Origin of the sequence: Pseudidiomarina sp. WS423, assembly GCF_050750165.1 — a bacterium.
In the GTDB taxonomy this organism is placed as follows: Bacteria; Pseudomonadota; Gammaproteobacteria; order Enterobacterales; family Alteromonadaceae; genus Pseudidiomarina; species Pseudidiomarina fusca.
Genome location: NZ_JBOJLN010000013.1, coordinates 1 through 57671, shown reverse-complemented (window position 1 = coordinate 57671; position 57671 = coordinate 1). Strand labels below are relative to the sequence as shown.

Here is a 57671-nt window from a genome sequence, read left to right as displayed (position 1 = left end):
CCTTTATCGCGGCCCGCACTCATGTCTCGCTCATTTACTTCTAAAATAGTTGTTTGATTGGCACGAATAGCATCTGCCATGCGTTGTAATACGGTGTTTTTATCGGCTTCGCTCAAAGTAGCGATAGCTCGGGCAGCAACTGCCGCACGTTGTGAAATTTGTTCTGCTAGTGGGGTACTCATGCGTCCTCCAAAATCATTAAATCGTTCGCTTCGATAACTTCAGTGATTGGGCTGTAACCATAGGTTTCAGCGATATCGCTAATCTCTTGCCCTTTTAAATGCAGTAGTTCGTGCGAGCTGTACTGACAAATGCCTTTAGCAACAGCTTCAGCGTTACCGCCATTACGGATAACTACCGCGTCACCGCGATTAAAATCACCTTGAATATCGATAATGCCCATCGTGGTTAGGGCTGCACCATTGGTTAAAGCGTTGGCCGTTGCTTCATCAACTACCAATTCTCCTTGAGCAATCAGAGTATGGCGTAACCAATGCTTTTTATTGCTCATAGGGTCTTGCTGGCGCTTGAATAGCGTGCCGGGATTGTCACCCCGAAGCATGTGCTCAAAGGTAGCGCCTTTACGGCCATTCACAATATAGGTATCAATGCCATGTGAGGTTGCTTTTTCCGCCGCCTCAATTTTAGTGCGCATGCCGCCGGTGGCAATTTTATTGGTCGTGCCTCCTGCGAGAGCGAAGATCTCTTCAGTGATCTCGTTCACGACATCGATTTTTTTAGCGTCTGGCTTTACCCGCGGATCGGCATCAAATAAGCCGTCAATGTCTGAACAGATAAAGAGGGCATCAGCATCAACGAGAGTTGCAACCATGGCGGCTAGATTATCGTTATCACCCACTTTCATTTCGTCGGTGGCAAGCGCATCGTTCTCATTGACTACAGGTAATACATCGTGTTCTAACAATGTTTTTAAAGTATTTCGTACACTAACGTATCTGGCACGGTCGCGTAGGTCACCATGAGTCATTAAGACTTGTGCACAAGGAAAGTCAAAAAAGCGAGACCAGTTTGCCATCATGTCACTTTGACCAACGGCCGCCATCGCTTTTTTAATAGTTACGGGAATGCTGTCGCCATCGTAACTAATGTGTTTACGACCAGCTGCTGCGCTACCTGAAGAAACTAAAACAATTTCTTGGCCGCGTTCACGGCACTCAATAATAAAGCGCGCAATAGCTAACAAATATTTACTGCTCGTTCCTGTATCGTCTGGGGCTATCAACGCACTGCCTACTTTTAGTACAGCGCGTTGCCAGGAAGGCATCTTCATAGTTACTCCCTCTTTGAAAAATTCGTATGTAGTCTAACAGATTTGATGAGGTTTCTCTAGGTTTAGCTAATAAAGGAGCGATATGCCCGGAATCAAGAAGGCTGCGTAAGCTATAAGAAGCTAAGGTGGGCACCAGAGATTGTAAAAAGCAGGAAAAGAAAAGCCCCTAGTGGAGGGGCTTGTCGAAGGAGTTATTTGCTAGGAGGAGTGTAGCCCTCAATATCAACTTCTTTGCCTTCAAATAAGAAAGCTTGCATTTGTGTCTCGAGAAACTCTCTGGCCTTTGGATCCATCAGATTAAGACGTTTTTCGTTAATAAGCATGGTTTGCTTTTTTTGCCACTCAGCCCACGCTTGCTTTGAAATGCTGTTGAAAATCTTCTCACCAAGCTCGCCCGGATATAGCTGAAAATCGAGGCCCTCAGCTTCTTGCTTTAAATATTCACAGTAAACAGTACGGCTCATACATTACCTCGCTTGATTTTAAGTGGTCTAAATTTTACGTGCCCTGCTACCAATACGCAAACCCTATCCAGGGTTCTGTTGATGTTTGTCTAGATAGCGTTTGATTGGTGTAGGTAGCGCAATATTCTTTAGTTGCTGCCAGCTGATCAGTTCCAGTCCAGTGGGTAGGGTCTCAGCCAGTTGATTCGGATGAGCTAACTGCCAAACCTGGGCTGCTAATTTATAGTGAGAAAAAGTATGCTTAAAGTGGCCGTGCAGGGCAGCCTGCAGAGGCGGCTCAGTTACTTCTGGGAAACTCCATAAGCGAGGCCAGATAACGTCACCACTACGCTGAGTCAGGAAGATACCCTTGGCATTGCTTATCCAAATAAAATGTCCGGGTTTGGTCGGCGTGGTTTTACGTGGCGGTTTAGTTGGCAAATCATCTACGCGTTGCTGTTGATAAGCATAACAGCTCGCTCGCAAAGGGCAGCTGATACAGTTTGGCTTACGCGGTGTACAAATTGTTGCACCAAGATCTAATAGGCCTTGTGCATAACTGCGGTTGTCCTGCTCGGGATAATAGCTTTCTGCTAATTGCCAGATGAGTTTATCAGCTGCAGTTGAGGTAGGTACTTGTTCGATTCCAAAATAGCGACAGAATACCCGCTTAACGTTGCCATCCACCAGCGCCGCAGGTTGGTTAAAAGCAAAGGCAGTAATGGCGCCGGCAGTGTAGGGGCCGATCCCAGGTACTTCTTGAAGCAGCTGTGGCTGAGCCGGTATTTGCCCTTGATAAGTATCCTGTAAATACTGTGCTGCCTTATGTAAGTTACGAGCTCGGCGATAAAAACCTAAGCCTTGCCATTGCGTCAAGACTTCATCCTCACTGGCACTAGCTAATGTAGCGAGCGTTGGGAAATGATGAAGCCATCGCGTAAAATAAGGGATCACGGTTGCGACTTGGGTTTGCTGTAGCATGAACTCGCTGACCAGTACATGGTAGGGGTCTTGTTCAAGCTGCCACGGGAGTTCATTACGGCCGTGTTCAGATTGCCAGCGAATCACTGTTTGATTGAACTCTGACGGGGGTAATGCCGTAGTGGAAAGGCTTTTACTAGCTTTATTCATTGATCGTGTCTGTATATTCGCTAAAAAACATCTGCAAATATACCGTAAAGGACTGGCAGTGTAGGAAGTTTTTTCTAATTTAGTGTATACTTAGCGTCATTGGTTAGTTTGACCCTATGAGAAATATACAAGGAGCATCTCATGAAACGGTTAACATTACTATCAGTAGCTGTTGCATCAGCACTATTGTCAGCACCTGTGTTTGCTCAAGCGAGTAATGAGACAGGACGTTTTTATGTTGGTCCACGCATTGGTATGTTTGGGACTGACTCAGACCGCGTTGCGCTAGAACGCAACCAACTACACACCTTCGGTGGTGGTTTTGACGCTGTCTTCGGCGGTTTAGAAGCTGGTTTCCAGTTCACTCCTGAGTGGGGTTATCGAGTTTACTACGATTATTTGCGTGGTGACTTAGAAACAACAGATTCATTCGATTCTAGCGGTAACGTGCTAGGTATTGATGTGGTTTATAACTTTACCGAGAAATTCTACGGTGCCGCTGGTATCAACGCGACCGAGCTTGGCAACGTTAGCAACCAATTCTTACGGTTATCGGCCGGTTATCGTGAATACCTTACGGACGACCTAGCATTAACCGTTGAAGGTGCCTTGCAGCAAAGCGACGGCGATTTAACCGAATTTATGTTCTTAACTAGCTTGCGTTGGTACTTCGGCGGTAACTCAGGTTACAGCAGCACGTCTTCAACTGCTGCTAGCGAACCAGCTCAAGCAGCGCCGGTTGCGCCAGTTGTTGTTGCTGATTCTGACAACGATGGTGTGAATGACAACTTAGATAAGTGTCCTAACACCCAAGCGGGTTATGTGGTTGATGCTGATGGTTGCGTGAAGTATGAGAACGAGGTGGTTAAGCGTGACTTGATCGTGAACTTCGCCATCAACTCAGCAACAATTGCAGCAGATCAGAAAGCTGATATTAAAGCAGCAGCTGATTTCTTGAAACAGTATCCACAGTTGGATATCACCGTTGAAGGCTATACTGATAGTTCTGGTCCTGCTACGTTCAACCAGCAGTTATCAGAGCGTCGCGCTAAAGCTGTTGGTGATGCCTTGATTAACGATTACGGTATTGCTGCTGAACGTGTAACCACTGTCGGTTACGGCGAAAGCAAGCCACGCTACCCGAACGACACTCGCGAGAATCGCATCAAAAACCGTCGTATCGAAGCGCACATGAAAGTGACTAAGAAAGTTCCTGTAACTGAATAAGTTAGAGTGATCTTAAAAAAGGCGTCTCAAACCTTGCGTTTGAGGCGCCTTTTTGCATAATTGAGCGCTGCAAAAAAGCAGCTTAATGAGTACCTTTGGTTTTTACGTGTTCGTAGTAACAGATATTTGATAAAGAGGCAGCATGAGCGATAGTAATTTGGAACAAGCCCAAGCAGATGGTAAATACATTCGCACTGTGCGTAGCTTTGTTAAGCGCGAAGGGCGCTTAACCAGAGGGCAAGCTGCTGCGTTAGAGCGAAGCTGGCCAACCATGGGGCTAACTCATCAGCAGGGTCTCTTAGATTTAACCCAAGTGTTTGGCCGCGAAGCACCTACAGTCTTAGAAATCGGCTTTGGTATGGGTAAATCATTAGTGGCTATGGCTGCAGCTGCACCAGAAAAGAACTTTATCGGAATCGAAGTGCATCGTCCTGGCGTGGGCGCTTGCTTGATGGAAGCCGAAACTGCAGGCCTCACTAATTTACGTGTTTACGAACACGATGCGGTTGAAGTTCTACGAGATTGTATTGCCGATGGTGCATTAGACACGGTTCAAGTTTTTTTTCCCGACCCTTGGCATAAAAAGCGTCATCATAAACGGCGTCTTATTCAGCCTGCTTTTGTTGAAGCCTTACGACCTAAATTAGCGCTGGGTGGTGTTTTGCACTTAGCCACGGATTGGGAAAACTACGCCGAGCATATGCTAGAAGTCATGTCTGGCGCTGCTAATTGGCGTAACCTAGCGGAAGACCAAGGATACATTCCGCGTCCTAGCGAACGCCCCCTTACCAAGTTTGAGCAACGAGGCGAGCGACTAGGTCATGGCGTTTGGGATTTGAAGTTTAGCCGGATAGGTTAAACTAACTGATCTAGTAAGGAATTTAAGTAACGCCGACCAAGCGCTGTAGCTTCCCAGCTATCACCTAGGTCAGTTAACAGTGCTTGCTCTGCCGGCTTAGCTAATGCCGGCGCAAGCACGGCTTCAGCTGCAGTCAAAGCTAATCCTGTGCGCTCGCAGAATAATTGTTTAGGGACTGCTTCGAATAAACGCAGATAATTCATGAAAAATTCAAACGGACGGTCTTCGTCCGATACCTGCCATTCTTTATAGCGTAGCGGCTTGGTTAAATCCAAATAGCCCTGCGGATGTTTGATTTTTTCGCATCGAAGCAGCTGATTTTGCTCTGGTAGTGAAATCTTACTATGCGCACCGCAGCCAATACCCAAGTAGTCACCAAAGGTCCAGTAGTTACGATTATGTCGGCTTTGATGACCCGGTTTCGCATAGGCACTCACTTCGTACTGCAGATAGCCAGCTGCTAATAAACGTTGATGCCCTAACTCCTGAATTTCCCAGAGAGTATCGTCATCAGGTAACTGGGGCGGCCTGCTGGCAAAGACCGTATTTGGTTCTATGGTTAATTGGTACCATGAGATGTGCGGTGGTTGCAGTGCAATAACTTGGTCTAAGTCGGCCATGGCTGCGGCGGTTGATTGGCCGGGTAGTCCATGCATTAAATCTAGATTAAAACTGCGTAGCGGCAAACTAGCAGCATGCTTAGCAGCTACTATAGCTTGCTGTGGATTATGAACCCTTCCTAGGGCGGTTAATTGTTCAGCTTGCAAACTTTGAACACCGATAGATAGGCGGTTTACCCCAGCATCCGCAAAACCGGCGAATCGCTCTGTCTCAAAGGTGCCAGGGTTGGCCTCTAGAGTGACTTCACAATCAGGTGCTAGCGGGATAAGCTTAGCAATGCCGTCCAGTAATTGCTTAATAGCTGCAGCCGAGAGCAAGCTTGGTGTTCCGCCACCAATAAAAATGCTTTGCAGTGACCGCTGTTGAACCCAGTCTAAGTCTGCTCGCAAATCATCTAATAAACGTGCAATGTAGGCCTGTTCAGGGATCTTTTGCTTTAAACCATGGGAGTTAAAGTCGCAGTAAGGGCATTTTTGTATACACCAAGGCACATGCACATACAAACTCAGTGGTGGCAGTTGCATCAGGCTCATTGGCTTGCCAAACTTAATTGCTGTAGCAACTGACGTAACGCTTGGCCGCGATGACTACGGGCCTGCTTTTCGGTTTTACTTAATTGTGCTGCTGAGCACTTTAATTCATCAATCCCAAAGATCGGGTCATAGCCGAAGCCTTCGCTACCTGTTGCTGCGGATAAAATATGACCATGCCAAATGCCATGGCAAATGATAGGAGTGGGGTCCTCAGCATGCGTTAGATAGACTAAGACACAGTGAAAGCTCGCCGTGCGCTGGGCCGGAGGAACCTCAGCTAATTGCTGTAATAATTTCTCGATATTCTGTTGGTCGGATGCTTTGCCACCATGGAGGTCAGCTGCGTATCTGGCAGAATAAATACCAGGAGCTCCGTGTAGGGCATCAACAGCTAGGCCAGAGTCATCAGCGAGAGCAGGTAATCCCGTATGTAAAGCTGCGTGACGTGCTTTTATGATGGCGTTTTCGACAAAGGTTAGCCCAGTTTCTTCGGCATCACTAAGTTGCCATTCTGATTGCGGACGAACCTGCCATGCTAACGGCGCTAATAACTCTTGCAGTTCTTTAACTTTGCCAGGGTTACCCGTAGCTAAAACAATTTCTCGCATCATACTTTACCCATATGTTAATTTGCTTGGTATTATAGAGCCATACGAGTCAGCCATAAAGAGGAATGCTAATTGATTGAAATCACCGGATTGATGTTATTAATGGGGTCCCTATTGCTGGTCAGTATTTTAGCCGCAGTGGTATCTAATCGGTTGGGCGCTCCATTATTATTAACCTTTCTCGTGGTTGGCATGCTTGCTGGCGAAGAGGGCGTGTTAGGTATCGAGTTTGATAATCCGGCTCTAGCATTCTTTATTGGCTCATTGGCATTGGTTATTATTCTTTTTGATGGTGGTATGCGTACCCACAAGGAACGCTTTCGAGTAGCCTTATGGCCGGCTATCAGCTTAGCCACCGTTGGTGTTGCCCTAACCTGTGCTATTACTGCGGCTGGGGTGGTGTGGTTATTTGATTTACCATGGCCAACAGCCTTATTAATAGGCGCCATTCTAAGTTCAACAGATGCTGCTGCCGTATTTGGCATCTTCCAATCGCAAAACCTACGAATTAAGCAACGGGTAGCTTCCACGCTAGAGATAGAGTCGGGTACCAACGACCCGATGGCGATTATTTTAACCATGACCCTCACCACTATGATTGCAACTGCAGCCGAGTTCTCTTGGCTAGCGATGAGCTTTGATGTGGTCAAACAATTAGTGATTGGCTTTGCTGCAGGGTGGTTAGGTGGACGCACCTTTATTTGGATGTCGCGTAAAATCTCCGTTCAGTTCACGTTTTTCCCATTATTTGCCGCAGCCTCAGCGGTGGTAGTGTTTGCGATTACCAGTGGTTTACAAGGCAGTGGTTACTTGGCGGTTTACCTCATGGGTTACCAAATTGGTAATTCACGGTTGCCGCAGTTGGTTCATATTTTGCAAGTGCAAGACGGTTTAGCTTGGCTGAGCCAGATTATGATGTTCTTAATTTTAGGCATGTTAGTGACGCCTTCGCATCTAATCGAATATTGGCCACTATCCCTATCTGTAGCAGCGTTAATGATATTTATTGCGCGCCCCATTGCAGTGGTTATTAGTTTACTACCCTTCGTCTTCCCTTGGCGTGAGCAAGTGTTCATGAGTTGGGTTGGATTGCGCGGTGCCGTACCTATCATCTTGGCATTGTATCCATGGTTGTCTGGAGTGCCAGACCAAGAACTGTTCTTCGATATCGCGTTTATGGTGGTGATGGTGTCATTGATAGTGCAGGGTTGGTCGTTGGCGCCTTTGGCGCGTTGGTTGGGGTTAGAGGTACCGGCTGTTGCTGAGCCTGACCAGCGCATGCCGTTAGACCGCATAGGTAGTAAGGACCCTCTAGAAGTGCTAGCTTACAGTGTAAGTGAACGTTCACCTGCATGTGATCATTACTGGTCTGATTTAACCATTCATGCTCCGGCAGAATTCGTCGGTTTGGTTCGGCAAGGGGAGTGGATTCAGAGTGTTGACCAGCCTCGCTTTGAAGAAGGCGATACGGTGATAGTGATGGCAAAAGTTCAGCACATTGATGAAATTAGTAAAGTGTTAGCTGCCGGCGGTAAACCGAAAGAAATTCAAACCAGTGAATTCTTTGGTGACTTTAGTTTACGTGGCAGTCTTAGTTTGGCTGAGGTAGCTAGCTTTTATCCGTTGGGAGAGCTCTCTGACGATTTGGCTGCGCTCACATTAAATGATTATTTTGACCGGAAATTCCACCGTCGTGTGGTGGTAGGTGACGACCTGAAGATTGGCCAAGTGCAATTAACGGTGCGCGAGTTAAATGAACATGGTGAGATCAGCCAAGTAGGGGTGAAGCTACTTGGCTAACTTGAGTTAATTAGCCCAAAACTCTTTGCTAAAACGTAGCTCTTGCTGTTGGTTACCCTGCTTAATAGTAATATAAAAGCGCAGTGTTTCTAGATGTGTGAACTCAACTTGAGTTAGATAATAGACAGCATCACCCTCTATGACCTCTTGAAATTCAAGAGTTTGCTGCATGCTCAACGGGTTCATCACATAACCACTAATAGCAACTTGTTGAGCCGGCTTACCTGCGATATCAGCAGCTAAAACTGCAATGTTCACGGTACCTAAGTACTTACTGCGTTGTAAATTATACTCTTTAGCCATTTCGGGACGCAGTAAGGTGGAGTTAAAGGCATTATAGTGGACTTCCCACGGTCCCAGTCGTTTACTTTGCTCAGCTTGGGCTGTTGCGCTTAACAGGGCCAGTAGCCCCAACACCGCAATGCTCAGCAAACGCACCCAGGTACAAGAGCTCAAACCACGGCTGGAACGATGGTAATTCATAATGCAAACCTCTCGATGATTTTTGTACAGCTAGTAATAAGCTTAAATCAGCATGTTACCCAGCAAAATGCGAACAAATTGAATACCTACGATGAGCACTAAAACCGATAAATCAAGCCCGCCAATAGGTGGGATGATACGTCGAATCGGCGCTAAAAAAGGCTCAGTTAACTGCGCGAGCATGGCTGTCATTGGATGATAACCTTGGCTAAACCAGCTCATTAAGGCACGGATCAGCGTGACCCAGAGTAAGATCGACAGAAATTGAAACACCACTAAGAACAAACTGTTGATTAATGCTGTGACCACCATAGGTAAAGGCGCATTAATCAGTATTTGTACTAGATAAATCTTAGCTACGGCCACCAGTAACGCCAAGACCACAGCGGCTAAGTCCCACCGACCTAAAGTCGGTAATACTGAGCGCAAGGGTAATACCAGCGGATTACTCACTTTGACCACAAACTGGCTCAGCGGATTGTAAAAATCGGCTCTTACCGCTTGCATCCATACGCGAAGAATCACCACCATCAAAAATAAGTCGAAAACAAAATCAACTAAAAAGGTTACGGCATTCATACTCTCAGTTTACCTTGTATTGGTGAGCCGCAACGTCATCGAGCTGCGGCTTTAGGGTCCGATTAAAACAGTTTAGCCATTTCTTGGTTACGTTGCACTGCTGCTTTGACTGCTTGCGCTGAAATCTTGTCAATCTCAGCGGCTTGATAAACCTCGATACCTTTTGCTGTAGAGCCGCCCTTACTGGTCACTTGCTTGCGTAAATCTTCCAACGAAAGCTCGCTAGCAATGGCCATTTCAGCTGCTCCTAGTGCCGTTTGTTGCACCATCGCTCGTGCTTTGTCAGCATCAAAACCTAATGCCGCTGCTGCTTTTTGTAAGCTTGCCATAAATTCAAAGAAATATGCAGGACCACTGCCAGCTACAGCACCTAGAATGTCTAGTTGATCTTCATCGGCAACCCATAAAGTTGCGCCTACGCCATTAAAGGCTGCAGTGATAAAGTCTTGGTCGGTTTGATCAACGCGGTCGTCAGCGACCAAGCCCGACATGCCTTGCCCTACGAGTGAAGGTGTATTAGGCATGACGCGAATCATACGAATCGAGTCACCTAAATACTGTCGATATTTTTCAATACGAATACCGGCGGCGATAGTAACAATCAGTTTGTCGCTAAGGTTAGGTACTTGCTCACGCAGCTGTTGGCAGACTTGCGCCATCAACTGCGGTTTTACCGCAAGCACAATAACATCGGCTTGCGTAGCAACCTGGATGTTATCTTGACTGGTATGAACCTTGAGTTTGTCTTGTAACAGCTGCAGCTTACCAGCGCTTGGGTTGCTAACGTAAATAAGCTCGTTGGAATACCCACTTCGGACCATCCCGCCAACGATGCTTTGGGTCATATTGCCGGCCCCAATAAAGGCGATTTTGCGTGGCGTGGTTGTCATCTGTGTCTCCTTGATTATTTGATTGAGTTGGTTCTGGCACCAAAAATAGCGGTGCCAACACGCACCATGGTTGAGCCATGAGCGATAGCAGCCGCAAGATCATTACTCATCCCCATGGATAGTGTATCTATCTGATCATATTGGGTCTGTAACTGTAAAAACAACCGCTGCATGGCGGCAAAGCTATGGGCTTGTTGGTCAGTACTAGCATCGGCTTGGGGAATCGTCATCAAACCGCGCAGCTGCAACTGCGGCAAACTAGCAATCAGCTGAGCCATTTGTTCTAGTTGCGCCGGTGCGATACCCGCTTTACTGGATTCGTCGTCAATATTTATCTGAATCAACACTTGTAACGGTGGGAGATGCGCTGGACGCTGTTGGCTTAAACGGCGTGCTATTTTTTCGCGATCAAGGCTATGTACCCAAGCAAAATGTTCAGCAATGTCTTTGGTTTTATTCGATTGAATGGGGCCGATAAAATGCCACGTAAGCGGTAAATGCTGCAACTGCGTAATCTTCTGTACGCCTTCTTGCACATAGTTTTCACCAAAGTCTACTTGGCCGGCGGCATGGGCAGCAGCAACATCAGCGGCTGGCTTAGTTTTGCTAACGGCCAGCAGTTGTACGCTATGCGGCTGGCGCTGGGCAGCTTGAGTTGCTTGCTTTATTTGGTTGCGGACTTCTTTTATCCGTTCAGCTATGTTATTTATCACTTGCTAACACTCACTATAAAGAGGCCGTTCAATGGATATCACTGAGTTACTCAGCTTTGCTGTTAAACATAAATCGTCAGACTTACATTTGTCAGCAGAGTCACCTCCTATGATACGGGTAGATGGTGACGTTCGTAAAATAAATATCCCGGCCTTATCGCACAAGCAAGTGCAAGAGCTGGTGTATGACATTATGAACGACCGCCAGCGTAAAGAGTACGAACAGAATCTAGAATGTGATTTCTCGTTTGAGGTACCGAATCTGGCGCGCTTTCGGGTTAACGCATTTGTACAAAACCGTGGTGCTGGCGCCGTCTTTCGTACTATTCCTAGCGAGGTTCTCACACTGGAACAACTGGGTGCTCCAGAGATCTTTAAAACGATCTCCGATAACCCTCGTGGACTCGTGTTAGTGACTGGGCCCACCGGTTCGGGTAAGTCTACGACCTTGGCGGCTATGGTGGATTACATTAATGAAAATAAATTTCATCACATTTTGACCATCGAAGATCCCATCGAGTTTGTTCATAAGAACAAACGTAGCTTGGTTAACCAACGTGAAGTGCATCGCGACACCCACAGTTTTAACAACGCATTACGCTCGGCCCTGCGTGAAGACCCTGATGTGATTTTAGTGGGTGAGATGCGTGATTTAGAAACCATTCGGTTAGCCATGACAGCAGCTGAAACTGGACACTTAGTGTTTGGTACCTTGCACACAACCTCGGCCCCAAAAACCATTGACCGGATTGTCGATGTGTTTCCGGGCGATGAGAAACCTATGATTCGCTCCATGTTATCTGAATCACTGCGCGCCGTGATTTCGCAAACCTTGCTGAAAAAGGTGGGGGGGGGGCGAGTTGCCGCTCATGAGATCATGATTGCGACATCTGCCATCAAGAACTTAATTCGCGAAGATAAAATTGCACAGATGTATTCGTCCATTCAAACGGGGGCTGCCCATGGCATGCAAACGCTTGACCAGTCGCTGCAAAACTTACTCAACCAAGGCACTGTAACCCGTGCTGACGCTAAAGCTAAAGCGAATCACAAGGATGCCTTCTAATGTCGGTGTTGGATAAGCTCTTAAAACTCATGGTGGAACGACAAAGTTCAGATTTGTTTATTTCGGCGGGGTTAGCTCCTAGTGCCAAAATTAATGGTGAGCTGCAGTCGTTAGCAGAACAGAAGTTGAGTGATAATGCGGCCTTAGCCATCGTCAAAGAAGCTCTTGGGGAGGATCATTTAGAGCAATTTATTACCCATAAAGAAGCCAATTTCGCGATTTTCCGCGAAGGCATTGGCCGGTTTCGGGTGAGTGCATTCTGGCAACGCCAAAAAGCCGGCATGGTAGTACGCCGTATTGTTACCGAGATACCTACAGTAGAGCAGCTTAAACTTCCTAGTATTCTAACCCAACTCATTATGAGTAAGCGCGGTTTGTTGCTAGTGGTAGGGGGCACAGGTACCGGTAAGTCAACCAGTTTGGCGGCTTTGATTGGCTACCGCAACCAGCATTCAAAGGGGCATATTCTGACCATTGAAGACCCCGTCGAATTTGTGCATGACCACGCTCAATGCATGGTCACACAGCGTGAGGTGGGGCAGGATACAGAATCCTTTGAGGCAGCATTAAAAAGCTCGTTACGGCAAGCTCCCGATGTGATTCTAGTCGGGGAGATACGTTCTCAAGAGACTATGGAATACGCTTTAACCTTTGCTGAAACAGGTCATTTGTGTGTGGCTACGTTGCACGCTAACAATGCCAACCAAGCGATTGAGCGGATCATGCAACTGGTGCCGAAAGAGAAGATTCACAAGCTCATGTTTGATTTATCGCTGAACCTACGTGGTATTGTGGCGCAACAGTTAGTTCCCACTACCGATGGGGGGCGTACTGCAGCCATTGAAATTCTACTCAATAGTCCGATCATTGCGGAGAAGATAGCCACCGGTGACATGGGCGAGTTAAAGGAAATCATGGCGCGTTCGCGTGAATTAGGCATGCAAACTTTTGACCAAGCTCTTTATGATCTCTACAAGGCGGGCCGTATTACATACGATAATGCGATGCGTCATGCAGATGCACCAAATGACTTACGCTTGCGGATCAAACTCAGTGGTGAAAATCACGGTGATGATGACAGTTCATTGAAGGGTGTTACCGTTGATCTAGACTGACATCAGTTAGGCTTTAGGCTAAACTAGGCGCCTTTGGTTTGTAGTTAAAAAGGATAAGATTAGATGCGCGTGCTAGGTATTGAAACCTCATGTGACGAAACCGGAATCGCCATATACGACACTGAACAAGGTCTGCTGGCTCATCAACTCTACTCGCAAGTAAAGTTGCATGCTGATTACGGTGGCGTGGTACCAGAACTAGCTTCGCGTGACCATGTAAGAAAAACCCTACCACTTGTTCAAGCCGCATTGGCACAAGCAAATTTAACCGCAGCTGATATCGATGGGGTTGCTTATACCGCCGGACCTGGACTCGTGGGTGCATTATTAGTAGGTTCTTGTATTGGTCGCAGTTTGGCCTATGGTTGGCAGGTACCAGCGGTAGCGGTACATCACATGGAAGGCCATTTACTGGCGCCAATGTTAGAAGATGATGTACCCGAGTTTCCATTTGTTGCTTTATTAGTATCGGGCGGACACACCCAATTAGTTCGGGTTAATGGTATTGGTGACTACCAGCTATTAGGTGAATCCATTGATGATGCGGCGGGTGAAGCTTTTGACAAAACAGCTAAATTGATGGGCTTGGACTATCCCGGCGGGCCACGATTAGCAAAACTGGCAACCCAAGGCCGACCACAGCAGTATCAATTTCCGCGGCCGATGACAGATCGACCTGGGTTAGATTTTTCATTCAGTGGTTTGAAAACCTTCGCTGCCAATACTATCGCGGCGTCCGATGGCTCCGAGCAAGCCTTAGCAGATATTGCTCGAGCCTTTCAAGATGCAGTGGTTGACACTCTATTGATCAAATGTCGGCGGGCGTTAGAACAAACCCAGCTTAAGCGTTTAGTGGTTGCTGGCGGGGTTAGCGCAAACCAACATTTACGTGAGCAACTGCAGCAATTTGCGCAGCGCATTGGTGGCAAAGTCTATTTTCCGCGCGGTGAATTCTGTACTGACAATGGTGCCATGATAGCTTTTGCCGGGGCACAGCGCCTGATGGCTGGTGAGCACGCAGATATTGCCATCAAGACCTTTCCACGCTGGCCATTAGAGCAACTTACGGCCATCACTCGCTAATTAAGATCGGTCGTTGTTGACCTCAGCGTTGTCATCAGGTGGCTGTTGTGGCCGCCTAATGCGACGCTCTTCGCCACTTCTAATACGCATAATATTGGATTGATGCCGCCATAGTATCAACAGCGAAATCATAATGACCGGTACTGTGTATTGTGGCTTGATAAAATAAGCAAAGAACGGCGCTAGGCTCACGGTGACGAGTGCCGCCACAGATGATACCCGGCTAATTCGAAACACCAAAATCCAGGTGGCAATCAGCAAGAGAGCCATTTCCCAAGCAACTGGAAACATCGCACCAAGAGCGGTAGCGACGGCTTTACCGCCGCGAAAGTGAAAGTACAACGGAAAGATATGGCCCAAACAAGCGGCTACTGCAATAAGCCCCAGAAAAAAGGGCTCAATGCCGAGAAAATAAGAACCCCAAACCGGAATCATGCCTTTGAGCACATCAAACCACAGTGTTAATACTGCGGGTAATTTGCCCCCGATTCGATAAACATTAGTGGCACCGGGATTATGCGAGCCGGCAGTGCGAGGGTCTGGTAAGCCGAACACGCGACATACCAAGACGGCACTACTGATAGAGCCGAATAAGTAAGCTGATAATATCGCCAGTACAATTAATGCACCCATGGTGATTTTTTTCCGGTCCGCTTTCCGTTACTATGCAAAGCCCATAGCATAAGCGCTTTACGCTTAAATTTCTATCAGTTACTGGTATGACAAATCATGGATAAAGTATTCGTAGAAGGGTTGGTGGTTGATGCCTACATAGGAGTGTACGATTGGGAGCATGAAAGCACCCAGCCGTTGGTCTTAGATTTAACTATGGCATGGGATAATGCCAAGGCCGCACGCTCTGAAGATTTGGCCGATGCACTTGATTACGACAGCTTGAGTAAAGCTGTTACTGCGCTCATTCAGCAGCGCCCCAGAGCTCTGATTGAAACCGTTGCAGAAGAGGTGGCTGAGCTTATTTTAACGCATTTCAAGGTGCCGCAAGTGACAGTAAAAGTAGGCAAGCCTCAAGCGGTTAAAGCTGCTCGCCAAACTGCCGTAGAGATCACTCGGAAGGCTTCGTGAGTAGAGTTTTATTAGGTATAGGTAGTAACAAGCAACGGCATCAGCATATTCAGGCTGGGGTGCTGGCGCTGTATCAACATTTTGCATCAGCAACGACGCCGATGCGAATCTCACGAGTATTTGAAAGTGCTGCAGTGGGTTTTGTGGGGCAGCCTTTTTTTAACTTAGTTGCAGAAGTTCAGACCCAGTTATCAGTAGCTGAGGTAAATCAAATCTGCAAAGAGATTGAACAGCAGTTTGGCCACAGCGCGGCAGCACCTAAATACAGTCCACGAACCTTAGATATTGATATGCTGTTGTTTGATGACCTGATAAGTCGAGAGCCAGTGCAACTGCCACGCGATGAGATTTTACATAATGCTTTTGTACTCTGGCCTTTAGCTGAATTGGTAGGCTCCTTGCCACATCCATGTACTGGTTTAACTTTTACTCAACATTGGCAACAATACAGTAGCTCTCAACAGTTACAACCTATATCATTTGACTTTGAGCAACTGCCTCATTTGTATCAGGTGACGCCATCAACCCTGATCACCAATAATTAAGCTATTAGCAAGGAACTAATCCCAGTGGATATTATTGAAGCTATTATTCTGGCCCTGGTTCAGGGGCTAACTGAATTTCTTCCGATTTCTAGTTCAGCGCACCTGATTTTGCCTTCGCAAGTTTTCGGTTGGCAAGATCAAGGTTTAGCCTTTGACGTTGCCGTGCATGTGGGAACCTTGCTGGCGGTCATCTTGTATTTTCGTCAAGAAGTAGGTCAGCTCCTGGTGGGCTGGGTAAATAGCATGCGTGGTCAACACAACGAACACAGCAGATTGGCGTGGTTAATGATTTGGGCCACTATTCCAGCTGGGTTGGCTGGCTTACTGGGGGGCGATTTAATTGAGAACTTTGCCCGTTCAGCGCTCGTGATTGCCACCACCACTATCCTGTTTGGTTTACTGTTATGGTACGCCGATGTGAAAGCTAGCGAGCGCCAAGGGTTAGCCGGATTGACCTTGAAACAAGCTGTTTTAGTTGGTTTGGCTCAAGCATTAGCACTTATTCCGGGTACCTCACGCTCAGGCATAACCATGACCGCAGGTATGCTGATTGGCCTAACCAAAACCGATGCTGCGCGTTTTTCGTTTTTGTTATCCATTCCTGTCATTATTATGGCGGGCGGCTACCAAGGCTTGAAATTAGTGCAACAACCCGCAGCGGTTGATTGGTTAGCCGTATTGACCGGGGTCGGGGTATCGTTTGTCGCGGCTTATTTCTGTATCCATTTCTTTTTACAGATCATTAGCCGTATGGGGATGCTGCCCTTTGTGCTCTACCGCCTAGCTTTGGGTATTATTTTGCTGCTATTTTTTATTTAACTGTAGATAACGTTATCCGCTGGCTAGCTGCCATTCGTTGATCACCTTCGCGTGGCGAGCTGATTGTAGCGCTGCTCCAATTTGAGGGCCTTGTAAAGCTTGGCCCTCAGCTTTGGCCGCCTCAATCACAGCAGCTGCGGATAACTTTTGAGCAGCCTCGAAACTGCGCTGAAAAGCTGCCAAGACGGGTTCCTTAATTCCGACACACTGCCACACCTTGAGCAGGTTAGTAAGCTGTTCGGGTTGCCGCCATAAATCAAACTGTCCCATGTAAGCGAAAGCCGCGTCGGCATTCCAAGTCGAGCTAGCACTGAGTTGCGCGCGACACAACTTGAGCGCCAGTTGACGATAGCTATTGGGAACCTTCAAGCGTTCACACAACTGCTGCGCTCGTTCAGGGTTCAGCGGATACAGGCTTAGGCAAAAGGCGATGAGAGGATCTGGGGTATCCAACTGACTCAAATAATGACGAGTTAACTTGATAATTGAAGCTGGTTGCAACTCGCTGAACCAAGGAGTTAAGGCGTGGGCATCGCTTAAGACCTGCCAGAATACCGCGGGGGTTGCACTGCTGAGTGCTTTTTCAGTTTCGCGCCAAACTCGCTCAGCACTTAAAGTTGCAAGTTCACCTTGGTCGGCTATGGTTCGCATTAACGCCATAGTTTCAGGAGCAACGGTAAAGCCATCAGCAGCAAAGCGAGCGGCAAAGCGCGCCACCCGTAATACCCGTAACGGATCTTCGACAAAGGCTGGAGAGACATGACGCAGTACCCGTTGCTGTAAATCTGCACGACCATGATAGGGATCAATCAACTTCCCGGAGTCACTTTGCGCTATGGCATTAATGGTCAGATCGCGGCGCATAAGATCTTGCTCCAAAGTCACCGACGGATCAGCTGCGATAGCGAAGCCTGTGTAGCCTTGGCCAGTTTTGCGTTCGGTTCTTGCAAGGGCATATTCGGCCTGCGTTTGCGGATGCAAAAATACTGGAAAGTCTTTGCCTACTTGGCGATAGCCTAAAGCCAGCATTTGTTGAGGAGTAGCACCAACTACCACATAATCACGTTCATGCACGGGCTTACCGAGTAACCTATCGCGCACGGCACCACCTACCAAATATATGTTCATGCCATACTCCCTTAATATTCTCGGTGCATCATCGCTAATCACTGGCAGTGATGCAAGTGAGTGGTTACACTGTAGCCATGCTCGACGCAAAACCTTACTTACAACCATCTAATTATAACAATAAGCGCAGCCGGTACGCCTTGGCTACCTTGATTTAATATAGTGATACAGACAGCATGTATTTGAATTATTTTGGTTTACACACAGAGCCCTTTTCGATCGCTCCAGATCCACAGTTTCTCTATTTGAGTGAGCGTCACCAAGAGGCGCTAGCGCATTTAAGTTATGGATTATCAGGTAGCGGTGGATTTATCTTACTCACAGGTGAAGTTGGTACCGGCAAGACGACGGTGTCACGTGCCCTGTTAGAACAATTACCAGAGCACACACAAACGGCATTTATTCTGAATCCGATGCTGAATTCACACGAGTTACTAGCTACGTTATGTGATGAGTTTGGGTTGCAATCAGCTGCTCAGCCAAAAAGCCGCAAAGACTCAGCATCCGGCCCATTAACGGACAAACAACTGACAGACTTGTTGAGTAAGTTTCTCCTGAGTGCACATCAAGCGGGTCAGCAATGTGTGGTGCTGATTGATGAAGCCCAACACTTACAACCCCAAGTATTAGAGCAATTGCGTTTATTAACCAATCTTGAAACCAACCAGCAGAAGCTATTGCGAGTTATTTTAATTGGTCAGCCTGAATTGCAAGATCTGCTGCGCCGTCGCGAGTTACGCCAGCTAGCACAGCGGATAACGGCTCGTTATCACTTATTACCATTACAATTGGCTGATACCGAACGCTATATTAATTACCGCTTGCAAGTTGCCGGAGCACAGCGCGGATTGTTTGAGCGCGCAGCGATACAGCGGGTACACCAAGCAAGCGAAGGGATCCCTCGACGGCTGAATCTACTTTGTGATAGGGCGTTACTCGCTGCCTATAACGATCAAACGCAAACGGTGACGGTAAAACATATTAAGCAGGCCGTGCTGGAATTGGATGGGGCGCCTGCAGCCACAACCAATTCTCGTAAGTGGTGGATATTGCCGGCAGCAGCAATTCTTGGTGGCGTTAGTGCTTGGCTGGCATTGTATTTAATGAACCAAGTGAACACCCGAGTGAGCACGGATGGCTTAGCAGCGACTCCCATGGAGACCACCATGGAAGTATCAGCGCCAAGTGAGTCGACACCCGCTGATTCTGCCGCTGTTCCAGCGATTGTGGCATTAACTCAGGTCTGGCAATTACCAGCACCACCAACAGAAGCAGCCGTGTGTAACTGGGTGGAGCAGTTCCAACTCATGTGTGTTACTGGTACCGCACGTATGGACCAACTGAAACAATTAAGTTGGCCATTATTGCTGCAGTTAGATGCTGGTCAGCACCAGTTTGTTGGCAGTATGGCAACCCAACCAGAAGCCGGCTGGAATGGTCGTTTTGTTGCCTTTATTCCGCAGCCACCGGGCTATGCTGATGAAGACTCGAGCCTGTACCAGCAATGGTTAGCGCAACAACTAAAAGAGTCTGGTAGTGCTGGTGAACAATCACTGGTGCACCAGTTACGCCAGGTTCAAATGGCAGCAGGCTTGCCGGTTACGGGCGCGTTGGATGGTATCACTCTGGCTTGGTTAGCGGCGAACAGTCGGCTAGGCGGCCCGCGTTTGCAAGAGGAGCAATAAATGTCTTCAGTATTAAAAGCATTGCAGCGGCAGTCATCGCCACTGGTGCCTCAACCCAATCCCATTTGGTTAGCTAGTGCTACTCAGCCTCGTGGGCCTTATACAGGCCTAGTTGCAGTAGTCTTGGCGCTGCTGCTGTTTGTATTAAGTGCAGCTGCGGTTTGGTGGTGGTTACAGGATAATCCGGCACCTACGCAAGAAACATCAGCGCTGACGCCAATCCCCGACTTAAACCAAGCAGCAACGCCGCCAGCAACGCCAGCGTATCGATTAGGTGAACCTTCGGCTATACGCGTTCCGGTTTGGCCAGAGCCAGTTGCAGTCACAACAGCCGAGCCAGCAACAGTAGCTGAAACCGCTGAAGCAACTGCGCCGGTAACAGCTAACGAGGCTAACGATAAGGTGATTTCACAAGGGCAAGGGTTGGATTTAAACGCGGTATCTCCCGAATTGCTGGCGGCCTTTGAAGATGCCTTAGCAAGTGGAGAGAATTCGGCGCAACAAAGTGTCGTTCCTACCATTTACGATTTAAACCTGAGTATGCAACGGCAAATTGGCAGTTTTAGTTACGATAGTCATCAATATTCATCTGATGCCACCGCACGCTGGATTGTTCTCGATGGGCGACGGCTCTTTGAAGGAGATAGCTTTGGTGCGGTGACGATTCTAAAAATTTCGCCGGCTCATGTGGTGATGTCAATGAACCAACAGGCTTTTCAGTTACCAGCCTTAGAAGACTGGACAAGACCCTAGTAGATCTGATATTAAAACACCTGTTTAAATTCGTTGTTTGATTTTTTCTGCCAACTGATTGAGAGAGGTGTGGTCATGGCTGATTATCGTGTACCCCGTGAAGATATGCAGTTTGTACTGCAGGATGTATTTAAAGTTCATGAAGACTGGGCCAAAATTGAGGCCTTTGCTGACGTCGATATTGACACTGCAGTTGCCATTATTGATGAAGGCGCGAAATTGGCAGAAAGCTTGATTGCTCCTAATGCTCGGGCTGCTGATGAAGAAGGCGTGAGTTTCGATAACGGCGTGGTAACCACCCCGCAAGGCTACAAAGAAAACTTCAAGCAACTGGCTGAAGGTGGTTGGGTAGGGGTGACTGCCAATCCTGACTTTGGTGGTATGGGCCTACCAAAATCCGTATCAGCGCAATATGAAGAAATGCTCTGTGCAGCGGATATCTCTTTCTCATTATATTCAGGCTTGACTGCTGGCGCTATCATGACCATCGATCAGCATGGCAGTGACGAGCTAAAAGCCACTTATTTAGAAAATATGATCAGTGGTAACTGGGCAGGTTCGATGTGTCTTACCGAACCTCATGCCGGTACCGATCTCGGTATTATTCGTACCAAAGCCATTCCTAATGAAGACGGTAGTTTTGCTATCAGCGGGACCAAGATTTTTATCACCGGTGGCGAACATGACCTCACTGACAACATCATACATTTGGTGTTAGCTAAGTTGCCCGACGCACCCGCAGGTAGTAAAGGCATCAGCTTATTCTTAGTGCCGAAGTTTCTGGTAAATGCTGATGGTTCTATTGGTGAGCGCAATGGCGTGCATTGTGGTTCAACGGAACACAAAATGGGTATTCATGCCTCTGCTACTTGTGTGATGAATTTTGATGGTGCCAAGGGTTGGCTGGTAGGTGAGCCGCACAAAGGTTTACCAGCGATGTTCACCATGATGAACTATGAGCGGTTAGGTGTAGGTATCCAAGGCCTTGGTGCTGCAGCTCGCTCTTATCAAAATGCGCTAGAGTATGCCCAAGACCGCATTCAAGGTCGTGGCGCTAAAGCTACGCAGCAGCCCGAGAAAGAAGCCGACCCTATTATTGTGCATGGCGATGTGCGGCGCATGCTGCTTACCATGAAAGCTTTCGTTGAAGGTGGCCGAGCATTCTCAACTTATGTGGGGCAACAACTCGATTTAGCAAAATACGCAGCTGATGCAGAGACTCGCCAACGGGCCGAAGCGTTGGTGCAGTTGTTAACTCCAGTTGCCAAAGCCTTTTTAACGGACACTGGGTTTGAAGCCACTGTACTTGGTCAGCAAGTATTTGGCGGTCATGGCTTTATTCGCGAATGGGGACAAGAGCAGTTAGTTCGTGATTGTCGGATAGCGCAAATCTATGAAGGCACTAACGGCATTCAAGCTTTAGATTTATTAGGGCGCAAAGTTGCCGGTAGTCGAGGTGAACTCCTGAAACCACTCCTTGCGGATATCCAAGCGTTATTAGCTGAACCGTTAGCAGGATTTGAAGCAGAATATCAACAGCTTGCTGATGCTACGCAATTGGTACACCAAGTTACCGTGCAAGTATTAAGCAAGGTGATGGATGATGAAAATATCATTAACAGTGTCGCGGTAGAGTACCTGAACTTAATTGGTTACGTTGCTTTTGGTTACGTGTGGTTGCGTATGGCTGCGGCTGCTGCGCCGCAAGTTGCAGAAAAGCCACATCTAGCAAGTAAACTAAAAACAGCTAAGTTCTATATGGCGCGTATTTTACCGCGTATTGAAAGCCTAGCTACCACCATCAAAGATGGTAGCCAGAGCTTGTATCTACATGACTTGGGCGATTTTTAATCGCCCAACGATAGTAGGGTTGCATTGCCACCAACAGCAGTAATGTTGTTGGTGCGCGTTTTTTCAGTAACAAAACGGGTTAAGTAGTGTGGGCCACCAGCTTTTGGACCTGTACCTGACATACCACGGCCACCAAATGGCTGTACCCCTACCACCGCACCAATTTGGTTACGATTAATATAAACGTTACCGACATCAATCCGGCGGGCAATGTCCGCAGCAAAGGTTTCATTGCGGCTGTGAATACCAAAGGTCAAACCAAAACCAGTACCATTAATACTATCGATAACTTGATCTAAGCTGTCAGTGCTATAGCGAATAACGTGCAAGATCGGACCGAAGTTTTCTTTCACTAACTGATTAATAGAGTCAATTTCGATAGCCGTTGGTGCGACAAAAGTACCGCCTTGAGTGTATTCAGGCATCGGAGCACGCGCAATTAAGCGACCCGCTTGGCTAATATCGTTGATGTGCTGCTCAAGATTGTGTTTAGCTACGCCATCAATAACCGGACCTACGTCGGTTTCATGTAGCATAGGGTTGCCAACTTTTAGCTCGGCCATTGCACCTTTAAGCAGATCAATCACGCGATCGGCGATATCGTCCTGTACAAATAAGACGCGTAGGGCAGAACAACGCTGACCGGCACTCTTGAAGGCACTAGCAACGATATCGGTAACTGCTTGCTCAGGCAACGCAGTGGAATCAATAAGCATCGCGTTTTGACCACCGGTTTCGGCAACCAATGGCACTATCGCACCTGTTCGGGCGGCCAAGGCGCGGTTAATTGCTTGAGCGGTGTAGGTTGAACCGGTAAAGCAGACGCCACCGATATCTTCTTGGGAAACTAGGAACGAACCAACCTCGGCACCGCTGCCTGGCATAAAGTGCAACACATCACCAGGAATACCGGCCTCAAGCGCCAACTGCACGGCACGGAATGCAATAAAGCCAGTTTGCTCAGCAGGTTTAGCGATAACACAGTTACCTGTAACCAGTGCTGCAGCCACCTGCCCTAAGAAAATAGCTAGTGGGAAGTTCCACGGGCTAATACAAATAAAGGTGCCGCGGCCTTGCAAGAATAGCTCGTTCGTTTCGCCCGTCGGGCCTGGTAGCGTGGTCCCTTGACCCATGAGTTCACGCGCTTGGACAGCGTAGTAGCGGCAGAAATCGACAGCTTCGCGTACTTCATCAATACCATCTTGTAGACTCTTGCCGGCTTCTAGCGTACACAGAGCAATCAACTCGTTACGATTCGCTTCCATCAGATCAGCGAGCTTCTCTAATGCTTTGGCTCTGACTTCAACATCGGTATCGCGCCAACGTCGATAAGCAGCATTGGCACTGGTTAGTGCTTGTTCCGCAAGAGCTTTGTCGCCCCAGCAAATGGTGCCAATAAGGCGGTCGGTTTGTTGCGGGCTATGGATCGCAACCTGATGATGGGCATCAATGACATCGCCATTAACAATCGGTCCTGCTTGCCATTGTTTGTCTTGGTATTGTTGTACTGCTGCAATAAAGTCATCTGCTTGTGAATGAATGTTCATATTCAATCCTAACGAGTTTTTCCGATCTGCAAAGATCTGCGTCGGCAAAGGAATTTTGGCATTAGCGAAATGGTCATGCTGATGCATGGTCGTTAAAGGGTGCTCAATCAAGTCGGCTACTGGAGTTTCTGGGTCCACTAATTTGTGCACAAAAGATGTATTAGCACCATTTTCCAGTAGGCGGCGCACCAAGTAGGGTAACAAGTCTTTGTGTGCACCAACCGGAGCGTAAATTCGCACGGTGGTATTTTCATCCTGCTCTAAGATGGTGTCATAGAGATCGTCACCCATACCGTGCAAGCGCTGAAATTCTATCCGTCGCTGATACTGCTTATTGAGTTCCCGAATAGCGACAACGGTGTGTGCATTGTGGGTAGCAAACTGCGGGTAAATAGCCCCATCGGTCGCGGCACTCAATAAGTAGTGAGCACAGGCTAAGTAAGACACGTCAGTATTGGCTTTGCGGGTAAACACTGGATAACCAGTTAGACCATTCACTTGGCAAAGTTTGATTTCTGTGTCCCAATACGCACCCTTTACCAAACGCACCGGAATCTCGTCGCCACATTCGCGCGCCAGCGCGGTCACCCAACATAATGTAGGTAATGCACGTTTTGAATAGGCTTGCACCACCAAACCAAAACGTGGCCAGCCTTTACAGACGCCGCTTCGATACACTTTCTCAAATAATTCTAGCGAAAGTTCAAGCCGGTCTGCTTCTTCTGCATCAATGCTGACTCCAACATCGGCCTCTTTGGCTAGTTTAACGAGCTCAGTTAAGCTTTGTGCCAGCTCAGTCATAACGCGCTCGTGATTAGCCACCTCATAGCGCGGGTGTAGGGCTGATAATTTTATTGAAATAGTTGGGCGTGGAGCCTTCGGGTTATTGAAGTTTTCTTTGCCAACTATCTTAATCGAATTGACATAATCGGCGTGATAGCGCTGCGCATCACGCATGGTTAATGCCGCCTCGCCAAGCATATCGTAAGAGTGCGTGTAGCCTTTATCGCGATTAGCACGACTGTTTTTCAGCGCTTCTTCAATAGTACGGCCTAAGACGAACTGGGTGCCCATAATTCGCATCGCTTGATACGTTGCTTTACGAACTACCGGTGTACTTAAACGACGAGTCAGGCGCTTAAATACACCACGAGGCGTTTCCATCGGCTGGCCGGTAGGGTTTATCCGATTGTTAGCAAAGGCGATGCCCCAAGTGCCGGTATTCACTAACCAAGAGGTACTTTGGCCCATATGTTTTTGCCAATCACCACCGGAAAGCCGATCTTGGATTAACGCATCAGCTGTTGTTGCGTCAGGAATACGTAATAAGGCTTCCGCGAGGCACATCAAAATGATGCCTTCTTTGGTATCTAAACTGTATTCTTGCAGGAACGCATCAATACCGCTGTTGTCAGCACGCTCACGAACTTTACCCACCAGTGCCGCAGCAGCTTGGGTAACAGCGTCAATTTGTTCAGGTTGATTCGGTACCAGTGTCATCAACTCACGCAAATAGGCATCTTCATCAACTAAATAGTTGGCGGTAATGGCCTGTTGGAGTCGACCGAGGTCGGCGCCGGAATACTGAGCCGCAAGCACTTCACTCGCTTTAAACATAGATTCTCCTGTAAGACTCAGCCGATGGCTGGCGGGGACATATTTTCGGCGCAAGTATAGGGCTTTTTGAGCGCCAGTAAAGCCCACCCGATCAGAATTTTTGTCGCTTTCTTGCGGGCGTATCAGCGCTACATTTTCGAGCACCGCCGATGGCGCCCACGTTGCATTTTTTAACCGCCAGTGTCAAGCCCTGATCAGTTGACCTGTAAGGAGTCTGCGAGTACCGTATGAGGCCTAACTAATGATGCATAGATGGAACCATTCGTGAGTCACCAACATAGCCAAGAAATAGAACTCAAACTTATCCTTGAGCCGCAGCAACGAGCAGCTGTCTTGCAACTTTGTGAGCAATTGGCGAAGGGGGCTGAGCATGACATTTTTGAACTTAACAATGCCTACTTTGATACCGATGATTTGCGTTTGCGTGAATACGATATGGGATTACGCATAAGGCAGCGTGGTGAGCACTTAGAACAAACAATTAAACTTGCCGGGCAGGTGTTAGGTGGCATGCATCAGCGGCCTGAATACAACAGGGTGATTGCCCAGCCGGTACCTGATTTGACGTTGTTCGAAGAAGATATATGGCCGGATGACTTTCCGTTGTTTGATATTCAGCGCGAGCTAAAGGAAATTTTTCGTACCGATTTCACCCGCCATCGTTGGCGAATTCCCCAGGGCGATGGAATGATAGAACTGGTATTCGATGAAGGTGAAATCATTGCCGCTGAGCACCGCCAACCCATCTGTGAAATTGAATTAGAAGTACAAGGTGCAGATACGGCCGCAGCGTATAAATTAGCACGCCGTTTTATTACCCGCGTGAACGCGAGAGTAGGAACCTTAAGCAAGGCAGCTCGGGGCTACTTGTTAGCTGGCAAGTCGGTATTAGAACCCTACACCCATGCTGACTTTGTCAGTCAACAAGGCCAAGACGATGTTGGTCAAGGGTTATATCGAGCATTAACTTACGCCTTGCAATACTGGCAACACAATGATGCCTGTTTAACCCAGCAGCCGTGTGTGCAGGCAGTGGCTGGTATTACTGATGGAATTCGTTTAAGTAAAGTGGTGTTGCAACAATTGGCCTTATTCGAAATTGATGTGAGTGACCATATTTTACGGTTAGAACAGATGCTGGGGCACTTGGGTTGGCTCAGTAGGTTTGATGGTCTCAATGAGCTGATAGCTGAAGATGGAGCTTATCATCGCGCGTTAAAGCAAAATACCAAGCTGTATGAACACATTTTGGAGCAACAGCAACATGCTGTGCAACTTGAGCTGGTGGTAAATTTGAGTAAACGTGATGATTATCAACTGACCTTATTTGAGCTAGGTGAGTTGTGTGCCCAACAACCTCGCCATGAACAACTTATGCAGACCCCGTTAAAGCAATGGGCCGTGCAGCGCTTACGAGATGACTGGCAATGGGTTGCTGAACCTTTCACGCGCGCTGAAGAAATGCGTCCAGAGCAATATCTTAAGCAGTTGCCGCAGCTGCAAAGTTCATTGCAACTGGGCTATTGTGTAGGAGCGCTATTTGATCAACAAGATCGTGAGCAATTCCGGGCTCCGTGGTTAGATATGCTGCGCGGCATCCGAGAAATATTGGCGCTAAAACTACTACGAGAAGCCATTAAAGATACGGATGATATTAACACCGAGCGTCTACTTAGTTGGCAAGAGGTACAGTTAGAGTCGTTGCTATATGCCCTGGAACGCTCTCGCCGCTCGGCTATCAAACAAGAACCTTATTGGATTTTATAATGATAGATGCATCGGCCTTTGTCGCCTCAATCAGCCCCTTTATTGCGCGTACACTAGAGCAACAACCGCAAGCTATCGAGTGGCGACAACAGCCGGGATACCCACATCAGGTGGTGCTTCCAGCGCCAGAGAACTATTTGACCCTGGTGCAGCAAGAGTTACAGCAATGTAGCGATGAAGGCAGTGCACAGCGTCAACTGCGGCAATTAAGACAACGTTGGTATGCAAGTTTGGCTGCGGCAGACCTGCTGCAGCAAATTAGCTTGGCGGACATGTTGCGACATTTAAGCGCAACTGCTGATGCTTTTATCATCGCCGCCGTTCAATGGCTGCGACCGCGTTTAACTGAGCGCTATGGTGAATTACTGGATAGTCAGGGAGTACCGCAACAGCTGTATGTGATTGGCATGGGTAAACTAGGCGGGGGAGAATTAAACTTTTCGTCAGATATCGACCTTATTTTTTGCTATCCAGAGCAAGCCGAGACACAACATCCGCGACGTCCGCTTGAAGCCAGTGTGTTTTTTACCAAGTACGCCCAAGCTCTTTTAGCCTTGCTAGACACTCCGACTGCTGATGGTCGAGTGTTTAGGATCGATTTACGACTGCGTCCTTTTGGCCAATCTGGCCCACTGGTAGCCAGCATGGCCGCATTAGAATATTACTACCAAGAACAAGGCCGTGATTGGGAGCGCTATGCTATGGTTAAAGCGCGTTTAATTGGTGCGAGCGAGGTTGCTCAACAGCAATTTAGTGCGCTGCTAAGGCCATTTGTTTACCGACGTTATATTGATTTTTCAGCGATTGATGCGCTGCGTAAAATGAAGGCGTTGATCACCCAAGAAACCCGCCGTCAGGGCGTTCGGAACAACATCAAGCTTGGTGCTGGGGGTATTCGTGAAATCGAGTTTATTGCGCAAGTCTTTCAGTTGATTCGAGGTGGACAGCAACGTCAACTACAAACCCAATCTTTGTATCAAGCTTATGCCGTGATCAAACAACAACAGTTGCTGGAACCGGCAGTGGTGGATGAGCTGCTACAAAGCTATGAGTTTTTGCGTAAGGTTGAGCATGTCTTGCAGGAACTGAATGACGAGCAAACACAGACATTGCCGGACCAAGATGATCAGCAACAGGCTATGGCGCAGGTATTTAAAGTCAGTTGGCCAGCATTGGTTGATCGAATTGATCAAGCGATGCAAAAGGTTCACCAACATTTTAGAGCCGTTATTGGCGCAACGGATGAAGACGACGAAGAAGCTGGTGAGTTACAACTGTTATGGCAGGATATGATCGAAGACGATGCTGCCGTAGCTATCCTCATTGATGCTGGTTTGAACGCTGCCAGCGCCCAACAAATGTGGGCGCACATCAGTCAACTTCGCCAAGAGGTTCGGCGCCGTGGTAGTGGCCCTCGCGGACGCCAAGCAATGGCTCGATTAGTCCCCATCTTGATTGAGCAACTATTGGCTTATGAAGATGCTGAAGCAGTCTTAGAACGTGTGTTGCTAGTTCTACGCAAAATTATGAGCCGTACAGCTTACGTGGAGCTACTGGTTGAGAACAAAGGTGCTCGCGAGCAACTGTTGAAGCTATGTCGCGCCAGTTCATGGCTGGCGACACAGTTAGCACAGTACCCACTTTTATTAGATGAATTGATCGACCCTCAGCATCTATATCAGTTGCCGCAACTGGCCGATTATGGCCGTCTGGTCGATGAATACTTGTTGCGGATCCCCGAGCAGGAGGCTGATTTAGAGGCGCAAATGGATGCACTGCGTCAGGCGCGTCAGGTCTTACAATTACGTATTGCCGCGGCAGATATCAGTGGCGCTCTGCCACTGATGAAAGTCAGTGACCACTTAACTTATTTAGCTGAAGCTATCATTGCCAAAGTTGTTCGTTTAGCTTGGTATCAGATGGCTGAAAAATACGGTAACCCAGCTGGTCAAGACAGTGACAATATGGGGTTTGCAGTACTCGCCTACGGCAAGTTGGGTGGTTTAGAGTTGGGTTATGGCTCAGATTTGGATTTGGTATTTATCGCTGATGCAGACTACGGCGGGGTGACGCAAGGCCCAAGAGAAATCGAGAATCAGCAATTCTATTTACGCCTAGCGCAACGTATTTTGCATCTGTTAACTACCCGAACTATGGTTGGGGTGTTGTATGATACGGATATGCGTTTGCGTCCATCTGGTAAGGCTGGACTACTGGTTACTCGACTAGACACTTACGCTAAATATTTAGCTGAGGATGCGTGGACTTGGGAGTTGCAGGCCTTAGTTCGGGCGCGGCCTGTATTTGGTCGTGAGGAGATACGTCAGCAATTGATTCAGTTGCGCCTACAGCGCTTATGCCAACAGCGCTCAGAAGATGAATTACGCGAACAAGTGGTGAGTATGCGTGAAAAAATGCGTGAGCACACCAAGCTAGCGGTAAACGAACAAGAGTTTGATTTAAAACAGGGCTATGGCGGTATTACAGATATTGAATTTTTAGTGCAGTACCTTACCTTAAGGTATGCTCATGACTACCCAGAACTTGCAACTTACACTGATAATATTCGAATTTTAGAAACTGCAGGCCAATTAAACTTGATGCCGACCGAGCAAGCACAACAATTAATCGAGACTTATATTAGATTACGAGAGCTGTCGCATCAATTGGCATTAGCAGAGCAAAGCAGCAAGACCCATCAAGATGTATCTGCCGCCCGAGCTGTGGTTGAAACAGCTTGGCAGCAATGGTTAGCTGCCAAGCAAGGTTAGATGTTGAACACGCAGAATCGCGTTAGCGGTAGAGGTCAGGATCCGATGAATCTGGGCGTGTCTTGAAGCGTCGATGAATCCACATGTATTGCTCAGGTTTTTGCAAAATAGCATATTCAATCATACGATTAACACGCGTCACATCTGCAACTTGGTCTCCGGTTGGAAACTGCTCAAACTGCGGATAAAACGTCATATCATAACCACTACCATCGTCGCGCCGAAAGCAGGTTACAGGCAGCACCACACAGTTAGCATTTTCGGCAAACAACAAGGTGCCGGTGGTAGTACTTGCTTGCTCTACAGCAAACAACGGGGCAAATACGGTACGCTTGCGGCCGTAATCTTGGTCCGGCAAGTAGCCAGCAATCTCACCTTGGTCTAATGCTTGGAGCATGCTACGTACGTCAGTACGTGGGATCATGTACTTGTTGGAGCGTCCTCTACCACGGGTTTGTAAAAACTCCATAACGGCATTGTTATGAGGTCGATACAAGCCTACGGCGGGTTGCACGAACCCATGCAAGCGGGCATGAACTTCAAGACTAAGAAAGTGAAACAGCAGCAAGAGCACGCCTTTACCCTCGGCGAGCGGGGCTTGAATATGCTCAATGCCATGCAGATGAAGTTTGCGTTTTATACGCCAATCAGGCCACCACCATGCCATACCAGTCTCAAAAAAAGCGATACCAGTATTTTCTAGGTTGCGTTTTACCAACTGCTCGATATCTTCTGCACTTTTATTCGGAAAACAAAGCTCCAGATTACGGCGGGCAGTGTGTGCCCGTTTAGGTACAAAGCGGTAAAACAGGCGGCCTAGGCCGCGACCCATGGCAAGCTGCCATTTGTATGGCAGCCATGAAATACCATATAAAAAGCCGGCGCTGAGCCACGTTAACCAATACTTAGGTGATAGAAAACGTAGCTCAAACTTAGGTTTCTCAATTATTTTCATTCACAAGACTTGCGTTAATGGCGACTAAATCTTGTTCACTGATCAAACCTGATGCCTGTTTAAGAGCAAGATACTGACGGATATAACCATAGCGCGCACTCGATAAATTACGGCGAGCATTAAAGAGGTTACGCGTGCTGTTTAGCACGTCCACAATCGTACGGGTACCCACTTCAAAACCTGTTTGAGTAGCTTTCAAGGCACTTTCAGCAGAGATAACTGCTTGCTCAAAAGCTGTGATAGTAGAAATGGCTGCTACCACGTCATAGTACGCGCTGCGAACTTCGCGTTCGACATTACGGCGGACAAACTCTAATTGCTGACTTGAGGCTACGTAGTTTTCGCGTGCTTGCTCTGCTTGTGAGCTAGTACGGAACCCAGAAAAAATAGGTACGCGCACGTTTAGGCCAATTGAGTTGGTATCCATTCGTGGCAAATTGACAGTAATACCGCGAGTCGTTGATTCGGTATCGTTGGTGCTGTATTCACCAGACAAAGACACGGTTGGCAAATGACCGTTTTGGGCAACGTCAATTTGCTGCTCGGCAATTTCAACAGCGACTCGTTGTACCATCAACATTAAATTTTTGTCTTCGGCCGTTTTCACCCAGTTACTGGCATCTTGTGGATTAGGTGACTCGGGGCTAAATGATTGAGTATTTAACTGGGCAAGGTCGCTGTGATAACGGCCGGTTATTTCCCGTAAACTTTCTTGTGCAACTGATACAGCATTGCGCGCTTGGATTTCCGCTGCAACGGCAGTATCAAATTGAGCTTGTGCTTCGTGCACGTCGGTAATTGCGGTTAAACCAACAGAGAAACGCTGCTTGGTTTGTTCTAGCTGGCGCTCAATTGCTTTCTTTTCTGATTCTGCGAAAGCTAAATCATCTTGCCGTTCAAGTACGGTAAAGTAAGCATTAACTACGCGCATCATCAGCTGTTGACGCTCGCTCAAATAATTTACTTCGGCTTGATAAGCTTGTTTCTCGGAGATCTTTGCTTGATCCCAAACATTCATATCGAATAAGGTTTGGGTGAGTGATAGCCCAGCATTCCAGCCTTTGTTTTCTTGATCAAAAGTAATCAAGTTGCCGCTCATGGTGTCAAATTGTACGCGTTCGGCATCAGAACGGCTGAGGCCTGCGCTAAAGTTTAGCTGTGGCCAAAAGCTGGCTTTGGTGATATCAACACCTTTTTGGGCCGCGCGACGCTCGGCGTCAACACGTTGCAAGGTTGGATCATTTTGCAAAGCTAGTTGAAATACTTGTGCAAGGTCGTCGGCATAGGTGACACTAGAGCTTGCAGCAAAGGTTAAACCTAATAGAGCTGATAATACGTGCTTTTTCATGTTCTGGGGTGTCCTGAATTATTTGAAAGCATCATCATGGAAGTGATAACTGGCAATCATTTTACATACACTGGTGAATGATTACCAGTTTACTTTGTCTTTAACTAAATTTCATCGCAACAGTTGCAACGTTGTTGTTTCAAGTGTAACCAATTATGTGCAAAACGCTCATCTATTTACAATCAAAACTAAGCTAAATAGCGGTTAATTGAGTACAAAGAACGGTGAATCACAAATTATTCAAAAAAGCAGGTAACACGTGCAAAAGTTCTCACTTAAAGATGTCAAAATTATCGCAAAAGAAGTCGTTAGAGAAGGATTTTTAAGTATTTATCAGTACCAGTTGCAGCACCGTCTGTTTGCTGGTGGTTGGTCGCCTACCTTTACTCGCGAGATCATGGACCGTGGCCATGCGGTGGTGGTGTTGCCTTATGATCCCAAACTCGACGCCTTGGTCGTGCTTGAGCAGTTCCGCATAGGAGCGTTAGAGGATCCCCATAGTCCATGGCTGATAGAGTTTGTAGCTGGAATGATGGACCAAGAGGATGAGCAACCCGAAGAAGTTGCCCATCGCGAACTCATGGAAGAAGCAGGTTTAACTACCGATGTGTTGCATCATGCCATCACTTATTGGTCGACTCCTGGCGGCTGCACCGAGCAAATCACCGTCTATGTGGCTGAAGTGGATAGCAGTCAGGCGAGTCGGCACGGTGGCCTAGCTAGTGAGCACGAAGATATTCGTGTGCATGTGCTGCCGTTTACTGATGTGGTAAGCTTATTGGAGCAAGGTAAGATCAATAATGCAGCCAGTGTGATTGGTCTGCAGTGGATGCAGTTGCATAAACGTAAGTTTGAGCAAATCTAATGGCTTAAATAGCGACAAGACATTTGGATAAGATAAAGAAAGACGATGATTAGTGATGTAAAGCGAACTCGGTATCAGTTTGATTTAGCTGCGCTACAACGCTTAGCTGCGGTTAACTATGCCTGTTTGCAGCCGTTAGTAAAAACCGCCCATAGGGTCGGGGCTTGGGTCGTGAAGATCAGCCCGCAACTCAGTTTTGTGCTCAGCGTCTTAGAACAGGCGCCTTACACCACGGAAATTCGGATTCAACAGCAAGCTACCGCTGCTACGGCGCGTTTACCGCGTTGGTCTGAAGTTCAGTTAGATGTGCGTTTGTATCACGATGCACAACTGGCAGAAGTGATCCGTAGCCAAGGAGTAGAGCGGATACAAGCCCGGTATGAACAACCAAACGCAGCGATGCATCAGCGCAATGAAAAACATCAGATCAACCAGTTTTTGCAAGAGTGGTTACAGCTATTGCGACAGCAGGCGGTGGTACCACAGCCGTTACCAGGAGCGCGTTAGTGTTACTTTACATTCATGGTTTTGAAAGTTCACCAGCTTCGTTAAAAGCGCAACAATTGCAACAGTTTTTAGCCCAACACCAAGTTCCAGCAGCGTTATTGCCACAGATGCCTGCAACTATGGCAGCAGCTAAATCGATGCTGGATGAGTTTATTGAACAACAACCTATAACTGCGGTTATGGGCAGCTCTTTGGGAGGTTTCTGGAGCCATTACGTGGCATCACGTCTAGCTCAGCAGCAACGACCTGCTCGCGCTGTATTGATAAACCCAGCAGTGGCACCGCAGCATTGGATGCCCGAGCATCCGATTCAGCGCATACATCCCTGTACCCACGAGTCTTATCAACTAGACGCTGGTGATAAACAAGTGTTACAGCAAGTGGAGCAACAACTTGATAGCGCGCTCGAACTTTTAATTTTACTACAGCGCGGTGATGAGCAACTCGACTATCGTCAGGCACAGAACTTTTATCAATCGCAGCGCATGATTGTAGAGAGTGGAGGAGACCATAGTTTTGTAGATTTTCCGCGTTATCTTCCAGCAGCGCTTGAGTTTCTTAGCGTCCTGTAACAGTATAAGAAAATTGCATAATAATAAGAACGAACCAAGTCCTCATCCTTATCCATGGCGTTCATGAAAAGCGAGATAGAACCACGCATGTCAGATTATAAAGCCGATGCCATAGAGGTCTTAAATGGCCTAGAACCGGTCCGGCGCAGGCCCGGAATGTATACCGACACCACTCGTCCTAACCACCTTGGTCAAGAGGTGATAGATAATAGTGTGGATGAAGCCTTAGCTGGCCACGCTAGAGAATTGACGGTGATATTGCACCCTGATCAATCGCTTGAGGTACAAGATGACGGGCGCGGTATGCCAGTTGATGTGCATCCGGAAGAGGGGGTGCCCGGGGTTGAGCTGATCATGACGAAGCTGCATGCCGGAGGCAAGTTCTCAAACAAGAGCTATAAGTTTTCAGGCGGTCTGCACGGGGTTGGTATCTCGGTTGTAAATGCGTTATCAACGCGAGTTAACGTTACCGTAAAGCGTGATGGTCAGGTCTATCAAATGGCTTTTGAGCATGGCGATAAAGTATCAGACCTAGAAGTTACCGGTACTGTTGGGAAACGTAACACAGGGACCAATATTCATTTTTGGCCGGACCCCAAATATTTTGATTCGGCTAAGTTTTCGGTCTTAAAGTTAACGCATTTATTGCGAGCCAAAGCAGTTCTTTGTCCGGGTTTAAAAATCAACTTTCGCAACCTTGTGGATCAAACTGAACAAACTTGGTTATACGAAGATGGCTTGCGCGATTATTTAGTAGAAGCGGTACAAGAATTACCAACGTTACCAGAAGAGCCTTTTATTGGCGCTTTTGCAGGTAACGAAGAAGCGGTTGATTGGGCCGTTACATGGTTGCCTGAGGGGGGCGAAGGTGTTACTGAAAGTTATGTAAACCTTATCCCTACGCCGCTGGGTGGTACTCACGCAAATGGCCTCCGGCAGGGCTTGCTCGAAGCTATGCGTGATTTTTGTGAGTTCCGTAATCTATTACCGCGCGGCGTACGCTTAACTCCGGAAGATATATGGGACCGCTGTGCTTATATTTTATCGGTGAAAATGCAAGATCCGCAGTTTGCTGGACAAACCAAAGAGCGTTTGAGTTCGCGCCAATGTGCGGCGTTTGTCTCTGGCGTCGTGAAGGATGCCTTTAGTCTCTGGCTCAATGAACACACCGAGCAAGCGGAACAACTTGCTGAGCTTTGTATTAATAATGCCCAGCGCCGCATGCGCGCTAGTAAGAAAGTGGTGCGTAAAAAAGTGACTCAGGGTCCTGCATTACCGGGTAAGTTAACCGATTGCGCAACACAGGATCCAGCTCGTGGCGAGTTATTCTTAGTGGAAGGTGACTCTGCTGGTGGCTCTGCTAAACAAGCTCGCGATCGTGACTTTCAAGCGGTCATGCCATTGCGCGGTAAAATTTTAAACACCTGGGAAGTTGAATCGGATCAAATTCTTGGGTCACAAGAAATTCATGATATTTCGGTCGCGCTAGGGGTTGATCCTAACTCAGAAGATCTGGAGCAACTTCGCTACGGCAAAATCTGTATTCTGGCGGATGCAGATTCGGATGGCTTGCACATAGCAACCCTACTTTGTGCTCTCTTCGTTAGGCACTTCCGTCCGTTAGTAGAGCAGGGGCATATCTACGTCGCCATGCCACCACTTTACCGTATTGATGTTGGTAAGGAAGTTTTTTACGCCTTAGATGAAGGTGAAAAAAAGGGTATTTTAGACCGCATTGAAGCAGAGAAAAAGAAAGGCAAGGTAAACGTTCAACGCTTCAAAGGTTTGGGTGAAATGAATCCACTTCAGCTACGGGAAACAACCATGGATCCCAATACCCGACGTTTGGTTCAGCTTACGGTTGACGATAGCCAAGCGACAGATGAATTAATGGATATGCTGTTAGCAAAAAAACGTTCAGGCGATCGACGTGAATGGCTGGAAAGTAAAGGTAATTTAGTTGATTTAGCAGAGGTGGGCTAAGCCCATCTAGAAGCCTTAATCAGCCCACGCATGTAGGAGAATAAATGCAATGTCGATGGATACTGCAGAACAAATACCGCTAAGAAAATTTACCGAGGATGCGTACCTTAACTATTCAATGTACGTCATCATGGACCGAGCCTTACCGCACATCGGCGATGGTTTGAAACCGGTGCAGCGGCGCATCATTTATGCCATGTCAGAGCTGGGCTTATCAGCATTGGCAAAATATAAAAAATCAGCTCGTACAGTGGGCGATGTTTTAGGTAAATTCCACCCGCACGGTGACAGTGCTTGTTATGAAGCCATGGTGTTGATGGCCCAACCGTTTTCTTATCGCTATCCACTGGTTGATGGACAAGGTAACTGGGGTTCTCCGGATGACCCTAAATCGTTTGCGGCTATGCGTTATACCGAGGCACGTTTGTCGCGCTTCAGTGAGGTGTTGCTAAGTGAGCTCGGACAGGGAACAACCGACTGGACGCCAAACTTTGACGGGACGATGAAAGAGCCGTTGATGCTACCGGCTCGATTACCGCACATTTTGCTGAATGGCGTGACAGGTATAGCGGTGGGCATGGCAACGGATATTCCTCCGCACAATGCTCGTGAAGTAGCGCACGCTTGCGCGTTGTTGTTAGAAAAGCCTAGTGCTAGCTTAGCTGATGTAATGGAACACATGCGTGGTCCAGATTATCCCACAGATGCTGAAGTGATCACCCCCCATGACGACATCGTAAAGATGTATGAATCGGGTCGCGGTACCATCCGGATGCGTGCTAAATTCCATCTGGAAGACGGTGAAGTGGTGGTAACCGCATTACCTCACCAAGCCTCTGGTGCAAAAATACTAGAACAAATTGCTGGCCAGATGCAGGCAAAAAAATTGCCGATGGTTAGTGATCTGAGAGATGAGTCGGATCATGAAAATCCTACACGATTAGTGATAGTGCCGCGCTCTAATCGGATTGACATCGAACAGATGATGCAGCACTTGTTTGCGACCACCGACTTAGAAAAAAATTACCGGGTTAACTTGAACATGCTTGGGCTAGATGGACGTCCACAAGTTAAGCCAATCTTAAGTGTGCTGAAAGAGTGGTTAGAGTTTCGTCAGATCACTGTTACCAGACGGCTTAATTATCGACTAGATAAAGTATTAGCACGGTTGCATATCCTTGAAGGTTTACTGATTGCTTACCTGAACATAGATGAAGTGATTGCTATTATTCGCTACGAAGATGAGCCCAAAGCAGAATTGATGCGGCGATTTGCACTCTCGGATACCCAAGCTGAAGCCATCTTAGAGCTTAAATTACGGCATTTGGCCAAGTTAGAAGAAACCAAACTTACCGCTGAACAAAACGAATTGGAACAAGAGCGCGACCATCTGCAATTACTGTTGAGTTCAGACCGCCGTCTTAAGACGTTAATTCGTAAAGAAATATTAGCTGATGCTGAAAAGTATGGTGATGATCGACGTTCACCTTTAGTAGAGCGTCAAGAAGCGAAAGCCCTTAGTGAAAAAGACTTAACACCGGCTGAAGCTGTTACTGTTGTACTATCCAAAAAAGGCTGGGTAAGAGCAGCCAAAGGACATGATGTCGATGGAGCTAGCTTGACCTATAAAGCAGGTGATGAGTTTTTAGCATCTGCTCAGGGTAAGAGTAATCAACAGGTGGTGTTTATCGATAGTTCGGGCCGCAGTTTTGCCTGTGAAGCCCATTTACTGCCATCCGCCCGAACTCAGGGTGAACCCTTAACTGGACGCTTTAGTCTGGTTGCAGGGGAAACGGTTGACCAAGTGTTAATGGCCGCTGATGAACAAAGATATTTGCTGGCCTCGGATGCGGGATATGGCTTTGTCTGTAAATTTGGCGACTTAGTAGGACGCAACAAAAACGGTAAAGCGGTGTTGAACTTACCAACCGGAGCTAAAATCCTTAAGCCGGTATTGGTACAAGATGTTGCCAGCGACTTACTTGCGGTTGTTTCAAACGAAGGTCGCATGCTGTTATTCCCGATCAAAGATTTACCAGAGCTAGCGAAAGGCAAAGGGAATAAGATGATAAGCATCCCGGCTTTACGTGCGCAGTCGCGCGAAGAGTATGTGGTAGCAACCGCAGTCGTACCCGCTGATGCGGCAATTACGCTCACTGCAGGTAAACGCAAGTTAACGTTAAAGCCAGCAGATTTAGAGCATTATCGTGGTGAACGAGGGCGTCGTGGTAATAAATTACCCCGTGGTTTGCAGAGAGTTGATGCAATATCTGTCGAAAGTCAAAACTGATCGGACGTTTTTTAAATGATAACAAGGTATAATGGCGGGCATTGAAAAAAGGAGAGAGCATGCTCGCTGTTGTACGTATTTTGCTACTAGGTCTATTCGTTATTATTGGCAGCACTTTATTGCTGCTCATTTGTATTTTTCGTCCTTTTCATCCCAATAACACCCCCTTGGCAGCCCATTGGTATGGTCGTATGCATAAGCTGTTGGGAGTAAAGCTGGACATTCGAATCCCTGACGCTTTAAAAAATTCAGGCCCTTTTGTTTACATTGCTAATCACCAAAATAGCTATGATATCTTTACCTTAGCTCGAGCTATGCCGATGCGGTCTGTCAGTATTGGCAAAAAAAGTTTGAAATGGATTCCTTTTTTTGGCCAACTCTATTGGCTCGCCGGCAACATTTTGATTGATAGAAAGAATACTGGTCGTGCTCGCGGTACTATTGAGCAAGCAGCACTAGCTATTCGTGAAAAGCAAATAAGCGTACTATTATTTCCGGAAGGTACTCGCAGTTACGGCCGTGGCTTACTGCCATTCAAGACGGGTGCATTTAGAACGGCAATGCAAGCTGGGGTAGATATCGTGCCTATTTGTGTGTCAAATTTACATGGCAAAATAAAGCTAAACCGTTGGAACAATGGCACTGTTATTATTGAGATGCTCAATCCTGTTAGAGTTTCGAATTATACCGCAGATTCTGTGCGAGCATTGGTCGCCCATTGTCACGAATTGATGTTGAACAAAATGAGTGAGCTTGATAGCGAGCTGCAAGGACAATCCGCATGAGCAATGATTTGAATGAGTTATTAGTGCAAAGTGATGAAACGGTTCAAGCATTACTTGCAGACGGTGCGCCACAAGACCAAAACTTTGTGATTGAACATCACCTCGCAAGCGCTGATTTTACAAAGTTAGAGAAGGCCGCTGTAGAGCTCGTGAAGGCAGGCTATCATGTTGATGATGCCGACGAATTTGAGCTTGAGGATGATAGCCGTTGGTACGCTTTTGTGGCAGTCAGTGAAGTGGTTCTAGATGCAAAAATTCTAGCATTACAAACCAAAGAAGTAGCAACAATCGCTGATTTAGCAGGGGTAGATTATGATGGTTGGGGCACTTACTTCGGTGATGATGACGAAGAAGAGTAATCTAGTTTTATCATCAAGTAACTCCTATTTATAGAAAAGCCCCGCGTTCACCTTTGATTGGTAAGCGCGGGGCTTTTAGTTAGCCTTATTATAACGCTATTCTACATCTCATAGTGCCGCAATTTTGTCGCGTTGATGCTGCAGTTGGTCAAGGGTTTCTTGGCTTTCTTTGAGCTTCGCCTGCTCTTTCTCAATGACTGCAGCTGGCGCCTTGTCTACAAAGTTGCTGTTGCTCAGTTTACCTGCAACGCGTTGATACTCAGCCTTAGCTTTATCTATAGCCTTATCTAAACGTGCGAGCTCTGCGGCGGTATCAATTAAACCAGCCATCGGTATATGAATCTCCATCCGGCCTACGAGCGCTGTGGCACTCGCTGGAATAGCCGCTGCATCATCAACAAACTCGATACTTGTGAGCTTGGCCAACGAACTCAACAAACTTTGGTTTTGCTGTAAACGTTGCATTGCTAAAGAGTCGGCTTGATAGATTATAATTGGCAATGAGGTGTTCGGAGATAAATTCATTTCACCACGAATATTCCGAATCGCCACAATAACTTGCTTTAACCATTCCATGTCATCACGAGCTCCGCTAAAACGCTCGTTCTGCACCGTTGGGTAGGCTTGTAACATGATACTGCTACCACTTACGCCAGCGAGTGGAGCAACGCGCTGCCAAATCGCTTCAGTAATAAATGGTAGTAATGGATGCAACATGCGTAATAGCTGCTCAAGTACAGTAATGAGGGTATGTCGCGTGCCTCGCAATTGTGCCGCATTACCGTTTGAAAGAACGGGCTTAGTCAGCTCTAGATACCAATCACAGAACTGGTTCCAGGTAAATTCATAGGCAATACTTGCAGCATGGTCGAAACGATAGTTATCCAGCGCTTGGCGGAATTGCGCCAGGGTATCGTTAAAGCGCTCGATGATCCAGCGATCAGCCAGCGATAACTCAAGCTCAGAACCATCAGTACCACAGTCTTCGTTCTCAGTATTCATGATCACGTAGCGGCTTGCATTCCAGAGTTTGTTACAGAAATTACGGTAACCTTCTAGGCGCTTCATGTCCCAATTAATATCGCGTCCGGTTGAAGCTAATGCTGCAAGGGTGAAGCGTAGAGCATCAGTTCCATGTGCACTGATACCTTCAGGAAACTGTTTTTCAGTACGCTTAGCGATTTTAGCTTCTAATTGGGGTTGCATCATATTGGCGGTGCGTTTTCCCACCAGTTCAGACAACGAAATACCATCAATCATGTCTAGGGGATCAAGGACGTTACCCTTTGACTTAGACATTTTTTGGCCTTCTTCATCACGAATTAGACCAGTAACGTAAACCGTTTTAAAGGGTACCTGTGGCTTACCGTTTTCATCTTTGAGGAAGTGCATGGTCATCATGATCATGCGCGCTACCCAAAAGAAGATAATATCAAACCCAGTAACTAGCACGTCAGTTGGATGAAATGTTTTAAGGTCATCCGTTTGCTCTGGCCAGCCAAGAGTCGAAAAAGTCCACAGAGCTGAGCTAAACCAGGTATCTAACACATCTTCATCTTGTCTTAATTCACGGTCACCCAGATTGTGTTGTGCACGAACTTCAGCTTCATCCCGTCCTACGAAGACGTTACCATCATTATCATACCAAGCTGGAATACGATGTCCCCACCACAATTGACGAGAAATACACCAGTCTTGGATATCACGCATCCACGCGAAATACATATTTTCGTATTGCTTCGGCACGAACTGAATGTCACCGTTGGTAACAGCTTGTGTTGCAACCTCGGCTAATGGAGCGACCCGCACGTACCATTGATCGGTTAAGTGTGGCTCAATAGGAACACCACCACGGTCGCCATAGGGTACTTTATTGGTGTGAGGCTCGGTTTTGTCGAGTAAACCCAATTGCTCAAATTCAGCAATTAGCTGCTTGCGTGCCGCAAAGCGCTCTAATCCTTGATACCCCTCCGGTAAGGTACCATCAAACTCTCCAATGGCAGGCAGTGCTTCACCGGTAGGCGTATAGAGCCCTGCCACTTGGCGCACGTGGGCGAGGTCATCAAAAATAGCGATCATAGGTAATTGGTTACGTTTACCTACTTCGTAGTCGTTAAAGTCGTGCGCTGGAGTAATTTTGACACAGCCAGTACCAAATTCTTTATCAACATAAGTATCGGCAATGATTGGAATTCTACGACCCACAATAGGGAGCAGAACCTCTTTGCCAATCAAGTTTGTGTAGCGTTCATCGTCTGGATGAACCGCAACACAAACGTCGCCCAACATAGTTTCTGGGCGAGTTGTTGCTACGACCAAATAAGATAGTCCAGCAGCAGTAGTAACACCGTCAGCAAGAGGATAGCGTAAATGCCAAATGTGCCCTTGTTGCTCTTTGTTTTCTACTTCTAAGTCAGAAATTGCGGTTTGAAGTTTCGGATCCCAGTTAACCAGGCGTTTCCCACGATAGATAAGATTTTCTTGATGCAGGCGCACAAAAACTTCTTTGACAGCATTGGATAACCCATCATCCATCGTGAAACGCTCGCGCTCCCAATCCACTGAGTCACCTAAACGACGCATTTGCTGAGTGATGGTGCCACCTGATTGCTCTTTCCATTGCCAAATTTTATCGATGAAATCTTCACGCCCGATTTCTTGTCGAGTGATACCTTGAGCTGCTAATTGACGCTCCACGACCATCTGTGTAGCTATCCCGGCATGGTCGGTACCTACTTGCCAAAGGGTATTGTAGCCATCCATCCGCTTGTAGCGAGTGAGGGTATCCATAATCGTGTGCTGGAAAGCATGCCCCATATGCAGACTACCAGTCACGTTGGGTGGCGGTATCATGATGCAATAGGACTCACCTTGTCCCGAGGGCTTAAAATAACCTTGTTGCTCCCATTGCTGATAAAGAGCTTGTTCGATAGCGTTTGGGGAATACGTTTTGTCCATAGAAACCTTCATATCGTTCTATTTTCACGAAGAAAACTGCACATCTTTGGCTTGTATTGTAGATAAATTCAAACCTAGACTGCGATATTGTTTAAAGCGTTCACGAGCTAATTGACGACCTTCATCATCACTGGGAACACGCTCAATAATCCTATTTGCACCGTTTAGCGGTGGCATCTCACTCATTAAATTGACGATGACAGCGGTACGCCTATTGGATGCGTTGACACCTTGCCAGCAAATTTCAACGGGGGCCCCCTGAGTGGGGCCCTCGCCAACTAGGTTATGCGGCACAAAGGCATCAGCAGGATGCTGCCATAAGGCTTGATCGAGCTGTTCGGCCAATTGCTGCGTTTGGCACCACACCCTTACGCTGCGATAGTCGCGCCAATGGCTAGCAATATGCTCACAAAAAAATGTAAGTTGCTGCTGTTCGTCTAGACCATCAAGAACGTAAAAGATGCACTGGCTCATATTAATCCTGAGTTAAAGCTTGCGTACGATTGATTATAAACTGAGTAAGCAAAGGTACCGGCCGGCCGGTCGAACCTTTTTTAGCTCCGCCACGCCAAGCTGTTCCGGCGATATCTAAATGAGCCCAGTTATATTTTTTAGTAAAGCGCGATAAGAAACAGGCCGCAGTAATGGTGCCAGCTTCGCGTCCACCTAAATTAGCCATATCGGCAAAGGGGCTATCTAACGATTCTTGGTATTCTTCCCATAGTGGTAAACGCCAAGCTCGATCTCCAGTTTGCTCTGATGCAGATAGCAATTCATGAGCAAGTGGATTATGGCTACTCATCAAGCCACTAGCGTGTGCACCAAGAGCTATCACACAAGCACCTGTGAGTGTTGCTACATCAATTACTGCATCGGGTTCAAATCGTTCAACATAGGTAAGGGTATCACATAATACCAAGCGACCTTCAGCGTCCGTGTTCAATACTTCAACCGTTTGACCACTCATGGTGGTTAGAATATCACCTGGCCGATAAGCTTTACCATCAGGCATGTTCTCGCAACCGGCCAAGGCACCAATTACATTAATAGGTAATTGCAGCTCAGCAATCGCATGCATGGCGCCAAGTACCGCAGCAGCTCCGCCCATGTCGTACTTCATTTCATCCATAGCCGCGGAAGGTTTAATCGAAATCCCACCAGAGTCAAAGGTTAAACCTTTACCAACAAGCACAATAGGGGCTTGGTCTGGTGCGCCACCTTGATAATGCATCAGGCTGAGAATTGATTCATGCTCTGAGCCACGGCCTACAGCCAGATAAGCGTTCATCCCAAGCTCAGCCATTTCTTGTTCGGTGACTGCCGAGAATGTAACATTGTCATACTTATCAGCTAATGCGGCGGCTTGCTCGGCCAAATACTGCGGCGTACAGATATTGGGTGGCATATTGGCGACATCCCGACAAACATGCATGCCTCTGGCTACAGCTAGGCCATGCTGAATAGCTTTTTCGCTTAGTGGTAGTTCACGACGCGTTGGCACGTTGAAGACTAACTTGCGTAACGGTCGACGTGGTTCTTCTTTGCGTGTTTTGAGTTGGTTAAAAGTATATAGGCTTGATTGTGCTGCCTCGACTGCTTGACGGACCTTCCAATAGGTGTCGCGTCCCTTAACATGTAATTCACTCAAAAAACAAACGGCTTCCATTGAGCCAGTTTCATTTAAAGTATGGATGGTTTTTTCAATAATTTGTTTATACTGACGTTCATCGAGTTCACGTTCTTTACCACAACCAACGAGCAGTACTCGCTCGCTGAAAATATTGGGAACGTTGTGCAATAGTAACATTTGTCCCGGCTTGCCTTCTAAATCGCCACGCCGTAGCAGGTTACTTAAGTAACCGTCACTTACTTTATCGAGTTGTTCAGCAACTCCAGATAGGCGGCGTGGTTCATAGACACCGACGACAATGCAGGCAGATCGTTGCTTCTCCGGACTGCCACTTTTTACGTTGAACTCCATAAGTGCTCCCGTTTGCTGCGGTTGACAGCAGATCGCTGCCGTAGAATAATTCTTGTGAAAATGACAAGTTTACTTAAAAATCGCAGTATTTCCAGCAAAAAGCTATGTTAAGAGTGGTCTCTAGTGCGCATATTTCGCTATTTAATCGGTGAAACATTTAAGTCTCAAATCGCTGTGTTGGTGGTTTTGATGACTATTTTCGTCAGCCAGAAGTTCGTTCGGGTGCTGGCTGATGCATCGGCGGGCGAAATTCCAAGCAACATAGTTATTCAGTTACTTGGGTTAAACTTGCCCGCATTGGCTGCGCTAATTCTGCCCTTAAGCCTATTTCTAGGAATCTTGCTAGCACACGGTCGGATCTATGCTGAGAATGAAATGAGCGTGCTGCATGCCTGTGGGGTGAGCGAGTGGTATGTTACTCGTGTCACCTTAGTTGTGGCTGTTTTATTAGCCCTTCTAACCGCTAGCTTGACCTTGTGGTTGGTGCCTTGGTCGCTAGAACAAGAACGTGTCGTGGAAGAAAAAGCACGCAGCGAAACAGGGTTAAGCGTTATCATGCCAGGCCGTTTTCAACAGGCAAGCAACCAGAAAGCAGTGATTTACGTGCAAGGGCTAACCGAAGACGGCAGTTTAGATGAAGTGTTTGTGGCGCAGTCACTGCGAGATGAAAAGGATCAAGTGGTTGGTACTAGTGTCGTTATGGCCGACAGTGGTAGTGTTTTAGCGGCCGCTTCGGGAGCACAAACCTTAGTGTTGAACAATGGTATGCGCTACGCCCAGAGTCATCTAGAAAAAGAGTATCAAGTGATGCAGTTTGACGACTATCAACTGCAAATAAAGGAACAAGAAGGCTCAGAGTATATCCGTAAACTAGAAGCATATAGTACCGCCGAATTGCTGGCAGAAGATAATCCTGAAGCCCATGCTGAATTACAGTGGCGGATTGCTATTCCACTAGCAATGCCGCTGCTTACTCTGATTGCGGTGCCATTGAGTAGGGTAAATCCTCGTCAGGGCAAATTTGCCCGAATGGCACCAGCTTTGTTGATATATCTGGGATACTTTTTGATTTTAATGGCTGCCCGCTCGGCGGTAGCTGATGGTGTTATTCCACCGGTCGTTGGACTGTGGTGGATTCATATCTTATTGCTCTTGTTCGGTGTGATCTTGATTGGTAAAGGTCGGTCGTTAGGGCTCAAGCTCCTCGCTAGCTTACGAGGAGAACGTTAATGTTTTCTATCTTAGACAAATACATCGCTCGCTCCGTGTTAGTTACGTCATTGTTGAGTTTGGCGGTATTGAGTGGGCTATCTAGTCTGATTCGGTTTGTTGAGCAACTCAAATCAGTCGGCAAAGGCACCTACAGTGTGGCAGATGCGGGCCTTTTTGTGCTTTACAGTCTGCCGCGAGATATTGAGGTGTTCTTCCCTATGGCTGCTTTACTTGGTGGCCTGATTGGAATGGGAATGTTGGCGAGCAATTCAGAGTTAGTGGTGATGTTAGCTGCCGGGCGTTCTCGTTTAAATATCGTTGCTTCAGTGATGAAAGCCGCGGTGATTATGATGCTAGCAGTTATGGCTATGGGCGAGTGGATTGCACCGCAATTAGAATCTCATGGTCGAGAACTAAGGGCCCGTGCGATATCAGGCGGCAGCCTAATTTCTGCTCAACAAGGTATTTGGGCTCGCGATGGTCAGCGCTTCGTTAATATTGGAGAAGTTGAAGATACAGGACGGTTACGCAACATCACTGTGTATGAGTTTGACCAGCAACAAGAATTACAGGCCGTGATGCAAAGTGATTCAGCTATGTATCAGATTGATCGTTGGCGTTTACAAGGGGTTACCACCACCCGTTACGGATTAGAGCAGATTACTACTGAGCGCCGTGGTGAATTGTTATGGCAATCTAGCTTAACTCCGGACAAGTTAGGGGTGGTTACGGTAAAACCTGAGTCACTTTCTATTCGTGGACTGCTAGACTACTTAGACTATCTCACCAGTAATAGGCAAGCATCTGAGCGTTACGAATTGGCGTTATGGCGAAAAGTGCTGGCGCCTGTTACCGTAGCAGTGATGCTGCTGGTGGCGTTATCATTTATCTTTGGGCCGCTACGTTCTACGTCTATGGGCGCCCGGATTTTACTTGGTGTGATAACTGGTTTTGGTTTTCATGTCAGTAATGAGATATTTGGTCCTATGGCGCAGGTTTATCAAATGCCGCCAGTACTGGGGGCTCTATTACCAAGCTTAATATTTGCAATTTGGGCAATTTGGATGATGCAGCGCCGAGGAGCCTAGCATGGCGCTTCACTATCAAAACTAGAGTTCCTTCCAATAATACAACTGGTTAGCTTCTTTGGATAAGGTTACAAGTTCTGTCCCAGCAGCGTAATCATGCCAAGCTCGGCGATGTTTGAAATCTACGAGTACCCAAAGGTTACCTAGGCCAAAGCAACAAGTTAATACTCTAATCAAAGCTTGTTTTTTGGTAATCCGGTGGCCGTTGCGTTGTTGTACTTTTAGACGCCAAGCACGCATCCCAATAGTTTGTCCACTACGCCACCAGAACCAGCCAAAAAAGCCACCAAGCACTAGTAGTAGATAAATTTGATAAAACATGGATTGGTTCAACCAAGCGGCATGGTCCATCCCCGCTGGTAATTCTAACCAACCTAAGCTAGTGAGCAGTGCTGCGCAACCTAATGCTAGTGCAGACGCTAACATGATAATCGCAACCGCGACTAGCACATCATAAATCATGGCTGCAAGACGTCGAAAGAAACCAGCACTGGCAAACTCAGCATGAATTTGAGCAGTCGAGCGCGGTGCATCAGTAGGATTAGCATTAGCGGTATCGGTCATAGCAGTCTCTATTGGTAAATAAACGCTAATCATATTAACTAATATTCATCTCGCTGCCGAGTAAAACTGGTTGATTGGCTAGGATTTAGCCGATTGATTCAAGTTATGAATAAATCACTTGATTGGTTGCGAAGCATCAGTATAATGCGCTGCATACTTCAGCTAGCAACGCTAGTGCAAAACCCAGTGCCTGGGTGGCGAAATTGGTAGACGCAGCGGATTCAAAATCCGCCGTTGGCGACAACGTGTCGGTTCGAGTCCGACCCTAGGCACCAATCATTGCTTCATGTAATTGGTTGATTTATCAAAGTTAAACAGCTCAGGTTAAACCTTTTCTTAGTAGCTCCAATTCTCTCATCCGGTTCATATCCGGTTTTTTTGTGCCATTTCTGGCCCTATCTAATTCAAAGCATTTCAAACAAATGCAATCTATCACCAAGAGCACTACTTATTAAGGCTTAGCCTACAAGTGACTAACTTTCCGGTTTTTCCGGTTCTCCTCCGGAACTAGGGCGGCGATGGCCAGTGATTATCTCCGCTAGGTGGTTAAACGCGGTTTTAGTCAGTCTTCTGAGGTTCTCTGCTAACTTTTCCCAATCCTCGGTGGAGATGGCTAGGTTTGTCCCAATTGCATCTCTGGACAGGAATTCAGGATTCTTGAACCCTATATCAGAGTGGGCTATCAGTTGGTCTCTTAGCCTACAAATTTCACTATGGCATTGGAGGTCGTGTTCACTGTCGAAGATGTCGGTAGGGATTTGTCTGTAACGCTTTGCATGCTTTTCTTCACCAAGCGCAACTCCCTTGTTTTTGGTAAACGGGCGTGATGGTGACAACTAGCTTGAAAAACACCGATCTCGCTCGCGCCATTATCGACTTTGAACAGGGCTATTTACAGGTCGAGACTATCGACGAAGACGCACCGCGCACTATGTTGCAACAGGCCCTCGTTTTAACCTTACTGACGCCCAAAGATCTCACCGTTGAAGACATTTTTACCGACCAAGAGCCGCAATTGGGTGATGAACCGTTCTTGTACCAGCAAATTCTCGACCAAGACGGCGAACCCATTCGTTACGAGTGGCGCGCTGAACGTTTTGCCCAGTATATGATTAACAATCAATTCCGTCAGCGTCGCATTGACGGCCGACTGATTAGCTCAGTGCGGGTCAATTTAGTCGATAATCACTTGCACCTACGGCAACTCCAGTATTCCGACTCAGTTCTTCGTTACGCCAATGAATATGGCATTCCACCGACACTGGTGTACGCGGTGATTGAGGTGGAGAGTAGCTTTAATCCCTATGCGGTAAGCCATGCGAATGCACTTGGCTTAATGCAAATTGTGCAGGCGACCGCTGGTCGCGATGTCTACGAGAGGGTGAAAGGTTTGCCGGGGGAGCCCACTCGAGAGAACTTATTTAAACCGGACTACAATATTGATATCGGCAGTGCATATCTCTATTTGCTTGACGGTGTGTACCTCAATCAGATAACTGACCCACTGAGCCGTCAATATGCCAAAATTGCCGGGTATAATGGTGGGTCTGGTAATGTTTTTCGAGCATTTTCAAGCAATCGTGACGAAGCCTTGAGACGCATTAATAGCATGACGCCGGAACAGGTTTATCAGCATTTATTGCGCTATCATCCGTTTGCAGAAACACGTAATTACTTGCAGAAAGTTCGCGACGCGGAGCTACGCTACCGTTCAGCATAGTCATCATAACGCGAAGCTTTTCGGTCGCGTTAAAGCGTCACAGAAATACCTGTGAAACGGGCATGTTTGTGGGCTTTTCATGTATAATGCGCGGTTCGTTTTGAATTCAAGCTAAATACAGGATTGTTGCTGGTATGGGAAAGCGTGGTTTTCGTGCTGCCATTTTACATTGCTTAGCAGACCCCGCAGTTGCTGGTGATGCAGCGTGGGAATACTTTGCCGATGGTTTACTGGTGGTCGCAGACGGTAAAGTTGTCGCCGTTGGTGACTATACAGACTTAATGAGCTCGAAGAGCGCGAGTAACTCGATAGCTGCTTGTGCAGTGGTTGATTATCGCGATAAGCTGATTGTGCCGGGTTTTATCGACACCCATATTCATTATCCGCAAACTGACATGATTGGTGCCTACGGTGCACAATTGCTCGACTGGCTCGAATCCTATACTTTTCCGGAAGAAGCTAAGTTTGCCGACGAAAGCCATGCTCGTGATGTTGCTGAACGCTTTTTAAACGAGCTGATGCGCAACGGCACGACGACGGCGCTGGTTTTTGGCACGGTTCACCCGCAGTCGGTTGACGCTTTCTTCCAAGCGGCGCAACAAAGGCAACTGCGTATGATCGCCGGTAAAGTATTGATGGATCGTAACGCTCCAGAGAACCTGCGTGATACTGCTGAGCAAGGCTACACTGAGAGTAAGGCGCAAATTCAACGCTGGCATGGTAAAGACCGTTTATTGTATGCGGTTACACCGCGCTTTGCACCAACCAGTAGTCGCGAGCAACTGGACAAAGCAGGGGAGTTACTGCAAGAATTCCCAGACGTTTATCTGCATACGCATTTGGCTGAAAACGAAGCTGAAATTGCGTGGGTTGCGGAGTTGTTCCCAGAAAGTGAAAACTATCTCGACGTTTACGAACATTCAGGGTTACTTGGTCAACGTAGTGTGTTTGCGCACGGGGTGCATTTGTGTGACAGCAGCTGTGAACGTTTAGCGGCAACTAACTCGGTCGTCGCCCATTGTCCGACTTCGAATTTATTTCTCGGCTCTGGGTTATTTCCATTGCGGCGTTTGCAGCAACATGGTGTCCGGGTTGGTTTAGGTACAGACGTGGGCGCAGGGACTAGTTTTTCAATGCTACAAACTATGGGTGAAGCGTACAAAGTGCAGCAACTCCAAGGAGAGTCTTTGCCAGCGCTCGAAGCTTTGTATTTGGCAACGTTGGGTGGCGCTAAAGCGCTGTCGCTCGATCACTGTATTGGTAATTTCAAGGCAGGTAAAGAAGCTGACTTTGTCGTCCTCGACTTGGCGGCAACGCCATTATTGGCAAGTCGCACAGCACAGTGTCGAACGATACAAGAAACACTTTTCGTATTAAACACATTGGCCGATGATCGCGCCGTCGCCGCCACCTATATTCTCGGTGAGCAGGCCCAATTCAATTAAGGAGCAAGCATGCGTGTTTGTGGTGTAGAAATTAAAAGTAATGAAGCAATTTTTGTTCTCATGGATATGGATGACGGTCTAGTAGGCCTGCCAGATTGCCGCACGGTGCGCTTACAGTTGACTAAAGATCATGTGCAAGAGCAGATGCAAAAGTTTCATTTTACCCTGCAAAAGCTCATGACCGATTACAAGGTGCAACATGTGGTCATTAAAGAACGTCCGCAGAAAGGAAAATTTGCAGGCGCCGCTGTAGGTTTTAAAATTGAAACTGTGTTGCAGTTGCTCGACGATGTGCAAACCCACATTTTAAACGGGACTGAACAGAAGGAAATCCTTAAGCGTAATCCACTTGCGGTGGATTACGCTGATACTGGATTGAAAGGATTTCAACAAAATGCCTTTATGACCGCCTACGCGTTTGTCATGAAGCGTTAACGGCTCTCTTGAGTAAACAGCCATGCGACCATGTCGGTATAGACAGCCTGAGTCGCTTGGCTGAGTGCCGCTACTGCCGCCCCACTTGAATTATCTGTGACGGCAACCCGGGCATCAAACCGCTGCTGGGCACTGACACTGCGACCGGTCAACTTGATCAACCGTGCATCAAACTGAACCACTGCATACGAACGTCCATTGCGAGTTTCGATATGAAAATTACGCAAGGTGCCGGTCAGATCTAGATCGGCGGCGACGTTGTCAACATCACTACTGAGCTGAGAAAATCCTGGGTGCTGCGATAAGGCATCGGTTAGCCAATCGCGCCAGAGTACAGGAATCGCAGAGCTCCAACGTGTAGCTGAATAGGCGGAAAAACTTTGATCCGTATGTAACCGCAAAACCCGATTTCCCGCCAATAAATCCGTGACTAAGGGGCGACTAACACGCAACGCGGAAGGGAACTCCTGACTGCTATCGATGACGATGGTCGTCGCCGGATGTAGGCGGTAGACGTCGACGCTTTCAGCCTCGGGAAGAACCGTACAGGCACTCAACCAGCTGATACTTAGTAACGCAATCAGAGCGAGTCTCATGGCTTATACTCCTTCAGTTGTTCGCGGCCTAATAGGTAACCCGCTGGATCTTGGTCAATTTGTAACAAAATCATATTTACCGTGTGAATGGTGTTTCGCAACTCGCGAATGACTGGGCCAATTTCCGCGACGCCATCAAGTCCAGAGGCTACGGAACCTTCATGCTGAGCAACGAGTGTTTCAATGCGTTGGCTCATATCTGCAAGGCTTTGCATTGCTTCAGCGGCATTGGCCATGATAGGTTCACTTGGGCTGAGAATATTCTCATCAAAACGCTGCAGCGTTTGGGTGAGTTGTTCACTTGTGGTATTCAAGTTAGCCATTAAGGCACTCAAATCTGCGCCCAAGCTGTCACTTTGTTGTGCCAATGAACCACTGAGTTGGTCGAGGTTCGTTAAGATACTGGCAATGCGTTCGCTGTTCTCATCAGAGACTATATTCGCTGCGTTATTGAGGAAACTGTTCAGATTAACTAACAACTCTTCACTACTAACCCGTAAGCGGGTAAATGGACTTGGTTCGGCGACAAGAACTGCAATCCCACGGCTGTTATATATGTGTTCTTGCACGCTCTCGTCATTCACATATAGGTCTATGGCAGTGGCACCGGTCACATTAAGCAAGGCTAACCGAGCAGAAGTGTTTGGTGCGATGCGAACTTGGTTATCAACTAGAATACGCAATCGAACTTGATTCGGGTGGTTTGGGTCAAGCTGTAAATTCGCCACTTCGCCAATTCGAATGCCGTTAAACTGCACCGGGCTGCCAACCGACAATCCAGATACGCCATCGGTGAACACGACTTCATACTCGACAACGGCGCGCTCACTACCAGCCTTGGTCAGCCATAGTGTGAAAAATACAGCTGCCACAAGGGCAATCACGGTAAATAAACCAACAAAGAGATGGTGGGCTCGGGTTTCCATGTTACTCCTCCTGGTGCAAACGAGTTTGCGCCTGAATTGCTGCACGGCCGCGCGGGCCGTGGAAATAGTCTTGAATCCACGGGTGATTATACTCAGCCACCGTCGCCAAAGGTTCAGCGATAATCACACGCTTCTCAGCCAGAACGGCAACACGATCACAACTGCTATAGAGTGTGTCTAGATCGTGAGTTACGAGAAAAACCGTGAGGTCGAGTGCATCACGCAAGGTAACCAATAATTTATCGAAAGCGGCTGCTCCAATGGGATCTAATCCAGCGGTGGGTTCGTCGAGAAAAAGCACAGCAGGGTCGAGTGCCAAAGCCCGAGCTAACGCTGCACGTTTAATCATACCACCGGAAAGTTCAGCGGGATAAAGGTCAGCGGCGTGGGCTGGTAAACCGGTTAAAGCAATTTTCATGCGTGCTAACAAAGCAGCGTCGCGACGGCTGAATTTCGCATGTTCAATCAAGGGTACGCTAATATTTTCAGCGACAGTCATGGACGAATACAAGGCTCCCGACTGGAACAAAACACCAGTTTGTTTTTCCAACTGTGATTTCTTTATATCACGGACATTGGTGCCAAGTAGTTCGACTGTTCCTGCTGCCGGTGTTTGTAATCCAATGATACTGCGCAGCAGAACGGATTTACCGGAACCGGAGCCACCGACCACACCAAGAATCTCACCGCGATAGACGTCAAGATCGAGGTTGTCATGCACAACTTGAGAACCAAACTGATTGCGTAATCCCTGAATGTGGATAATCGATTGATTTGTCATTTACCACCCCATTTCCATGAAGAAGAGAGCGGCGAGGGCGTCAAACAAAATCACGATGAAGATCGTTTGCACTACACTAGAGGTGGTATGAATTCCTACAGATGTCGCACTTTTGCCGACTTTAAAACCCTCGAGGCAACCAATAATAGCAATGACAGCAGCGAAAATCGGCGCTTTACTCATACCAACCCAAAAGTGTTTGGCGGGAATTTCTTGAATAATATAAAGAAATTGTGTGCTGCTAATGTCGAGAGCGAAGAGAGCCACGCTGGCACCGCCAAGAATACCGAAAATCATGGCAACAAAGGTCAGTATCGGTAGCATGATCAGCAAAGCAATGAGACGCGGAATAACTAACAATTCAATTGGATTTAAACCCTGAACGCGCATCGCATCAATTTCCTGATTCACTTTCATGGAACCAATTTGTGCGGTGTAAGCACTGGCTGTACGCCCAGCGAGAAGAATTGCCGTTAGTAGCACAGCGAGCTCGCGCATGAAGCCGTATGCCACAAGATCCACGGTATAGATAGTGGCACCGAAATCTTGTAAAACCGTTGCGCCGAGAAAAGCCACGACCGCGCCAACCAAAAAAGTCAGTAAGGCAATAATGGGTACCGCGTGTACGCCAGAGTGCTGCATGTGATACACCAAGGACGTAACCCGCCAACGCCATGGCCGCAGCAATACACTGATGAAGGTGAACAGCGTTAGACCAATAAAGCCAAACAGACTATTGCTGTGTTTGATCTGGCGGATAACCTGCTCACCGAGTGTGGCAATGCCATCACCAAGACGATAAGGTCGAGGCTGCGGCGGTGCGTCCTTGGTAAGTGACGCACTTACAGTTAACAAGAGCGCCTGTTGCTGAGGTGACAAATTCGCGTTTGCTTGAATAGCTTCAGTAAGCTGATCGTGATCGAAAAAATAATGCAGCAGGCTAGCGCCGCTGCTGTCGATGGACTCTAACTCACTGGTCTCTAGTTGCTGCAGTGGTTGCTGTTTGGCGCTGTCGGCGTTCTTCGCGCGAAAGAACAGCAACATTGCCCTTAATAGCTGTGGATACTGATCGACCGTCCACTGACCACGCAAGGACAAGATTTGGTCTTCATGATGGTAACTGAAGGACGCTGTGGTCATGATTATGACTCCGTCCGTGGTGTATCGGTTTGCGCATATACCTCGGCAAGTTTGGCAAAATCGGTCAGTTGGTTGCCTTCGGTTTGCACTTTGGTACTAGCGGCAGCAATGCCATAACGAAAGGCTTCGCGTAATGGAGTGCCGCGCTGCAAATGAAAAACAAGCGCAGACACAAAGCTGTCACCGGCACCAACATGACTAACGATAGGGCTTGGCGGCGGCATAAAGTAATAGCGCTCGCCGTCCTTACTACAAAGCAGTGCACCGCCGCGAGCGAGCGTGACAATCAAAACATCCACAGCTCCTTTCGCTACTTCCTCTGCCATTTGTCGTTTCAATTCATCAATGGGTGCGTCAGTGGGGTAGCCAAGTTCGGCAAATTCGTAACGGTTTAATTTGGCTAAATAAGCGCCCCGATAAAGTGCGCCACGCAACGCACGCCCTGAACTATCAAGTACGACTTTTGTGCCTTGTGCGTTGGCTGCTTGGGTCAACTCACCGTAAAAATTATCTGGGACTGATGCGGGAATGCTTCCGCTTAACACTAAATATTCAGGGGCGGGATGTTGACCAACAATCGCCTGCTGGCAGGCGGCAAGCTCAGCGGCGGATAAGTCGGGACCTGGGAAAACGAAATGATGCATTGCCCCCGTGCTGCTTTCGGTAATGGCAAAGTTTTGCCGTGTTTCACTGGCTACGGGGACGGCTTGAAATCGGCATCCGTCGCGTTCTAGTAAGTGTTTGAGACGCTCACCATTGAGACCGCCAGCCGGAAAAACAACTAAGGTGTTGGTGCCTAAACGTTGAATATTACGAGCAACGTTAATGCCTCCACCACCTGGCTCTTCGAGTGCTTTGTTACAACGACTTTTAGTGTCGGCATGAATTGTTTCCGTGACCGCGAAAAGGTCGACTGCCGGGTTCATCGTTACACTCACAATGGGCACTGGCTGCAAAGCGAGCTCCTTGATTTCAGTAAGATTCTAATGAATATACTAGCTTACTTTGGCATCAGAGTGTAGTCATCTAAACGTATAGATTGGATAAAAAAAAAGCGCCGCGAGTTTAGCTGCGGCGCTTGGTTCGATTCAATTGGCGGTAATCAGCCGCGAGTTCGGGCTTAGCGAGCACCTGGTTGGGCAAATTTACCCATCCAGTCCTTTACTTCGTTGTACCAGTAAATCGAATTGTTTGGTTTCAAGATCCAGTGGTTTTCGTCTGGGAAATAAATCATCCGAGACTCGATGCCACGGCTGCGCAGGGTACGGAAAATCTCGAAACCCTGACCAACAGGAACACGGTAGTCAAGTTGACCATGGCTGACGAGTGCTGGAGTATTGAAGTTATCCGCATAATAGTGTGGTGAAATCTTTTTGTAGATTTCTGGGTTCTCCCAAAAGCCACCGAAGCGATCGGCATGAACGGCAAAATCAGCGGACATTTGCTAGTACATATTGTACACCGGCGCGTGAATCAACAAGGCATTAAATGGATGATCATGGCTGAGTAAAATAGAACTTAAATAGCCACCGTAACTGGCGCCACCAGCAACCATGCGATCATTATCAATCCAGTCCTTTTCCATAAACCACTCCGCTGCGGCAATCGTGTCAGCATAAGGGGCAGTTAACCAGTCTGGGTTAATGTAGTCCGTAAAATCCTGACCGAAGCCACTTGAACCATGGAAGTTATGCCATGCAGTCACATAGCCCCAGGAAGCGAAAGTTTGCGCGTTCCAACGGTAATGGAAGCCGTCGGTGATGGCGCTATGCGGGCCGCCGTGAATAAGCAAGAACAACGGATATTGTTTGCTCGCGTCAAAGCCAGGCGGATAGTGCACCCACATTTGGATTTCTTGACCGTTATAGCCTTCGTAGGTGACGGACTCATAGTGGCCTAAATCGACATCAGCAAGTAACTCGTCATTACGCGTATCTAAGCGTGTGACTTCGCCGCTCTCTGCATTGATACGAACTAACTGGGCAGGGTATAGGAAGCTTTCATTGGTGCCAACCAAAGTACCGTTATCAGCAATACTCAGACCACTAAAGTTAGTTGCGCCGGTGATTGCTCGCGTAGCGCCAGTGTCAGCATCAATGTGATAAACTCGAACTGTACCAGCGTCATCAATTGAGCCGAAAAAGCCTTGGCTATCTGGAGTCCACACTAGACCACCCACTGAACGATCAAAATCAGCCGTAATTTCTCGTTCATTGCCAGTTTCGAGATCATGCAAAATCAGATTGGTTTGGTCTGCATAAAATCCGACGATCCGTTGGCGGGTGAATGCCAAGGTTTTGCCGTCTGGACTAAACATCGGGTTGGCATCGGGTGCCGCATTGTCAATGGTCAAGTTACGTGCTTGGTCGCTACCCACTTCGGCGAGGAATAAGTCAATTTTAGGCACAACGCTGTCTGCGGTATCCGTAGTAAATGCAATCCAATTGCCATCTGGATGAACGTGAAAACCACCAACCCCTTTCATCGGATTGGCGAGCAAAGTCGCAGTCACAGCTTCGACTTCGCCACCCGCCGCAGGGATACGGAAGACGTGGGTCGCTCGCTCTTCATCTAACCAACGGTCAAAAGACGCGTAAGGAAGATCGGTCCACTTGTGCGCTGACACTTTGCGATTCTTTTGGGCAGTCAGTTGCTCTGACATCTGTTCCCAAGTTTTGTCTGGCCAGACGCTGCTCATGAAATAAATATAATCACCAGCCCACTGAATGTTGCTTACTCCAGTCGGCAAGGAAGTCAGCCGTGTGGCTTCACCGGGACCGTCCATCGGTAAAAGATAGACTTGACCCGCATCGTCTTTGTCGCGCTGAGAAATAAACGCAAGGGTATTACCATTCGGGGCAAACGTTGCGTTACTCGCGCGCAGGCCAGCGGCAGTGAGAGCACGTTGTTCGCCTTGCTCTGGGTGATACAGCCATAATTGTGATTGACCACGATCGGTGTCGAGATCATAACGTGTAATGGGTACGACAATTTGCTGACCATTAGGGCTGATAGTAGTGTTCAGAATTCTGTGTCATTTCGTTAAACTAAGCAAAAAGGACAACACTGCACTGAATCGTAAGCGTCCATTCTACGACGTATTGACGCCTTGCCAACCATCCTGACTAGACATCTTTCATGATCTGCACCAGC

The 57671-nt window shown here is 47.5% G+C and carries 50 protein-coding genes, 1 tRNA gene and 1 pseudogene (1 of these 52 running past the window's edge); 27 read left to right on the top strand and 25 right to left on the bottom strand.

Annotated elements, in window-relative coordinates:
* The 4 genes from ACQ661_RS10255 to mutY form a co-directional block, all read right to left on the bottom strand.
* Nucleotides 1-182, bottom strand: partial view of a glutamate-5-semialdehyde dehydrogenase gene (locus ACQ661_RS10255; RefSeq protein WP_431668280.1) — the 5' portion only. It extends 1072 nt beyond the left edge of the window; only the first 182 of its 1254 coding nucleotides appear in the window; it begins with the start codon at nt 180-182; the stop codon falls past the left edge of the window.
* Nucleotides 179-1291, bottom strand: a complete 1113-nt coding sequence (gene proB / locus ACQ661_RS10250) for a glutamate 5-kinase (RefSeq protein ID WP_110076404.1) — start codon at nt 1289-1291, stop codon at nt 179-181. Before proB ends, ACQ661_RS10255 begins: the two co-directional genes overlap by 4 nt.
* A gap of 191 nt (nt 1292-1482) precedes the next feature.
* Nucleotides 1483-1755 carry an oxidative damage protection protein gene (locus tag ACQ661_RS10245; protein ID WP_153827198.1) on the bottom strand — a complete coding sequence of 91 codons (273 nt, stop codon included), beginning with the start codon at nt 1753-1755 and terminating at the stop codon, nt 1483-1485.
* Between the two features lie 63 nt (nt 1756-1818).
* On the bottom strand, nt 1819-2865 hold the full coding sequence (mutY, locus tag ACQ661_RS10240; RefSeq protein WP_431668279.1) for an A/G-specific adenine glycosylase: 1047 nt from the start codon (nt 2863-2865) through the stop codon (nt 1819-1821).
* 141 nt (nt 2866-3006) lie between these two features.
* On the opposite strand from mutY, the gene ACQ661_RS10235 reads away from it, so the two are divergent.
* Nucleotides 3007-4092 carry an OmpA family protein gene (locus tag ACQ661_RS10235; protein ID WP_431668278.1) on the top strand — a complete coding sequence of 362 codons (1086 nt, stop codon included), beginning with the start codon at nt 3007-3009 and terminating at the stop codon, nt 4090-4092.
* A gap of 142 nt (nt 4093-4234) precedes the next feature.
* Nucleotides 4235-4951 (top strand): tRNA (guanosine(46)-N7)-methyltransferase TrmB, encoded by a 717-nt coding sequence (gene trmB, locus ACQ661_RS10230; RefSeq protein WP_153827201.1) that lies wholly within the window; start codon nt 4235-4237, stop codon nt 4949-4951.
* Here the strand turns inward: trmB and hemW are convergent.
* Together hemW and rdgB are read right to left on the bottom strand one after the other, a co-directional pair.
* Nucleotides 4948-6096: a radical SAM family heme chaperone HemW gene (gene hemW, locus ACQ661_RS10225; RefSeq protein WP_431668277.1), complete on the bottom strand. Its 1149-nt coding sequence runs from the start codon at nt 6094-6096 to the stop codon at nt 4948-4950. The two genes, trmB and hemW, sit on opposite strands and share 4 nt — an antisense overlap.
* A 5-nt stretch (nt 6097-6101) precedes the next feature.
* Nucleotides 6102-6716 carry an RdgB/HAM1 family non-canonical purine NTP pyrophosphatase gene (rdgB, locus tag ACQ661_RS10220; protein ID WP_313933078.1) on the bottom strand — a complete coding sequence of 205 codons (615 nt, stop codon included), beginning with the start codon at nt 6714-6716 and terminating at the stop codon, nt 6102-6104.
* A 69-nt stretch (nt 6717-6785) separates the two neighbouring features.
* Here rdgB and ACQ661_RS10215 point away from each other — a divergent pair, with 69 nt between their 5' ends.
* Nucleotides 6786-8513, top strand: a complete 1728-nt coding sequence (locus ACQ661_RS10215) for a potassium/proton antiporter (RefSeq protein ID WP_267463283.1) — start codon at nt 6786-6788, stop codon at nt 8511-8513.
* A gap of 6 nt (nt 8514-8519) precedes the next feature.
* Here the strand turns inward: ACQ661_RS10215 and ACQ661_RS10210 are convergent, their stop codons facing one another.
* The 4 genes from ACQ661_RS10210 to ACQ661_RS10195 all read right to left on the bottom strand — a co-directional run bounded on the left by ACQ661_RS10210 (nt 8520) and on the right by ACQ661_RS10195 (nt 11175).
* Nucleotides 8520-8996, bottom strand: a complete 477-nt coding sequence (locus ACQ661_RS10210) for a DUF4426 domain-containing protein (protein ID WP_313933077.1) — start codon at nt 8994-8996, stop codon at nt 8520-8522.
* Nucleotides 8997-9038: 42 nt separating this feature from the next.
* The gene (locus ACQ661_RS10205; RefSeq protein ID WP_313933076.1) at nt 9039-9575 is read right to left on the bottom strand and encodes a YggT family protein; all 537 of its coding nucleotides are present in this window, start codon (nt 9573-9575) and stop codon (nt 9039-9041) included.
* Between the two features lie 62 nt (nt 9576-9637).
* Complete coding sequence (gene proC, locus ACQ661_RS10200; protein WP_153827205.1) at nt 9638-10465, bottom strand: pyrroline-5-carboxylate reductase; 828 nt, start codon at nt 10463-10465, stop codon at nt 9638-9640.
* Nucleotides 10466-10479: 14 nt separating this feature from the next.
* Entirely contained in the window at nt 10480-11175 is a 696-nt protein-coding gene (locus ACQ661_RS10195) for a YggS family pyridoxal phosphate-dependent enzyme (protein WP_313933093.1), read from the bottom strand.
* Nucleotides 11176-11209: 34 nt separating this feature from the next.
* Between ACQ661_RS10195 and ACQ661_RS10190 the strand changes: the two genes are divergently transcribed.
* From ACQ661_RS10190 to tsaD, 3 genes are all read left to right on the top strand, one after another.
* The gene (locus ACQ661_RS10190) at nt 11210-12244 is read left to right on the top strand and encodes a type IV pilus twitching motility protein PilT (RefSeq protein WP_110076395.1); all 1035 of its coding nucleotides are present in this window, start codon (nt 11210-11212) and stop codon (nt 12242-12244) included.
* The gene (locus tag ACQ661_RS10185; RefSeq protein WP_110076394.1) at nt 12244-13359 is read left to right on the top strand and encodes a PilT/PilU family type 4a pilus ATPase; all 1116 of its coding nucleotides are present in this window, start codon (nt 12244-12246) and stop codon (nt 13357-13359) included. Before ACQ661_RS10190 ends, ACQ661_RS10185 begins: the two co-directional genes overlap by 1 nt.
* Nucleotides 13360-13422: 63 nt before the next feature.
* Nucleotides 13423-14442: a tRNA (adenosine(37)-N6)-threonylcarbamoyltransferase complex transferase subunit TsaD gene (gene tsaD, locus ACQ661_RS10180; protein ID WP_313933075.1), complete on the top strand. Its 1020-nt coding sequence runs from the start codon at nt 13423-13425 to the stop codon at nt 14440-14442.
* Here the strand turns inward: tsaD and plsY are convergent, their stop codons facing one another.
* Nucleotides 14443-15075 carry a glycerol-3-phosphate 1-O-acyltransferase PlsY gene (gene plsY / locus ACQ661_RS10175; protein ID WP_110076392.1) on the bottom strand — a complete coding sequence of 211 codons (633 nt, stop codon included), beginning with the start codon at nt 15073-15075 and terminating at the stop codon, nt 14443-14445. It abuts the gene before it with no gap.
* A 96-nt stretch (nt 15076-15171) separates the two neighbouring features.
* Between plsY and folB the strand changes: the two genes are divergently transcribed.
* The 3 genes from folB to ACQ661_RS10160 are packed head-to-tail and all read left to right on the top strand — an operon-like array spanning nt 15172 to nt 16889.
* Nucleotides 15172-15525 carry a dihydroneopterin aldolase gene (gene folB, locus ACQ661_RS10170; protein ID WP_110076391.1) on the top strand — a complete coding sequence of 118 codons (354 nt, stop codon included), beginning with the start codon at nt 15172-15174 and terminating at the stop codon, nt 15523-15525.
* Nucleotides 15522-16070 (top strand): 2-amino-4-hydroxy-6-hydroxymethyldihydropteridine diphosphokinase, encoded by a 549-nt coding sequence (gene folK, locus ACQ661_RS10165; protein ID WP_162014593.1) that lies wholly within the window; start codon nt 15522-15524, stop codon nt 16068-16070. Before folB ends, folK begins: the two co-directional genes overlap by 4 nt.
* A 24-nt stretch (nt 16071-16094) precedes the next feature.
* Nucleotides 16095-16889 (top strand): undecaprenyl-diphosphate phosphatase, encoded by a 795-nt coding sequence (locus ACQ661_RS10160; RefSeq protein WP_313933074.1) that lies wholly within the window; start codon nt 16095-16097, stop codon nt 16887-16889.
* A gap of 12 nt (nt 16890-16901) precedes the next feature.
* Here the strand turns inward: ACQ661_RS10160 and ACQ661_RS10155 are convergent, their stop codons facing one another.
* Nucleotides 16902-18017: a CCA tRNA nucleotidyltransferase gene (locus tag ACQ661_RS10155; RefSeq protein WP_313933073.1), complete on the bottom strand. Its 1116-nt coding sequence runs from the start codon at nt 18015-18017 to the stop codon at nt 16902-16904.
* Nucleotides 18018-18193: 176 nt separating this feature from the next.
* On the opposite strand from ACQ661_RS10155, the gene ACQ661_RS10150 reads away from it, so the two are divergent.
* The 3 genes from ACQ661_RS10150 to ACQ661_RS10140 all read left to right on the top strand — a co-directional run bounded on the left by ACQ661_RS10150 (nt 18194) and on the right by ACQ661_RS10140 (nt 22306).
* Complete coding sequence (locus tag ACQ661_RS10150) at nt 18194-19702, top strand: ExeA family protein (RefSeq protein ID WP_431668276.1); 1509 nt, start codon at nt 18194-18196, stop codon at nt 19700-19702.
* Nucleotides 19703-20455 carry a general secretion pathway protein GspB gene (locus ACQ661_RS10145; RefSeq protein ID WP_431668275.1) on the top strand — a complete coding sequence of 251 codons (753 nt, stop codon included), beginning with the start codon at nt 19703-19705 and terminating at the stop codon, nt 20453-20455. It begins immediately after the preceding gene.
* A 75-nt stretch (nt 20456-20530) separates the two neighbouring features.
* Nucleotides 20531-22306 carry an acyl-CoA dehydrogenase C-terminal domain-containing protein gene (locus ACQ661_RS10140; protein ID WP_153827211.1) on the top strand — a complete coding sequence of 592 codons (1776 nt, stop codon included), beginning with the start codon at nt 20531-20533 and terminating at the stop codon, nt 22304-22306.
* On the opposite strand, the gene putA is transcribed toward ACQ661_RS10140, so the two are convergent.
* Nucleotides 22303-25470, bottom strand: a complete 3168-nt coding sequence (gene putA, locus ACQ661_RS10135; protein ID WP_153827212.1) for a bifunctional proline dehydrogenase/L-glutamate gamma-semialdehyde dehydrogenase PutA — start codon at nt 25468-25470, stop codon at nt 22303-22305. The two genes, ACQ661_RS10140 and putA, sit on opposite strands and share 4 nt — an antisense overlap.
* A 264-nt stretch (nt 25471-25734) precedes the next feature.
* On the opposite strand from putA, the gene ACQ661_RS10130 reads away from it, so the two are divergent.
* The gene (locus tag ACQ661_RS10130) at nt 25735-27237 is read left to right on the top strand and encodes an inorganic triphosphatase (protein ID WP_257119948.1); all 1503 of its coding nucleotides are present in this window, start codon (nt 25735-25737) and stop codon (nt 27235-27237) included.
* A complete protein-coding gene (gene glnE, locus ACQ661_RS10125) occupies nt 27237-30008 on the top strand; it encodes a bifunctional [glutamate--ammonia ligase]-adenylyl-L-tyrosine phosphorylase/[glutamate--ammonia-ligase] adenylyltransferase (RefSeq protein ID WP_431668274.1) in 2772 nt (923 codons plus the stop codon). The genes ACQ661_RS10130 and glnE overlap by 1 nt, the downstream gene beginning before the upstream one ends.
* Before the next feature lie 22 nt (nt 30009-30030).
* On the opposite strand, the gene lpxL is transcribed toward glnE, so the two are convergent.
* Nucleotides 30031-30963: an LpxL/LpxP family Kdo(2)-lipid IV(A) lauroyl/palmitoleoyl acyltransferase gene (gene lpxL, locus ACQ661_RS10120; RefSeq protein ID WP_153827215.1), complete on the bottom strand. Its 933-nt coding sequence runs from the start codon at nt 30961-30963 to the stop codon at nt 30031-30033.
* Nucleotides 30950-32311 (bottom strand): outer membrane channel protein TolC, encoded by a 1362-nt coding sequence (gene tolC, locus ACQ661_RS10115; RefSeq protein WP_431668273.1) that lies wholly within the window; start codon nt 32309-32311, stop codon nt 30950-30952. Before tolC ends, lpxL begins: the two co-directional genes overlap by 14 nt.
* A gap of 259 nt (nt 32312-32570) precedes the next feature.
* Here tolC and ACQ661_RS10110 point away from each other — a divergent pair, with 259 nt between their 5' ends.
* The 7 genes from ACQ661_RS10110 to rraB all read left to right on the top strand — a co-directional run bounded on the left by ACQ661_RS10110 (nt 32571) and on the right by rraB (nt 39672).
* Nucleotides 32571-33176: an NUDIX domain-containing protein gene (locus ACQ661_RS10110; protein WP_162014595.1), complete on the top strand. Its 606-nt coding sequence runs from the start codon at nt 32571-32573 to the stop codon at nt 33174-33176.
* Between the two features lie 45 nt (nt 33177-33221).
* Entirely contained in the window at nt 33222-33683 is a 462-nt protein-coding gene (locus ACQ661_RS10105) for a DUF1249 domain-containing protein (protein WP_153827217.1), read from the top strand.
* On the top strand, nt 33683-34255 hold the full coding sequence (locus ACQ661_RS10100; protein ID WP_153827218.1) for a YqiA/YcfP family alpha/beta fold hydrolase: 573 nt from the start codon (nt 33683-33685) through the stop codon (nt 34253-34255). The genes ACQ661_RS10105 and ACQ661_RS10100 overlap by 1 nt, the downstream gene beginning before the upstream one ends.
* Before the next feature lie 87 nt (nt 34256-34342).
* A complete protein-coding gene (gene parE / locus ACQ661_RS10095; RefSeq protein ID WP_110076419.1) occupies nt 34343-36238 on the top strand; it encodes a DNA topoisomerase IV subunit B in 1896 nt (631 codons plus the stop codon).
* 49 nt (nt 36239-36287) lie between these two features.
* Complete coding sequence (parC, locus tag ACQ661_RS10090) at nt 36288-38528, top strand: DNA topoisomerase IV subunit A (RefSeq protein WP_153827219.1); 2241 nt, start codon at nt 36288-36290, stop codon at nt 38526-38528.
* A gap of 59 nt (nt 38529-38587) precedes the next feature.
* Entirely contained in the window at nt 38588-39313 is a 726-nt protein-coding gene (locus ACQ661_RS10085; RefSeq protein ID WP_153827220.1) for a 1-acylglycerol-3-phosphate O-acyltransferase, read from the top strand.
* Nucleotides 39310-39672 (top strand): ribonuclease E inhibitor RraB, encoded by a 363-nt coding sequence (gene rraB / locus ACQ661_RS10080; protein ID WP_110076375.1) that lies wholly within the window; start codon nt 39310-39312, stop codon nt 39670-39672. Before ACQ661_RS10085 ends, rraB begins: the two co-directional genes overlap by 4 nt.
* Nucleotides 39673-39780: 108 nt before the next feature.
* Here the strand turns inward: rraB and ACQ661_RS10075 are convergent, their stop codons facing one another.
* From ACQ661_RS10075 to pepA, 3 genes are read right to left on the bottom strand one after another with little or no spacing between them, the layout of a single operon-like run.
* Nucleotides 39781-42630, bottom strand: a complete 2850-nt coding sequence (locus tag ACQ661_RS10075; protein ID WP_431668272.1) for a valine--tRNA ligase — start codon at nt 42628-42630, stop codon at nt 39781-39783.
* Nucleotides 42631-42654: 24 nt separating this feature from the next.
* A complete protein-coding gene (locus tag ACQ661_RS10070; RefSeq protein ID WP_153827222.1) occupies nt 42655-43104 on the bottom strand; it encodes a DNA polymerase III subunit chi in 450 nt (149 codons plus the stop codon).
* Nucleotide 43105: 1 nt separating this feature from the next.
* Nucleotides 43106-44611, bottom strand: coding sequence for a leucyl aminopeptidase (gene pepA / locus ACQ661_RS10065; protein WP_110076372.1), 1506 nt, complete (start codon nt 44609-44611; stop codon nt 43106-43108).
* Nucleotides 44612-44734: 123 nt separating this feature from the next.
* Between pepA and lptF the strand changes: the two genes are divergently transcribed.
* Both lptF and lptG read left to right on the top strand, forming a co-directional pair.
* Nucleotides 44735-45841: an LPS export ABC transporter permease LptF gene (lptF, locus tag ACQ661_RS10060; RefSeq protein WP_110076371.1), complete on the top strand. Its 1107-nt coding sequence runs from the start codon at nt 44735-44737 to the stop codon at nt 45839-45841.
* Nucleotides 45841-46911, top strand: coding sequence for an LPS export ABC transporter permease LptG (lptG, locus tag ACQ661_RS10055; protein ID WP_110076370.1), 1071 nt, complete (start codon nt 45841-45843; stop codon nt 46909-46911). Before lptF ends, lptG begins: the two co-directional genes overlap by 1 nt.
* Before the next feature lie 21 nt (nt 46912-46932).
* Here the strand turns inward: lptG and ACQ661_RS10050 are convergent, their stop codons facing one another.
* Nucleotides 46933-47475, bottom strand: coding sequence for an RDD family protein (locus ACQ661_RS10050; protein ID WP_369742526.1), 543 nt, complete (start codon nt 47473-47475; stop codon nt 46933-46935).
* A gap of 188 nt (nt 47476-47663) precedes the next feature.
* Between ACQ661_RS10050 and ACQ661_RS10045 the strand changes: the two genes are divergently transcribed.
* From ACQ661_RS10045 to ACQ661_RS10030, 4 genes are all read left to right on the top strand, one after another.
* Nucleotides 47664-47750: transfer RNA gene (locus ACQ661_RS10045), tRNA-Leu, on the top strand.
* Nucleotides 47751-48301: 551 nt separating this feature from the next.
* Nucleotides 48302-49195, top strand: a complete 894-nt coding sequence (locus tag ACQ661_RS10040; RefSeq protein ID WP_431668282.1) for a murein transglycosylase domain-containing protein — start codon at nt 48302-48304, stop codon at nt 49193-49195.
* Nucleotides 49196-49329: 134 nt separating this feature from the next.
* The gene (gene guaD, locus ACQ661_RS10035) at nt 49330-50640 is read left to right on the top strand and encodes a guanine deaminase (RefSeq protein WP_431668271.1); all 1311 of its coding nucleotides are present in this window, start codon (nt 49330-49332) and stop codon (nt 50638-50640) included.
* Nucleotides 50641-50649: 9 nt separating this feature from the next.
* Nucleotides 50650-51075 (top strand): DUF3010 family protein, encoded by a 426-nt coding sequence (locus ACQ661_RS10030; RefSeq protein WP_431668270.1) that lies wholly within the window; start codon nt 50650-50652, stop codon nt 51073-51075.
* On the opposite strand, the gene ACQ661_RS10025 is transcribed toward ACQ661_RS10030, so the two are convergent.
* The 6 genes and pseudogenes from ACQ661_RS10025 to ACQ661_RS10000 form a co-directional block, all read right to left on the bottom strand.
* Nucleotides 51072-51671, bottom strand: coding sequence for an ABC-type transport auxiliary lipoprotein family protein (locus ACQ661_RS10025; RefSeq protein WP_431668269.1), 600 nt, complete (start codon nt 51669-51671; stop codon nt 51072-51074). The genes ACQ661_RS10030 and ACQ661_RS10025 overlap by 4 nt on opposite strands.
* Entirely contained in the window at nt 51668-52597 is a 930-nt protein-coding gene (locus ACQ661_RS10020) for an MlaD family protein (RefSeq protein ID WP_431668268.1), read from the bottom strand. The genes ACQ661_RS10025 and ACQ661_RS10020 overlap by 4 nt, the downstream gene beginning before the upstream one ends.
* Nucleotide 52598: 1 nt before the next feature.
* On the bottom strand, nt 52599-53378 hold the full coding sequence (locus ACQ661_RS10015; RefSeq protein ID WP_431668267.1) for an ABC transporter ATP-binding protein: 780 nt from the start codon (nt 53376-53378) through the stop codon (nt 52599-52601).
* Nucleotides 53379-54518, bottom strand: a complete 1140-nt coding sequence (locus ACQ661_RS10010) for an MlaE family ABC transporter permease (protein ID WP_431668266.1) — start codon at nt 54516-54518, stop codon at nt 53379-53381.
* Between the two features lie 2 nt (nt 54519-54520).
* Complete coding sequence (locus ACQ661_RS10005) at nt 54521-55465, bottom strand: 1-phosphofructokinase family hexose kinase (protein WP_431668281.1); 945 nt, start codon at nt 55463-55465, stop codon at nt 54521-54523.
* A 173-nt stretch (nt 55466-55638) separates the two neighbouring features.
* Nucleotides 55639-57549 (bottom strand): annotated as a pseudogene (locus ACQ661_RS10000) (prolyl oligopeptidase family serine peptidase); the annotation flags it as partial.
* Between the last annotated feature and the right edge of the window lie 122 nt (nt 57550-57671).

What these genes read in the sequence shown, in the direction of transcription:
- putA (WP_153827212.1), bottom strand. Translation starts at nt 25,470, where the DNA reads ATGTTTAAAGCGAGTGAAGTGCTTGCGGCTCAGTATTCCGGCGCCGAC.
- ACQ661_RS10150 (WP_431668276.1), top strand. Translation starts at nt 18,194, where the DNA reads ATGTATTTGAATTATTTTGGTTTACACACAGAGCCCTTTTCGATCGCT.
- rraB (WP_110076375.1), top strand. Translation starts at nt 39,310, where the DNA reads ATGAGCAATGATTTGAATGAGTTATTAGTGCAAAGTGATGAAACGGTT.
- plsY (WP_110076392.1), bottom strand. Translation starts at nt 15,075, where the DNA reads ATGGGTGCATTAATTGTACTGGCGATATTATCAGCTTACTTATTCGGC.
- parC (WP_153827219.1), top strand. Translation starts at nt 36,288, where the DNA reads ATGTCGATGGATACTGCAGAACAAATACCGCTAAGAAAATTTACCGAG.
- folB (WP_110076391.1), top strand. Translation starts at nt 15,172, where the DNA reads ATGGATAAAGTATTCGTAGAAGGGTTGGTGGTTGATGCCTACATAGGA.
- ACQ661_RS10140 (WP_153827211.1), top strand. Translation starts at nt 20,531, where the DNA reads ATGGCTGATTATCGTGTACCCCGTGAAGATATGCAGTTTGTACTGCAG.
- ACQ661_RS10105 (WP_153827217.1), top strand. Translation starts at nt 33,222, where the DNA reads ATGATTAGTGATGTAAAGCGAACTCGGTATCAGTTTGATTTAGCTGCG.
- ACQ661_RS10070 (WP_153827222.1), bottom strand. Translation starts at nt 43,104, where the DNA reads ATGAGCCAGTGCATCTTTTACGTTCTTGATGGTCTAGACGAACAGCAG.
- ACQ661_RS10245 (WP_153827198.1), bottom strand. Translation starts at nt 1,755, where the DNA reads ATGAGCCGTACTGTTTACTGTGAATATTTAAAGCAAGAAGCTGAGGGC.
- lpxL (WP_153827215.1), bottom strand. Translation starts at nt 30,963, where the DNA reads ATGAAAATAATTGAGAAACCTAAGTTTGAGCTACGTTTTCTATCACCT.
- proB (WP_110076404.1), bottom strand. Translation starts at nt 1,291, where the DNA reads ATGAAGATGCCTTCCTGGCAACGCGCTGTACTAAAAGTAGGCAGTGCG.
- ACQ661_RS10185 (WP_110076394.1), top strand. Translation starts at nt 12,244, where the DNA reads ATGTCGGTGTTGGATAAGCTCTTAAAACTCATGGTGGAACGACAAAGT.
- ACQ661_RS10155 (WP_313933073.1), bottom strand. Translation starts at nt 18,017, where the DNA reads ATGAACATATATTTGGTAGGTGGTGCCGTGCGCGATAGGTTACTCGGT.
- rdgB (WP_313933078.1), bottom strand. Translation starts at nt 6,716, where the DNA reads ATGATGCGAGAAATTGTTTTAGCTACGGGTAACCCTGGCAAAGTTAAA.
- ACQ661_RS10075 (WP_431668272.1), bottom strand. Translation starts at nt 42,630, where the DNA reads ATGGACAAAACGTATTCCCCAAACGCTATCGAACAAGCTCTTTATCAG.
- parE (WP_110076419.1), top strand. Translation starts at nt 34,343, where the DNA reads ATGTCAGATTATAAAGCCGATGCCATAGAGGTCTTAAATGGCCTAGAA.
- ACQ661_RS10040 (WP_431668282.1), top strand. Translation starts at nt 48,302, where the DNA reads ATGGTGACAACTAGCTTGAAAAACACCGATCTCGCTCGCGCCATTATC.
- ACQ661_RS10030 (WP_431668270.1), top strand. Translation starts at nt 50,650, where the DNA reads ATGCGTGTTTGTGGTGTAGAAATTAAAAGTAATGAAGCAATTTTTGTT.
- ACQ661_RS10010 (WP_431668266.1), bottom strand. Translation starts at nt 54,518, where the DNA reads ATGACCACAGCGTCCTTCAGTTACCATCATGAAGACCAAATCTTGTCC.
- guaD (WP_431668271.1), top strand. Translation starts at nt 49,330, where the DNA reads ATGGGAAAGCGTGGTTTTCGTGCTGCCATTTTACATTGCTTAGCAGAC.
- trmB (WP_153827201.1), top strand. Translation starts at nt 4,235, where the DNA reads ATGAGCGATAGTAATTTGGAACAAGCCCAAGCAGATGGTAAATACATT.
- ACQ661_RS10020 (WP_431668268.1), bottom strand. Translation starts at nt 52,597, where the DNA reads ATGGAAACCCGAGCCCACCATCTCTTTGTTGGTTTATTTACCGTGATT.
- ACQ661_RS10235 (WP_431668278.1), top strand. Translation starts at nt 3,007, where the DNA reads ATGAAACGGTTAACATTACTATCAGTAGCTGTTGCATCAGCACTATTG.
- ACQ661_RS10015 (WP_431668267.1), bottom strand. Translation starts at nt 53,378, where the DNA reads ATGACAAATCAATCGATTATCCACATTCAGGGATTACGCAATCAGTTT.
- ACQ661_RS10210 (WP_313933077.1), bottom strand. Translation starts at nt 8,996, where the DNA reads ATGAATTACCATCGTTCCAGCCGTGGTTTGAGCTCTTGTACCTGGGTG.
- tsaD (WP_313933075.1), top strand. Translation starts at nt 13,423, where the DNA reads ATGCGCGTGCTAGGTATTGAAACCTCATGTGACGAAACCGGAATCGCC.
- lptG (WP_110076370.1), top strand. Translation starts at nt 45,841, where the DNA reads ATGTTTTCTATCTTAGACAAATACATCGCTCGCTCCGTGTTAGTTACG.
- hemW (WP_431668277.1), bottom strand. Translation starts at nt 6,096, where the DNA reads ATGCAACTGCCACCACTGAGTTTGTATGTGCATGTGCCTTGGTGTATA.
- tolC (WP_431668273.1), bottom strand. Translation starts at nt 32,311, where the DNA reads ATGAAAAAGCACGTATTATCAGCTCTATTAGGTTTAACCTTTGCTGCA.
- ACQ661_RS10025 (WP_431668269.1), bottom strand. Translation starts at nt 51,671, where the DNA reads ATGAGACTCGCTCTGATTGCGTTACTAAGTATCAGCTGGTTGAGTGCC.
- ACQ661_RS10145 (WP_431668275.1), top strand. Translation starts at nt 19,703, where the DNA reads ATGTCTTCAGTATTAAAAGCATTGCAGCGGCAGTCATCGCCACTGGTG.
- glnE (WP_431668274.1), top strand. Translation starts at nt 27,237, where the DNA reads ATGATAGATGCATCGGCCTTTGTCGCCTCAATCAGCCCCTTTATTGCG.
- pepA (WP_110076372.1), bottom strand. Translation starts at nt 44,611, where the DNA reads ATGGAGTTCAACGTAAAAAGTGGCAGTCCGGAGAAGCAACGATCTGCC.
- proC (WP_153827205.1), bottom strand. Translation starts at nt 10,465, where the DNA reads ATGACAACCACGCCACGCAAAATCGCCTTTATTGGGGCCGGCAATATG.
- mutY (WP_431668279.1), bottom strand. Translation starts at nt 2,865, where the DNA reads ATGAATAAAGCTAGTAAAAGCCTTTCCACTACGGCATTACCCCCGTCA.
- ACQ661_RS10190 (WP_110076395.1), top strand. Translation starts at nt 11,210, where the DNA reads ATGGATATCACTGAGTTACTCAGCTTTGCTGTTAAACATAAATCGTCA.
- ACQ661_RS10205 (WP_313933076.1), bottom strand. Translation starts at nt 9,575, where the DNA reads ATGAATGCCGTAACCTTTTTAGTTGATTTTGTTTTCGACTTATTTTTG.
- ACQ661_RS10085 (WP_153827220.1), top strand. Translation starts at nt 38,588, where the DNA reads ATGCTCGCTGTTGTACGTATTTTGCTACTAGGTCTATTCGTTATTATT.
- ACQ661_RS10050 (WP_369742526.1), bottom strand. Translation starts at nt 47,475, where the DNA reads ATGACCGATACCGCTAATGCTAATCCTACTGATGCACCGCGCTCGACT.